The following is a 53998-nucleotide window of genomic DNA, read 5'->3' on the forward strand; positions in this document are numbered from 1 at the left end:
ACACGTTGATTCAGTACAAGAGCCTAAAAGCGCTTATCGGGGGGTAGGGAAGAGCCTCGACTCTTTACCAAGCACGCTTATGCGAAAACTCGCATAAGACCTCCATATGCCATAAATCGCATAAACAAATTTTATGCCCCAAATAGCATATTGCCATTTTATGTGATTTAGGGCATAAAGCGATCTAGGAGAAACCTATGTCGCGTATCGCCCGGTCCCCCCGCCAGTTGGGCAACATCATACAGCGAACCCGCAAGCAGCGGGGCCTGACGCAAACCGAGCTCGCCAATCTGGCGGGGCTACGCCAAGAGATGGTTTCGAAGATCGAGACAGGGCACGAAGCCACCAAGCTCTCGTCGATATACGCATTGTTTGCCGCGCTTGATCTTGAGTTGGTCGTCGACACTCGTTCCGGACGACCGGCCAAGGATATCGAGGACATCTTCTGATGGCGCGCCGCAAGGCACATGCGCCGCTCAATGTCCTCATCAACAATCGCCTCGTCGGGCGATTGCGCAAAGAGGCGAGTGGCGCGGTCAGCTTTCAATATGACCAGACCTGGCTTGACTGGGATCCGGCGTTCGCGATCTCCCTGTCGCTGCCTATGCGCGAAACGGCCTATAGCGGCGAGCAAGTCGTCGCCGTCTTCGACAATCTGTTACCCGACAGTCCAAACGTGCGCAGGCGTGTGGCTGAACGCATGGGGACCCAAGGGGCCGACTACTTCAGCCTGCTGGCAGCAATCGGGCGCGACTGTGTGGGGGCCATGCAGTTCCTGCCCGATGACGTGCCCGCCGATGTCGAGCCCTACGTGAAGGGCGAGCCCGTCAGTGACGAAGAGATTGAAGCCATTCTCGCCAGCCTCGCGACGGCGCCGCTTGGCATGGACAAGGAGCAAGAGTTTCGCATTTCAATCGCGGGCGCCCAGGAAAAGACGGCACTCCTTCGGCATGAAGGCCAATGGATGCGGCCCATCGGGACAACCCCGACCACCCATCTCCTGAAACCTCAACTCGGAGAGATCCCGACCGCCTTCGGTCCGATCGACATGGCAGCGAGCGTCGATAACGAGCATTACTGCCTGAAGCTCATGGAGGCCTTCGGCCTCGATGTCGCACAGACAGAGGTCGTCACATTCGGCGAGCGGCGCGTGCTGGTGGTCGAACGCTTCGATCGGCGCTGGCGAAATGTCGGGCATCTTCTGCGCCTGCCGCAGGAAGACTGTTGCCAGGCAATGGGCATACCATCGGCGCAGAAATACCAGAACAATGGCGGCCCAGGCATGGCCGATATCCTGACCCTGCTGCAACGCTCGGACGAGCCGCAGATGGATCAAGTGGATTTCTTTAAGAGCCAGATCCTGTTCTGGCTGATCGGGGCAACAGACGGGCACGGCAAGAATTTCAGCTTATTCCTGAAGCCGGAGGGCCGGTACAGTCTGACGCCGTTCTACGATGTGCTCTCTGCACAGCCCGCTTTCGACAAGCGCCAGATTCCGAACAACAAATACAAGCTCGCCATGTCGGTTGGCAAAAGTCGCCACTACCGCATCCTGGAAGTGGTCGGACGGCACTTCGTACAGTCCGGCAAGGCGGCCGGCCTCGGCTCCACCCTCATGAAGAAGGCCATTACAGACATTCTTGAGCGCGCCAAGAACGCGCCGGACAAGGCACTGTCCCTTATGCCGGGCGATTTCGCGCAAGAGGTACATGACAGCATCGCGGCCAGTATGCCTGCCCGGTTGCGCCTACTCGAAACGGCGTTTGAGGAGTTGTAATTCGAGCTCGTCGCGAAAGAACCATCGGAGAGCATAAGGCACGCGTACCCAGTGAAATGTCGTGCCGGAGTTGCCGCTTCCCCGAAACAAGTGGCCAGCGACCAACGCAACGAAGACTGAGTCGGCTGCCCTCAGGCATGGAAGGACCGCACCCATTGCAAAATGGTACCGATCGATCTCATCGACATGAAGTTACCGTTCGGTTGCACGTCAAACTCTTCTACTCTGAACAAATCCCGATCGGTAAGAAATGGCAGGAGCCAAGCTGACTGCTGAAAATTCTGCCCGATCGGGAAAATTTGGTCACTGTAACGGACGGCTGCGGGGGCGTCCGCGACGGCGTCCTCGAGGCGCTTCCGGTTTCGCCTTCCCGCTCTTCGCTTTCCCCTGAATTATCGGCACGGGTCTGGGGCCAGCCGCCGCCTCCCGCAGGCTGTCGAGATAGTCTGACCAATGCTGCATCATGGCTACCCGCTCGTCCCAATATTCGCCGCGCGCGTAGGCACGGCGAACCGATGAAGCTTCCTGGTGGGCCAACTGCCGCTCGATGGCATCCGGGTTCCACCGGCCCATTTCGTTGAGCAGGGTCGCAGCCATTGCCCGGAAGCCATGAGCGGTCATTTCACCGTTGGCGTACCCCATCCGACGCAAGGCCTGGTTCACGCCGTTCTCCGACATAGGCCGCCTCGGGCTTCCCATGCAGGGGAAGAGGTGCTGGCGATGGCCAGTCAACTCTCTGAGTTCCTCGATCATGGCCAGAGCTTGCCGGGAGAGAGGTACCCTGTGCGGCCGCCGCATCTTCATCTTCTCGACCGGGATCGACCAGATCGCCTTGTCGACATCGATCTCGGTCCATTCCGCCTGGCGCAGTTCGCCCGGGCGGACGAACAGGTGCGGGGAGAGCCTTAGCGCCATTCTTGTGACCGCCTGGCCGTTGTAGGCGTCGATGGTTTGGAGAAGGATCCCGACCTCGTCCGGATCGATGATAGCGGCGTGGTGTGTTGTCCGTGGCGTAGTCAGGGCACCGCGCAAATCGGCGGCCACATCGCGGTCGCAGCGCGCGGTCGCAATGCCATAGCGGAACACCCGGCTCAGCACGCTTCGCATGCGGCGCGCACTCTCATAACGACCGTTAGCCTCGACCTTGCGAAGAACGGCGAGAGCCTCGTGGGGGGTGATGCCGTTGATCGGGTGCGTTCCGATTAGCGGATAGGCCATGCTCAAAAGCCAACGAACCTTGTCGAGGGTGACTTCGGCGCGTCCCTCGCGTTCGCACTTGCCGAGCCACTCCTGCGCGACATCCTTGAAGGAGGTCGCCGAGGCAAATTTGGCCACGACTTTCGCTCGCTTCTTTTCCAGGACAGGGTCGATGCCGTCGGCGACCGCCTTTCTGGCCTCACGGCACTTTTCGCGGGCTTCGGCGAGCGAGACCGTTGGCCAAGCCCCGATGTGCAGCGCCTTCTGGCGGCCGGCGAAGCGGTAGCGGAAACACCAGAGCTTCGATCCGGTGGAATTGATGAGGAGGACGAGACCCTGTCCGTCGGCGAGTCTGTAGGGCTTGGGCTTTGGCTTGGCGGCACTGATCTGGAGTTGTGTGAGCATCGTCGTGATCCCGGTTTTTCCGGGCCCGCCCAACAGCCACGACAACAGCCACAAATGTGTGGTTATTGTGCTGGAAGCAGCTGGAACAACCCGGACGGTTGCCAGCGATCTTCGATGAAAATGTGCTTTGAAACCAGCCTCTTGCTGGATCTCCCCGGACGTTGCCGGGGAGAACATATGGTGCCCAGAAGAGGACTCGAACCTCCACGCCCTTGCGAGCGCCAGCACCTGAAGCTGGTGCGTCTACCAATTCCGCCATCTGGGCACGGGGCGTAGGGCAAAGCGCCTTCCGCCGGGTAGGAGGGCGCCGATAAGGGGTGGCGGCGGGGCTGTCAACAAGGCTTTGGCAAAAGAATGGGATTCCTTTGTTTTGGTTCCAGCTTCGCCATTGAATCGGCTATGGAGGCTGTGCCATTGGGGAGGCTGTGCCATTGGGGCGGCTGTGCCATTGGGGCGGCTGTGCCATTGGGGCAGCTGTGCCATTGGGCATTCGCGACGGTGCGCCGGTTTCGACAGGCGGCGAATCGCGATGACTGATCATCACCGTGTGGCGACACGCGGCGCAACTGACATCTTGAGGACTGAGCATGACCATCGGCAGGACGCGCGATCTGGACGGCAAGCTTATCGCGCTGGTTGGGGGGACCGGGTTTCTCGGGACGCACCTCGCGCAGGAATTGCTCGATCGTGGTGCGCGCCTGCGCATTGCCAGCCGGCATCCCGAGCAGGGGTTCAAGGTCAAGCCGTTGGGCAATCTGGGCCAGGTCCAGATCGTCGCGGTCGATGTGACCAAGCCGCACACGCTGCGGGTCGCGCTGACCGGCGTCGATGCGGTGGTCAATCTGGTCGGCGCCTTTTCCGGCAATCTCGATGACGTGCAGGGCAAGGGCGCCGGGCAGATCGCCGCAATTGCGCGTGAGGCGGGGGCGCGGGCGTTTGTCCATGTTTCCGCGATCGGCGCCGATGCGGCTTCGCCGATTGCCTATGCCCGGACCAAGGCCGAGGGCGAAGCGGCCGTGCTGGCTGCCTTTCCCGACGCGGTGGTGCTGCGTCCTTCGGTGCTGTTCGGATCGGACGACCGGTTTCTGACGCTGTTTGCCGGGCTGATGGCGATGCCGGTCCTGCCGGTCTTTGCGCCTGCGGCCAGATTGCAGCCGCTCGATGTCGATGACGCGGCGCAAGCGATCGGCAATGTGCTTGCAGCGCCTGCGGTCCATGCCGGAAAGACCTGTGAACTGGCCGGGCCCGAAGTGCTGAGCGTGCTGGAGCTGAACCGCCGCATCGCGCGCGCCACTCGCCGTTCGCCGCTGTTTGTCGAATTGTCCGACGGGATGGGCAGCCTGATCGCGGCATTGCCGTTCACGCCGATTTCACGCGATCAATATGCGCTGCTGCGTCAGGGCAATGTCGCTTCGGGCGCGTTGCCGGGGATTCGCGATCTCGGCGTGCCGCCGCGCCCGCTCGACCTGTTTCTCGACCGCTGGCTGGTGACCTGGCGCAAGCATGGCCGGTTCGGGACGCGCGTCGGCGCCGTCTGAACGGGGGCCTGATCGGGCGGGCAGGCCCCCGTTCAGGCGTTTACGTCGCCATAGTGATCGGGCGGTTTGATCACGTCCATGCGTTCGGTCAGCAGCGGGCGAAAGCTGGGACGGCTTTTCAGCGCCGAATACCAGCCGCGCGCCTGTTCGTGCTGTGACCAGTCGATTCCGCCGAGATAGTCGGCCACCGAAATCTGCGCCGCTGCGGCAAGATCGGCGAGGCTCATGGTCGCTCCTGCCAGCCACGGGCGATTGTCGATCAGGAAATCGACATAGTCGAGATAGTCGTTGGCCAGCCGGATCGTTTCGCGCAACGAGCGGGCATCGGGCGGCTGGCGCAGGATCAGGCGCTTTTTCATCCGCTCGTCGAGCAGCGGGCCGGTAACGCCTGCAAAGAAGTTTTCGTCGAACAGCGCGACCAGCCGGCGGATTTCGGCGCGATTGGCCGCAGTGCCGTTGATCATCGGCGCCTTGTCGACGGTCTCTTCGAAATATTCGGTGATGGCCCGGCTGTCGACCAGAACGAGGCCGCGTTCCGGATTGGTCAGAACCGGCGTGCGCAGCGCAGGGTTGAGCATCTGGAACTCTTCGCGCTGTTCCCACGGGTTTTCGCGCACGAGTTCATAGCCGACGCCTTTTTCGCTGAGCAGAAGGCGAACCTTGCGGCTGAACGGACAGATCGGAAACTGGTAAAGGTGCCACATGATACCCGCCATAATGGCCGATCGCACAAAGCCAAGTCCAGCATGACAATCACCCCATGAACAAGTTTGGCACCCCATGAACAAGTTTGGCACCCCATGGGCAAGTTTGGCACCCCATGGACAAGTTTGCCATTCTTTCCGCGATCACCGCAGCAGGCGCATCCGTTCGCGCAGGGTATCGATGGCGATCTGTTCGATCTGTGCCTCGGGGCAATCCGCTTCGAGCAAGGCGGCGAGCGAGCGTTGTTTCTGGGCAATGAGATCGATCGCCTGAAGCGTGTCGACATGGCGCATGGCGATGTCCATGTCGACACACAGCGTGGCGCCGAGCGCCTCCACTTCCTGCGAGAGCTCTTCCAGCACCACCGCGATCTGGCGGTGGGTGGCGACGTTGACCATCGAAGGCCTCCTGCTTGTGCGGCCGCCTGATGCGCCGACCTGATGGCTTTTGCCCCGGTGTGCGGCGCTCAGGCGGCTTCGACGAGTTGTGCCCCGTCGGTCAGCGCGGCGAGATTGAGCACCATGACCATGTGATCCTCGATCGCGGCGAGCCCTTCGAGAAAGGGGACGACGGTATCCTGGCCTGCGGTCGGCGGCGGCGGTTGCAAGGCGTTGTCGGGCACGGTGACGATGTCGCTGACCGAATCGACGATCCATCCGCCGACCTGGGCACCGATCTGGGTGACGATGATCGCATGGCGCGGGGTCGGTTCGGTCGCTCGCCAGCCGAGCCGGGCGGCAAGGTCGATGACCGGCAGCACCGTGCCGCGCAAGTTGACGACGCCGGCAACATAATGCGGCACGCGGGGGAGCCGGGTTGTCGGGCTCCAGGCGCGGATTTCGCGGATCGACATGATGTCGAGCCCGAAGACCTGCCCTTCGACTTCGAAAGTGATCAGTTCGCGAAGCATGGCTCTTCTCCTGGCCTGGTGCACGGCGTTCAATGCGCAACGCGGCGAACGGCCGCGACAAGTTTGGCCGGGTCAAACGGCTTGACGATCCAGCCGGTCGCCCCGGCAGCGCGCGCGCGCGCCTTCTTGTCCTCGCTGCTTTCGGTGGTCAGCACGAGAATCGGCCGGTCGCGATGGCGGCTGCCTTCGCGCAGCCGCTCGATCAGGCCAAAGCCGTCGAGCCGGGGCATGTTGATGTCGGTGATCACGACATCGACTTCGTTGAGCGCCAGCCAGTCGAGCGCGGCCATGCCGTCTTCGGCCTGAGACACGTCGAAACCTTGCGTGGTGAGCGCGTGGTTGAGCAGCGCCCGCATCGACGGGCTGTCGTCAACAGTAAGAACGCGGGTAGCGGTGGTCATGCTGGTTGGCTCGCTGGTTGTGGAATGGCTGGGGGGTGAGGAAAGACGGGGGGGTGTGGAATGGCGGGATGCGCAATCGGCAAGAGGGTGCGGTGCCGTCGCGGGCGGGGTTTCAGAAAAGCTCGACATCGCCGGTGGCCTTTTCGGGTCTCATGGTGGGCTGTACCGGCGGGGCAAAGCGATCCTCGACATGGCGACAGCGCACCTGGCCCGACGCGGGCCGGAAATCGACGCGTCGGGCACTGGTCCCGCCAAGGTCGGATCGCAGCAGTTCGATTCCTTCGCGCTGAATGAAGCTTCGGGCGAAATCGGCGTTGGCACTGCCGATGCGCATCATGTTGCGGTTGACGTTGGCCCCGCCATAGAGATGGGCCTTCAGCCTGCTTTTGCGCGCGCCCCTGGCCATCATCTGGTTGACCAGAAGCTCCATGAGATAAGTGCCGTAATATTCGTCGACGGGGCCGCCGCGGGTGCTGGCCGGCGGTTCGGCGAGCAGGAAGTGATTCATCCCGCCCAGATGCGCCTCGGGATCAAACAGGCATAGCGCGACGCAACTGCCAAGCACGGTCGACAACTCTGCGCGGGCATCGCCGCTGACCAGAGCCTGCCCCTGCATCACCGTGATGCGTTCGGGCGGCGGCGGGGAACCGGGGGGAAGGATGCGTTGTTCGAACATCGGTCAGGCAGCTTTGTTGAATGCGTGGCGGGCGATTTGCCCGATCGGGGCGATGACATTTGCGGCGCCGAGCGAGATCGCGGCGCGCGGCATGCCGAACACCGTGCATGTCGCTTCGTCCTGGGCGATCGTGCGCGCGCCCTGTTGGGCCATCGCCAACAGGCCTTGCGCGCCGTCGCAGCCCATTCCGGTCAGCAGGATGCCGATCGCGCCGGCGCCCGCGACCCTGGCTACCGAGCCGAACAGGACATCGACCGAAGGCCGATGGCCCGAGACTCGCTCGCCCTCGCGCAGGCGGCATGACAAAGTGCTGCTGCCGCTCACGGTCAGATGTCGCGCGTCGCCGGGGGCGAGATAGACGTGGCCGTCGCGCAGCGGCATGTCCGGTTCGGCCAGCAGAATGCGCGGCGGGCAATGCTGATCGAGCGTGCGCGCCACCGCCGGGGCAAAGCGCGCCGCGATGTGTTGCACGATCAACGTCGGCGGGCACATTTCCGGAAATCCGCCGAGCAGGATCTGCAAGGCTTCGACTCCGCCGGTCGACGAACCGATCGCGATCACGCGCGGCCGGTCGGCGAGCGAATGACGCGCTTCGCTGGCGAGGCGTTGCGAAACGGGCGACCGTTCGCCAAAGCGGACGCGCGCCGCCTCGCGAATGAGGCCGGCGAGCAGACCGGCATCGTCAAACGGCAGACCGCCCGACTTTTCCGACTTGGCATAACAATTGACTGCGCCGAGCGCGAGCGCGCGCGCCGTCGTATCGGCGCCCTTTTGCGTCGAACCGGAGACCACGATCACCGGCGTCGGGCGCAGCGCCATGATCTTTTCGAGAAAGTCGAGCCCGTTCATGCCGGGCATTTCGACATCGAGCGTGATCACGTCGGGATCGAGTTCGCGAATCATCGCGCGTCCTTCGGCGGCGTTGCAGGCGGCGCCGACCACGGCAATGTCGCCTTCGCGTTCGAGGCGGGTCTTGAGAATCGCGCGCATTGTCGGCGAATCCTCGACTATCACAACGCGAATGGGCACCACACGAATGGGGGCCGCGACCCGGTTTGCGGGATGGGCATCGATCATGCGGCAGCTCTCCTGCGATAGACGGTCGGTCCGGTCGGCAGGAGCTGGTCGAGCGCCGGGCCGGTGACCCGTTCGCTGTGTCCGACATAGAGCGTGCCTTCGGGCGCCAGCATCCCGGCAAAGCGCGAAACGAGCCGCTCTTTTGTGGGAGTATCGAAATATATCATGACGTTACGGCAAAATATCACGTCAAACCGGCCTTGCATCGGCCAGTCACCGAGAAAGTTGAGCGTGCGAAAGCGGACCAGCGCGCGCAATTCCGGCGCGATCTCGGTTTCGTCGCCGTTGGTTGTCGTCCATGCCGTGCGCAAGGGTTGCGGAACGGGTTTCAGGTCTTCGCTGCGATAGCGCGCGGCAACCGCCTTGCTCAGCGCATGGGCGGCGATGTCGCTGGCCAGGATGCGGATGTCCTGCCGTGCGAGCGCCAGTCCGGCCTTGCGATCGGGGCCGAGCAAGGTCATCCCCAGCGACCAGGTTTCCTCGCCGCTGGAACAGCCCGCCGACCACAGGCGCACTTTGCCGCCCTGTTCGAGCCGCCGGACCAGTTGCGGGCGGACGGTATCGCGGAAATGGTCGAAATGGTGCGATTCGCGGTAAAAAAACGTGTGATTGGTGGTCAGCGCGCAGATCGTCTTTGACCGTTCGGCCGCGTCTTCGCGAATGCGCAGGACATAGGCGCCGAATGTTGCGCAGCCCGAATTGCGCACCAGCGGGGCCAGCCGCGAATAGACCAGCATCGCCTTGCCCTCGGGCAGGACGATCCCCGCCTCGCGATAGGCGATTTCGCTGATCGCGCGGAAGTCATCGGCGCCATAGACGCCGGGGCTGATCCCGGGCAGCGACTCGGCAAAGGAGGCCATGATCGTCATGCGGCCTCGACGAAACCGGTGTCGAACTGGCCTGCGGCGAATTGGCCTGCATCCGACAGGCTGTTGGCGACAAGGCCGTCGACATCGACGATCAGTGCCACGCGCCCGTCGCCCAGGATCGTTGCGCCCGCGACGCCTTCGACCGAGCGGTAATGCGTGTCGAGGCTCTTGATCACCACCTGGCGCTGGTCACAGATCGCATCGACCAGCAGCGCGGCGCGGCCCGCGCCTTCGGTTTCGACGACGATCAGCACCCCTTCCTCGGGCCGTTCGACCGCGCCTGCCGCGCCGACCGCAGCATAGAGCGGCAGGACCGGGATGAACCGGCCGCGCACGTTGATCATCGCCCTGTGTGCGCCGAGACCTTGCACTTCCTTGGGCTCGGGGCGCAGGCTTTCGACCACGTTGGCCAGCGGCACGACCAGCGTCTGGTCGCCGACATTGACGACCATGCCGTCGGAAATCGCCAGCGTCAGCGGCAGGGTCATGGTAAACGTGGTGCCCGAGCCGGGCTCGGATTCGATCGTGATCCGCCCGCCCAGTTCCTTTACGTTCTGGCGCACGACGTCCATGCCGACGCCGCGTCCGGAAATGTTGGAAATCGACTGCGCGGTGGAAAAGCCGGGGGCAAAGATCAGCAGGTCGATCTCTTCCTTCGACATGATCACGTCGGGCACGACGAGGCCCTTTTCGATCGCCTTGGCCAGAACGCGTTCGCGGTCGATCCCGCGCCCGTCATCGGCAATGCGGATCAGGATGCGCCCGGATTTGTGTTCGGCCGACAGCGTCAGCGTGCCTTCGGGCGATTTGCCCGCAGCGAGGCGTTCCTCGGCCGGTTCGATCCCGTGGTCGACCGCATTGCGGATCAGGTGCGTGAGCGGTTCGCCCAGCCGTTCGATCACTGTCTTGTCGAGCTCGGTGCTTTCGCCCGAAACGTCGAGCCGCACGTGCTTTCCGGTGCTCGCGGTCAATTCGCGCAAGATGCGCGGCACCCGGCTGAAGACCGAACCGATCGGCTGGGCGCGGATTGCCATCGCCGATTCCTGGATGTCGCGGGTCAATCCTTCGAGCAGCGCCAGTTCTTCGGTGGCGGCAAGGCCGTCACCGGCGAGCCGCTGCGCCATCATCGCCTGGGCGATGACCAGTTCGCCGACCGCGTCGATCAATTTGTCGAGCTTGCCCAGTTCGATTCGAATCGACTGGCCCATGGCCGGAGGGGCGGGAGGAGGCGCTGCGGATGGGGCAGGTGCCGTTTGGGCCGATGCAGGCGGCGCGGCGGCGACCGGGGGCTGCGCGGCGGGTTTGGCCATCGGCGTCGCGGCGGCCTTCGGGGCGGGCGCGGCGGCGATCGGGGGAGCGGCCTGAGCCACAGGAGCGAGCGCGCGCGGTTCGGGCAGGCGGACGGGCGGCATGGGGGCATCGTCGCCAATCGCCAGGCCGCATTCGTCGCCGACAAAGTCGAACACGTCGCGGACCATCGCCTCGTCTACCTCGCCGGGGATGGCAAAGGTCCAGCCGAGATAGCCGGTGCCCGGATCGAGCGAATCGAGCGGGGGAACCTGACTGACATCGCAGGCGATGCACATCGCGCCGAAATCAATGACATCGCGCAGCATGAGCAGCGGTTCGCTGCCATTGCGCATCGCACCGGCGTGGGGGCGCACTTTGACCACCCAGCTCGTATCGGCATCGTCGTCCGGCGCGTCTGAGGATTCGGCGATGCTCGTCGAGCCGGTAATATCGTCGAGCATCGCGGCGAAATCGAAATCGCTGGTCACCTCGTCGTCGTCGTCATGGGCATGAACCGTCGGCGGTGATGCGGGCTGCGCCTCTGCCGCCGGGGCGGGCGCGGGGGCAGAGCCCGCATTGGCGGCCATCGCCGCAGTCAGCTCTGCCTGCAATGCGGCATCGTCGGGGGTTTCGCCCAGGCCACGCGCCGCGCCGACATGGTCGCTCAGCGTGTCAAGCGCGCGCAACATGAGTTCGATCAGCGCATCGGTGATCGGCACGGTTCCATCGCGCACGTCCGACAAAAGCGTTTCGAATGTGTGGGTATAGCCCTGAAGCGCGATATAGCCGAATGCGCCGGCGCCGCCCTTGATCGAATGAACCCCCCGGAACACCGCGTTGACGGTGTCATCGTCCTGAGTCCCGGCCATGCACGCGGCAAGACCCTGCTCGGCGGCGGCAAGCGATTCTTCGCATTCGGCGAAGAAGATGGCCTGAATTTCCTCGGCGTTCATGCGCAGATCCCCTTGCCCGTTGCGGGCGCGTCATCGAACAGCTCTGCCGAGAGGCCAAGCCGGCGCGCGGTCTCGCGCAAATGCGGCGAGGCCTCGATCACTGCGCCGTCGCCGGTGCGCCGCGCGCTGACCAGCACTTGCAGCATGGCCTGACCGATCTGCGTGCATTCGCGCGCATCGATCGTCAGCGTGCCCGCGTCGAGCGCGGCGATCATTTCCGGCAAAAGCGCCTCGGCCGCGGCCCGGTCGCATCGGGAAGGCAGGCTGATCGTGGGCATGGGGCGGGTTTCCTCAAAATGCGATCGGAGTGAAGCAATCTGGCGAATCGTGGCGGCCATCCCAGCGTGTCCGGCCCGATGGGTCCGGATGACGCGATCAACAGGGAGGGCTGCACGTCCAGTTGCCGGGCTTAGACGCCAAGCGGCAAAGGTCGGCTTGCCGAAGCCTTAGGGTGAGATACCTACCCCCGACCTCAGGATTTGCTGGCGCCTTGACGGTTAACTGGATGCCAAGCAGGCGTCGCGGCACAGCGACGCGAAATTTGGCCAAGGGTATTTGTACCATGCACGAAGCACGCGTTCTGGTTGTCGACGATTCTGCGGCGATGCGCGCCCTGTTTTCGGACATCCTGGACCAGGCGAAGAACGTTCGCGTGGTAGGGACGGCCCGCAGCGCCGATGACGCGCGCGAACAGATTGCCGAGCTCAAGCCCAATGTGATCACGCTCGATGTGGAAATGCCGGGCATGAGCGGGATCGATTTCCTTGAGGAAATCATGGAAAAAGATCCGCTTCCGGTGGTCATGCTGTCATCGCTGACTCAGGCGGGGACCGAAACGTCGCTGCGTGCGTTTGAACTCGGCGCGGTCGAATGCTTTCCCAAGCCGCTCAAGGCGACGCCCGAGCAGTTTGCGAAATCGGTCGGCAAGCTGGGCAAGATCGTGCTCGCTGCGGCCAATTCGAATGTCCGCGACCGCAAGGTGCGCACCGAGCAGAAGACGAGCGAGGCGCCTTTCGAATGGAACGGTCACCTTGTCGCGGTCAGCGCCTCGATGGGCGGGATCGATGCATTGACCACCATGCTGGGCCAGTTTCCGGGCAATTGTCCGCCGACTCTGGTCTGTCTTCAGGCCGAACCGATGGTCGTCGACACGTTCATCAAGCGGCTCGATGACATGCTCAAGTGTCATGTCCGGCCCGCCAGGGACGGCGCGACGCTGACGCAGGGGACGATTTACATCGCCGCCGATCCGGAACGCCATGTCGTGGTCGAAGTGGGTTCGCCGCCGCGTCTGCGGCTGATGGAGCGCGATCCGGTCGACGGCGCGCGGCCTTCGGCCAATCTGATGTTCGGATCGATTGCGCGCGGTGCCATCCCCACGGTGGGCGCCGTGCTGACCGGGATGGGCAGCGATGGTGCGCGGGGCCTGCGGCTGCTGCGCGAAGCCGGCAGCGAGACATTTGTTCAGGATCGCAAGACAGCCCTGGTAAGCGAGGCGCCCGAAGCGGTGATCGCGCTCGATGCTGCCAGTCGCGAAGTGCCGCTGGCCGAGATGGGCGCGGCGGTGCTGGCGCGTTGCGGGATCGGCTGATCGCGCGGGGCCACCCCTTTTTTCCACCCCTGAGCGCGCGCTACCCCCTGAATGGCGCGCCCCAAACTGCCCGGAACCGCGCCATGCGGTTCCGGGCATCTTTTTTTGGGCAACTACGCGGCGGGACAAACGGCTGCTGGCGCCGAGAATGCCGCCCTTCCCGGCCTTGAGCCGGGAACATGCTCTATTGGCGTTTGAATTACGCCTACTGGCCCTGGAATTACGCGTGATGATTTGAACCGTTGCGCATTTCTGTTTGAATATCGTTCCCAAACCGGATCGAAAGTCGACTGGTCTTTGCTCGAAAAATCGTTAGCTTGGTGGCGTGGGCAACAGGGCTGGAGTTGTGATGAACAAAGTGAAGATCGCCGCGCTGGCAGCGACGGCGTTGGCTTGTCTGTCACTCGAAGGATGCGGGGGTGCGGATTCGGGCGGGGGCGGCGTTCAGTCCACCCCGACGCCGCCGCCACCTGCCGGCGCCAATGCCAGCCTGCTCGGTTCGCTGAAAAGCGAAACTTTTGTCAACGACGCAACACAAGGCGCGCTCACCGTAGCCAATGGTGCAGGGTCGGTTGCCGCTGGCGCCACAACCGCCAGCTTTGTCTATAATGCCGCGTCGCAAACTTACACGATGACGGTCGGGGGGCATTCGCAAAGCTTTGGCCCATCGAACATCGACCCGTCCCTGACCAACAGCCAGATTACCACGTACATCATCAAATCCGGCAATACGACCGACAGCCTCACTTTGACCAAGCCCGGCACCAGCGGGCATTTTACCTATGAATACGTGGGCGCGGCGTTTTGGCAGAATACCAATCTGGCCTCGACCAGTTCGGGCAACGGCAGCCTGTATGCCGTCGCGTATGGCGAACCCACGCCGGCGAGCGGGGTTCCCACAAGCGGCACCGCGACCTATGGAATCGATATGCTCGGCGCGCAGACAACCGGCACGACCGTGTCGGGCATTTCCGGCACCGGTTCCTTGTTGGTCAACTTTTCGACCGGCGCGCTGGCTCTGGGCGGATCGTTGACGTCTGGCGGCGGTTTCAGTGGCGGTGGCGCGTTATCCAGTTCGGGCAGTTTTTCCGGTGCGTTCAATTTGTCCACTACCTACGCGGACGGTAGCGGGCAGATGAGCGGACGGTTGTACGGGCCTGCCGGCCAGGAAATCGGTGGTTCATTCTATACGGCGAACGATGGCACCAATGTGGCGGCGGGCGTGTTTCTGGGCCGTACCGGGGCAGCCGGGGCGACTGACACGAGCTTTGCCAGCCAGGCCGGTGCCGAGTTGCTCAACGCCGATCTGGTGGTGCAAAACGGCAAAACCAACGGTCAGTTGGGAACGGCAGCACTGGGCCTGATGAATCAGGGCATGCCGTCAATTGTGTTCATCGGACCCGGTTCTTCGTGGGCGATGTCGTATGCATACTGGCCTGTGACCTATCCCCACCCGCTTGCAGTGACCAATGCTCTGGCATCGGCGAACGGGCAAGGCGTGATTCTGACGGATACGGCTGCGAACCAATATGTGCGGGCGGGGGTCTATTTCGACAAGACCGGTGCGAGCCCGGTCTATGACCAGTTCACTTTTGGATTCGAGACTCCCGCATCTGCCGTACCGCGCACCGGTTATGCCGCCTATGACACGTTTATCGACGGTATACTCGTCCCGTCAGGCACCACAGCAAGCCCGACCGAAGTCGTCGGTAGCGGAACTGTCGGGATCAATCTGGCAAGCGGCGCGGTGACGACGGCGGCGACATTGCAGGATGTCGGGTCATCCCTCACCAATCTGGGAACGCTGGCGGGCACCGGCACGCTATCATCGGCCGCCAACAGTTTCTCCGGCACGCTGACGGTCGCGGGGGCCACGAATTATTCAGGCAACTGGCAAGGGCGGCTTTACGGCCCGGCTGCCACCGAAATCGGCGCGGTTTTCAACGGGGCGGGGGCCGATGGCAGCAGTCTGACCGGAACGATGACCGGGGTTTTCAACCCGGCGATCCTCGATCCCGCAGCAACACTGGCTACGCTCACTCGTCCGGCGACGTTTGCCGCGAACGAGTCCATTTACTCGAATGTGCCCTATACATTCCCCGGCTATACACAGTTGGCGTTCAGGGGCGTCACCCAGATCACCTACGATCCGGTGAACCAGACATACACAATCGGATCGACCGGCCTCAAATTCAATGCCGATGGCCTGCCTCTGCTTACAGGGACAGTCACCGCAGCAGATGTGGTGCCGGCGCAAAGCGATGCGACTTTCACAGCCTATGCCACGCCCACGATGACCGGGCGGATCCTCAATTCCGGGCCATCCAATCCGACTATCCAATTGTCCTATCTCAGTTTTGCAGAAATGGCCCAGACTGTATCGCAAGGGGGGAGCAATCCCAGCTATACGGTCGATCATTTCGAGTTGTTCGGCATCCCGACCGCGCAATCCTCCATGCCCACCTCCGGCTCGGCAACCTATTCGGGCGTGGTCTATGGCCGGGGAAATGTTTACGCGTTTGGGACCGGGGACTTCGTTCTTGGGGGAGCCGGGCAATTGAGCGCCAATTTCGCGTCCGGAGCACTGACTTCGACACTGACCCTGAATGCAACGCCGGTTGGCGGTGGCACTACGCAGGCGGTGGGCAGCATCGACTATGCCGGGACAATCACCGGAACGTCGTTTGGCGCGAATGCAACCGCTGGCACCGGACAGATGGCTGGCGGTTTTTACGGACCTGGCGCTGCTGAAGCGGGTGCAGCGTTTTCGTATGAAGGGCGCACCTACGCCCAGCCGCTTTCAGTCAATGTGGCAGGCGTGTTTGTCGGAAAGAAGAACTAGGAACCGGTTTCTCGCATCGCCGTCTCCGTGCCGTTATCCGTTTTTGTGCACCGCGCTAACTGACGGCGTTGTCTGTGAATTCCGGCGACACCGAATTCCGGTGAGACAATGCCCAATTGCCCCAAAGAACCAGCGGGTTCCCGGCTCTGGGCCGGGAAGACGTGTGGTTGCCTGTGTGGCGCGCGTTCGTTTGCCCACCTGAAGCGACGGGGGGTACTTTCGGGACGCTGGGCTTTTCAGGAGGCGGGGGCTGCGCCGAGCATGGCTGCGCGGATCTCGATGAAATCCTGCCGGATCTGCGCAAGGCCGGCGGCATCGAAAGTCAGCACGCTGTCGAGGATCGTGGTGCGCGCTGCCATATAGAGCTGAAGCAGGGCCTGCCCGGTCGGGGCATTGCCGTCCACGCCCATTTGCAGCGCGGTCAGCGCCGCCACCGCGCGAGTCAGCGCGGCGCTCTTTGCGCCGTTATCGCCGCGCCCGTTGGCATGGATCGCGCGGCCGACCGATCCGGCGACCTGTTCGAGGCACAGATCGACCAGCTGGCGCGAATTCGCCCCTTTGACACGGGCGTCGAAATCGACGCGGCGATAGGCTTCGGAAGGATCGCGGTTGAGCAGCATATCAGCCCGATGTCGTGCTGTTGGTCCACAGCGCGATTTGCTGGGTCAGGAACGACTGGGTCGACTTGTCCGCCGTGACCACGGAGTTGAGCGCTGAAAACTGCGTCAGCAGCGTGGCGCGCAGCGCGGCCTGTTGCGTGGCGATCTTGCTCAATTGCGTGGTGATGCTGCTTTGTTGCGTCGTGAGCGACTTGGAGGAGCCGGCCAGGGAATTCGGGTCGCTTGAATTGTTGACCTGCAGCGACAAGTCTTCGAGCGTTCCATAGATACCGTTGGCGCCGGTGGTGAACATCGCGGCCACGGCCTGTGGATGGGCTGACAGCGCGCTGTTGAGAACCGTCGAATCGAGCGAGAACGTGCCGTCCTTGTTGGTGGTCAGGCCAAGATCGCCCAGCGTTGCGGGCTGACCGCTGGTCGCATAGGGCATGATCGTGGTCGAACTGAGCGCAGACAGCGCCTGCTGCATTTGGCGCGCGCCCGAATTGTTGGCGAGCGCGGCGCCCGCGGCGGTATCGGTATTGAGCGTGCTCACGATCGAATTGAGCGCGGTGACCAGATCGCTCATCGCGGTGCTGACCGAACTGGTCGGATCGCTGAAACTGATCGTCGTCGGGCTACCCTTGTTGGTCCCGGTCAGATTGAGCGAGATGCCGGGCGCCGCATCGGTGATCGAATTCGACGCCGATGTGCGCGTCACCCCGTTCAGGATATAGCTCGCATCGGTGGCCGAGGCGGCGAGCGTTGCGCCGGTCGTCGAACTGCTGGTGGGGTTCCATGCGAATTGCGACAGGCCGGGGTCCGACGAATCTTCGGTCGCGCTGACGGTAAAGGCGTTCGCGGCGCCTTGCTGGCCGGAAATCACCAATTGCTGACCGTTGGAATTGCTGGCGACATAGGCCGTCACACCGGCTCCTGCGGCATTGATCGCGCTGGCCACTGTGGCCAGGGAAGAGCCCGATGCGATATTGACCGTGATCGCGCTTTGGCTGCCGGCGGTAAAAGTCGATCCCGAAACCGTGCCGAGCTGGATCGTCAGGCTGCCCGAGCCGACATCGGTCGCCGAAGACGAAATTGTCGGGCTGGCGATGGTCTGCCCCTGGGCGAGCGTGTCGACTTCGAGAGTCGAGGTGCCGCTGCCCGAGGTGGTGCCGGGGCTGACGGTCGCGACCGCGCTGTTGGCGATCTGCGGCGTCGAGGCAAGGCTGCCGGTGGTGATCATCGTGTCGAGCGAACTGGCCAGCGTCGACATCAGGTTCATCAGCGAGGACGAATCCGAAATCTGGGTCGCCAGTGTCGATGTGCGCGTATTGAGCGTGTCGATCTGGCCGGAATATTCCGCGGAGGACAGTTCGTCGGCCAGACTGCTGGCATTGATGTCGCCACTGACGCCAAGCGCCGTCAGCAGCGCCTCGGTCGCGCTGCCGGTCGAGGTTGTCGAGGTGCTGGCGGTCGACGATGTCGCGCTCGTGGTCGAGCTGGTCGTGCCGGTTGACGAGCTGGTGGAAGAGACTGTGGTCATACCGGAAAGAACGACCGATCGTGTAGCGGGTTAAGGGATCGCAGGCGCCATTTCATGCGTTTACGCCTGGGTGATTTCAAGCGCGCCATCGGCATCGAAACGCACGTCCAGCGGCACTTCGACATGCGGCGCAGGCGGGCTTTCGCCGCGTTTCAGGCTCATCACAAAGGCCAGCACGGCGGCCACCGCGACATAGAGCTCTTCGCGGATCACCTGGTTTTCGCGCGTGGTGTAATAGACCGATCGGGCGAGCGCGGGATATTCGAGCAGCGGCACGCCGAATTCGTTCGCCAGTTCGCGCATCGCCAGCGCGGTTTCGCCGCGCCCTTTGGCCAGCACGATCGGCGCGGGCGCAATGTCGGGATCATAGCTCAGCGCGACGGCGAAATGGGTAGGGTTGGTGATGATGAACTGCGCTTCCTGCACCGCCTTGCGCACCGATCCCTTGGCGATGGCGCGCTGGCGGCGGCGTTGCGCGGCCTTGCTTTCCGGGCTGCCCTCGGTTTCCTTGTGTTCGTCCTGGATTTCCTGGCGGCTCATGCGCAGACGGTGCTGGCGGCGGACCCACTGGATCGGAAAATCGCTCAGCGCGATCAGCAGCAGCCCGGACGCGAGATAGACCAGCAGCATGGTGATCGCATTCCAGGCAAAGCCGAGCTGGGCATGAAGCTGCCCCGCGCCCAGACTGGCAAATGTCGCCAGCCGCGACCGGAGCCACACCCAGGACAGCGTGCCGAGCAGCGCCAGCTTGGCCAGCCCCTTGCCGATCTCGATCAGCCCTTGCACGCCGAACATGCGCGACAGGCCGTTTACGGGGTTGAGCCGCGATGCCTTTGGCGCAAGATTGCCCGCGACAAAGGCGCCGTCGCCCAGCCCCAGCTGCACAAACAGCGATCCCGCCAGCACGCAGATGCCCAGCACCAGCACCGGGGGCAGCACCCCGCCCAGCGAATCGAGCAGCATGGCGCCGGGGTCAAACCGGTCGAGCGTATCGTGATCCCACACGAACCCCAGCCGCATCGCCTTGGTCAGCCCGCGCATGATCCATGGGCCCGCCAGAATGAGCCAGGCCACGCCCACCGCGATCCCCGTGGCCACGGTCAATTCGCGCGAACGCAGGACATCGCCGCCCTCGATCGCCTCGCGCCTGCGCTTGGCGGTCGGGGCAAAGGTCTTTTCGCCGGCGTCTTCGGACATCGTTTGCGCGCCTTTCTATTTCACCAGCAGCGCGGCGCTATAGGCCACGGCGGTATGCGCCAGCTCGGTCAGCCGGTCGCCGATCAGCGGCGCCGACGCGATCAGCGCGGTGATCCCCGCCAGCACCCCGGCAGGCAGGCCCAGCGCCATGAGATTGAGCGCGGGGGCAGACCGCCCGATCGTCCCGGTGACAATCTGCACGACCAGCAAAAGCAGCACGACCGGCAGCGCGATCGACAGCCCGGCAAGGAACATGTCGCCCGCAAAGGCGTCGATCATGTGCAGCCGGTCGGGCGTCATCCACGGTGTTCCCGGCGGAAAAGTGCGATAGCTTTCGACCAGCAGGCTGATCCAGTCGAGATGGGCGCCGACGCCAAAGAACAGCACGGTCAGCACGACGCTGAAATATTGTCCCAACACCGCCGAATGCGCGCCGTTGATCGGATCGGCGGTCGAGGCGATGGCCATGCCCATCCCCGCGCCGATCATTTCCGCGCCGATCAACGGCGCGGCAAAGGCCAACTGCATGACAAAGCCGATGGCAAGGCCGATCACCATTTCGCCGCCCAGATCGACAAGCCCTGCCAGCGAGAGGATCGCGGGCGGCGCGACGACCGACGTCCAGCCGCAGACAAACGCGGCCAGCGCGCCGGTCAGGATCACGCGCACTTGCGGCGGAACCGCGCCTGCGCCGAACAGCGGGGCGGCAAACAGCGCCGCGCCGATCCGCGTCATCACGAAAAGAAAGCGCCAGAACTCCGCTTCAAGCGGGCCAAAGCCGAAATCGAGCCCGATCATCGGCCTGTAGTCGCGATCTGGGCCATGACGTCCTTGAGGAAATCGCCCGCCAGCGCGAGCATCGCCCCGCCGAGCAGGACGAGCACGAGCGTCGTCACCGCCAGCTTCGGCACGAATGTCAGCGTCTGTTCGTTGACCGACGTCGCCGCCTGGATGATCCCGACGACCAGCCCGACGGCAAGATTGGCCAGCAAGACGGGCACGGCGGCGAGCGCTGCGGTCCACAGCATGCGGTCGGCCAGCGCGAGCAGGGTTGCGGTATCGTCCATCGTGAAGATCCGATTCAGGTAAAGCTGGAGGCCAGGCTCGCCATCAGCAGCGACCAGCCGTCGACCAGCACGAACAGCAAGAGCTTGAACGGCAGCGACACGACCGTCGGGCTCATCATCATCATCCCCAGGCTCATCAGCACCGAGGACACCACGATGTCGATCACCAGAAACGGCAGAAACAGCATGAAGCCGATCTGGAACGCGGTTTTCAGTTCGCTGGTGACAAAGGCGGGCAGCAGGATCGAAAAGGGCACGTCGGCCTGACTGGCAAAGCGCGGGGCATGGGCCATGTCGGCAAACATCAGCAGATCGCGCTGGCGCGTCTGGCGGATCATGAACGTGTGAAATTCGCGCCCGCCGGCGACAAAGGCCTGTTCGGCGTTGATCGTACCGGCCGAATAGGGCTGAATCGCATTGGCGTTCACTTTGTCGAGCGTCGGCGCCATGACGAACAGCGAGAGGAACAGCGACAGCCCGATCAGCACCGGATTGGGCGGCGCCTGTTGCAGCCCGAGCGCCTGACGCAAAAGCGACAGCACGATCAGGATGCGGGTAAAACTGGTCATCATCAGCACGAGGCTGGGCAGGATGGTCAGCAGCCCCATGATCAGCAGCAGTTGCAGCGACAGCGCCAGACTGCCCTTGCTCTGCGCACCCGACAGTTCGCCAAAGGCGCGGTCGAGCGCGCCGGGGATCGCGCCGCCGCCGGGGTTGGCGCCGGTTGCCGCAGCGGTTCCGGCCTGCGCCGCTTGCGCATGGGCCCCCCCGGCAAGCGTCAGGGCCAGGATCACGACGGACGCGATCAGCACGGCACGCCAGATGGCGGAGATGCGAAGGGGTAGCGCCAGATCAGGCATCATCGCCCCCTTTGGGCGACCGGGCCGGACCCTCGGCCAGCCGCACCAGCCCCTGCTTCGACGTGGAGACGAGGATTTCCCGATCGTGAAACGCGATCACCGCCAGCCGCATGGTGGGCGACAACATGCGCGTTTCGACGATACGCAGGCCCGATGATGGCCCCTCGCTCATCGCAAAGCGCCCTTCGAGCCGCTTCGCCAGACGCAGCGAGCCCCAGGCGACGAGCCCGATCAGCGGCAGCAGGACGATCAGCTTGGCGATATACCACAGCATCACTGCGACCCTCCTGCGCGTCGGCGCGGCTCTTCGGGGGCCATGCCCTCCTGGCCGACCAGTTCGACGATGCGCAGGCCAAACCGTTCGCCCTGGGTTACGACTTCGCCGCGCGCGATGAGTTTGCCGTTGACCATCACATCGAGCAGTTCGTCGGTCATGCGGTCGAGCACGACGACGCTGTCGGTGGTCAGGCCGAGCACGTCCTTGAGCTTCATGTCGGTGCGGCCGAGTTCTACGGTCAGGCGCACATCGACATCCTTGATCAGGTCGAAGCCGCGGGGGGTGAAGGTCATTGCTACCTCGTGTTCGAATGGCTGATCGGGGTGCGATCAGGTGATTTGGGGGATCAGGAAAGCTGGGTGATCTGGATCGCGACGCGCTCGTCGACGGCGCCGATGGTTCCATGGGCGATGGGATGCCCGATGGTCTGCCCCATCGCCTGTTGCCCGGCGATCAGCGGAACCTGCCGGGCGATCGGCAAATTCAGCACTTGCCCAGGCTCCAGCCGCGTGACGACATGGAGCGGCAGCCGGGTATCGACCAGCAGCGCGGTCAGCCGCAGCGGCATCGCGGCAAAGGGTTCGCTTTCGGGGGCGGCGGGGGCAGCGGGGCTGCGCGCGCCCGCGTCGGTCTGGCCCGTCATGCCGGTCAGCATCGGCAGCGCTGTCAGCGGCAGCGCCAGACGGATCGGCCAGGGCGCGCGGGTGCCTTCGGATATGGCGATGTCGAGCACGGCGAGCCGCGTCGATCCGGCAAAGGGCTGCAACTGGCCAAGGTCGGTATCGCGGCGCAACGGACGGATCGTCGGGCGCGCGGCACTTGTTCCGCCCAGCGCTTCGCCCAGCCGTGCCGCCAGAATCGTCTCGATGCGCTGAACCATGAGGTCCGCCGACATCGGCAATTCGCGCGGCATCGGTCGCGGCGCTTCGCCGGGGCCGCCGAAGGCCCGGTCGACCAGCCGCAGCACCGCTTCGGCATCGATCGCGCTCAACAGGCGATCGGGCATCGGCGAGGCGCTATAGGTGCTGTAGGCGCACAGGCCTTCGGCGGCGAAATCGGCAAAGGCGACTTCGTGCGGGGCCGCGATCGCGACATCGAGCGGATCGCCGCCGCACAGCCGCGCCAGGGCGCCGCGCAACGCGCGCGCCAGCCGCGCCGCCGCGTGATCGAGCGCGGTCATGAGGTCGGCCTGGGCGGGGCCGGGGCGCAGCAGCGCCGCGCTGTGGCGGGCCAGCGCGCGCTCGGCGACGATGTCGAAGTCCTGTCTCATGGGCCAAAGACCTGTTTTGTATGGGCGGTCGTCACTGGATGATGAAATTCTTGAAATAGACCGCGTCGACCCCGCCGAAGCCTTCGGTATCGGTCAGCACTTTGTTGATCGCCTGGGTCAGTCGGCGTTGCAGCGCTTCCTTGCCTTGCGGGGTCTGGATCGATTCGTCGGTGGTGTCGGCCAGCACCGCCAGCATGGCCGAACGGATCGCCAGTTCATGTTTCTTGAGCCAGGCGACCACGCGATAATCGCGGTGCGTCGAACAGGCGACCGAGATCTGGACCAGCGATTCGCTGCCTTTGAGGTTCGACGTGAAATCCTCGGAAAAGCTGAAATAGAGCGTGCGATATTCGCTGCCGCCGTCGCCATCGACTGCCTTGCCGCCTTCACCTTCGGCTTCCTTGGCCGCCGGGGCGAAAGGATCGGCTTCGCCTTTGCGGATCAGCTTGGGGTGGTTGTCTTCCTTGATCACGACTTTGTTCCCGCCGCCGATCAGGCCGGAGGCGACCAGTCCGAAAACCCCGCCGCCGCCGACGCCCAGGAGGGCGACCGCGCCGACGATCTTGATCATCATGCCGCCGCCCTTTTTTGCGGGCTTGGCCTCTTTGTCCTTTTTCTCACTCATCGCGCGTCACACGCCCCCTTCAAGCAAAAATCCCGCTGGCGTCGGTGGCATCGCTGCCGCTCCGCGCGGTGGGTGATGGATTGGCCGGGCGCGCCTGCGCGGCGGCCTGGCGATTGCTGCCGCCACTGGCCGCCTGCTCGGACCCGGAGCCGGAACTCGAACTTGCGCTGTTGCCCTGATTCGCAGTGCTGCCCTGATTTCCGGTGCTGCCCTGATTTCCGGTGCTGCCCTGATTTCCGGTGCTGGTCGCGCTCTGGTCGGGCTGATTGCCGCCGCTGTTGGTGTTGCCGGCATCGAGGCCACTTGAGCTTGCCCCGGAACTTGCGGTCGCGGCGACGACGGCCGGGGCAAAGCCCGGATCGGCGCTGTTCATGGTGACCGACAGGCCTTCGTCGCGTGCGCTGAACTGCATCGAGACGCGGCCAAAATCCTGATGCTGCATGGTCACGCCGACCGCAGCGGCGGCGCTGGTGCTTTCGGACCGCGCGCGGGCGATCGAATCGACCAGGGTCGCGAAATCGGTCGGTGTTTCGCTTGTCGGCGTGGCCGTGGACGACTGGGTTGCCGCGTTCGACTGATGGGGCGCTGTCGCCGCCGTCAGCGTGGCGGCGGTCGCGGCGGCCGGGGTGGCGGCAGTGGTGTCGGAACTGGTCGCCGTCTTGCCGCTGGCGGTGGAATGCGACGCGTTGGCCTGTGATGCGTTGGCCTGTGATGCGTTGGCCTGTGATGCGGTTGCCTGTGATGCGGTCCTGGCGCCGGACGGAGCGCTGACGGCGCTTGTCGCGCGGGGGCTGCGGCTCGACGTGGTGGTCGGCAGGGTGGCGGTGCGGATCTGCGGATCGGCGACGGTCGCGGCATAGGCGCCCAGATTGGCGTTGGGCCGGGCTGCGGCGGGCGTCGTCGCCGGGTCGGACGATGCAGTCTGGGTCTGCGTATCGGTCGCAGCACCGGCGGTTTGGGTCGCTGCGCCCGGATTGCCGGGTGTTTGAACGGTGGGCGGGGTTTGAGCCGTGGATGTCTGGCTGCTGCCGGACGTTTGGGGGGCGGCGGTCCGGGGCTGCGCCATGGTCAATGCCGTCGGGACCGGCGTCGGCTGGATCGGCGGCGCCGGCGTGATCGTGGTATCGGTCGAAGCCGCCTTGGCCTGGGTGGCATCGCTGGCCTTGGCCGACTTGTCGCGCGCGGTGTGGCCGGTGCCCGTGCCGATACCCGTTCCCGTCGCGGCTTTGGTCGCGACCGGCGTTGCGGCAGGGGTCGCAGATGCGGCAAAGATCAGGCTTGTGACCGGCAAGGATTTGCCGGGGGTTGCCGCCGGGGCCGGGGGTGTTGCCGGGGCTGCCGCTGTCGGCAAGGTTGCTGCCGAGGCGTCCTGTTGCGCCTGCAAGGTCGATGCGAACCCTCCCGTGGCTCCCGACGAAGCACCGGAATCGCTGTTTGCTGCGGGGTTGGGCAGCGTTGTCGAGGTGGTCGCTGCCGGGGTTGCGCTGACGGCAGAGGCAGCGGCGGCAATCGTGACGGTCATCGACTTGGTGCTCCCGGCGAGGTGGTATTCATGGTTAAGCGAGAAGCGTGCCAATTCAGGACGTCCGCGCGCACCGGATCAGGTTTTGCGGGATGGGCGGGCGCCGAGCGGCACGGCAGCGGCGGCCTGATGACGGGCGATGCGTTGGGCGGTGGCTGTTGCACGGTCTTCGACGGCGGCGCGGCTGCGCTCGGCGGCGGCGGCTTCGGCGGCGCGGGCATCGGCCTGATCGCGCGCGCGGGCCACATCGGCGTCGGTGCGTGTGGCCATGCGCTGCAATTCGCCCAGATAGATCCGCTGGCGCACGAGGTCCGCGCCGCAGTCGGCATCGGTGCGCGTGGCATAGCCGGTGATCAGCGTGGCGGTGCGCTGGCCCAGCGTTTCAAGGTCGGCCAGCCGCGCTTCGGCGCGTCCGGCTTCGCTCAGCGCGGTTTGCCGGGCGATCGCACGCAGCTTTTCCAGTCGTTTGAGCCGGGCAAGGCGCGCGCGTTCAGCCTTCATGGCCCAGCAATTCGCTCAATTGGGCGATGCTTTGCGCCAGCGGCACGATGTCGCTTTGCGCCTGTGCGAGAAAGGCGCTCAGCCGGTCGTGCATCGCGATCGCGCGGTCGAGCTGCGGATCGGCACCCTGGCGATAGGCGCCCATCAACACGAGATCGCGGTTGGCTTCGTATGTCGCGACCAGCGCGCGGAACCGCCGGGCGAGCTGGGCGTGCCGCGGATCGACGATGTCGTTCATCACCCGGCTGAGCGATGCGGCAATGTCGATTGCGGGATATTGTCCGCGCTGCGCCAGATCGCGCGAGAGCACGACATGCCCGTCGAGAATCGCGCGCGCGGTGTCGACCACCGGGTCGTCCTGGTTGTCGCCGTCGGCCAGCACGGTGTAAAGTCCGGTGACCGAGCCGCCGCTCGCCGCCGAATTGCCCGCGCGTTCGACGAGCTTGGTGATCGTCGCCAGCGCCGAAGGGGGATAGCCGCGCGCCGCGCCCGGTTCGCCGAGCAAGAGGCCTATTTCGCGCGCGGCATGGGCAACGCGGGTCAGGCTGTCCATGATCAACAGCACGCGGCGGCCCTGTTTGCGGAAATGTTCGGCCATGCTGGTCGCCAGCATCGCGCCGCGAATGCGCAAGTTCGGCGCATGGTCGGCGGGCACCGCGACAATCACGCTGCGCGCCTTTTTGGCGCCGTTCATGTGACGCTCGACAAAGTCCGACACTTCGCGTGCGCGTTCGCCGATCAGCCCGACGATCACCACTTCGGCCTCTGCCCCATGCGCGATCATGTCGAGCAGGACCGATTTGCCGACTCCCGATCCGGCCATGATGCCGATGCGCTGGCCCACGCCGAAGGTGGTCATCGCGTTGAGCGCGCGAACGCCGACATCGAAGGGAATGCGGACCGGCGCCCGGTCGAGCGCGCCCGCGCGCACCCCGCCGGCGGGCCATTCCTGCCCCGCCGCGATCGGTCCGCGGCCGTCGATCGGCTGCGCTTCGCCATCGACCGCGCGGCCGAGGAAGGCCTCGCCCACCGGCAACATGCCGGGCCTGCCTTCGGGCCGGACCCGTGCGCCGGGACGCAGCAGGACCGGATCGCCAAGCAGCATCATCAGCGTATGGCCGTTGCGAAACCCGATCGCTTCGGCGCTAAGCGTGCCGCGCCCGTGCGCGATGCGGCATTGCGCGCCGATCGGCAGCGCCAGCCCGCTGACTTCGAGCAGGCCGCCGTCGCAGGCGGAGACCACGCCATAGCGGCGCGGGCCGGATTCGGGCCGCGCCATGGCCAGACGGTCGAGCAAGGGAAAGACCGGGTTCAACATGCGCGAAGCGCCTCGTCGAGCGCGGCGCGCCATTGCGCCGGGCCGTCCTCGACGCCGCCGCCCGCGGTCTCGACGCGCACCGCGCCGCGCTCCAGCTTTGGATCGGGTTCGCAGTGGCAGTCTTCGGGCAGGCGGCCATGGACGAGCGCCAGATCTTCGGGATGAAGGCGGATCACGCGTTCGTCGGCGGCGCGCTTGAACATCGCGACGGCGGTCGCGACGCGGCGCGCCAGGCTGTCGGGCGCGATCGCCGCTTCGCCGAGCACAGCATCGCACAGCGCGATCACCGTGTCTTTCAGCCGCTGGGCAAAGGCTTCGGTCTCGGTCGCATCCAGCCGCGCCAGCGCGGTCTCGATACGATGGCGCGCGGCGTCGGCGACGGCCATCTCGGCGCGGGCGGCGGCGGCGCCTGCCTCGGCCCCTTCGGCATAGCCGCGGGCAAAGGCGTCTTCGACCGGGTCGGGCATGGTGTCTGGCGCCGGATCGTCGCCAAGGCGTTCGAACGGCGAATCGAACCGGGTGTCGCGGGCAAAGCCGCGCCCGCTTCGGCCAAGCGCTGCCAGCGACAGGCTGCGCGCGGGCTCAGACATAATCGTCGTCGCCGGCGCCGAACACGATCACCCCTTCGGCGGCGAGCCGCCGCGCAGCGGTGATCATCGCCTTTTGCGCTTCGAGCACTTCGGCCATCTTCATCCGCCCGCGCGCGGCGATTTCATCGCGCACGCCATCGGCGGCGCGCGACGACATGGCGCGGAAAAACACTTCGCGCTTGTCTTCGGGGGCGCCTTTCAGCGCGCCGATCAGCGTGTCGCTGTCGACTTCGCGCAGCAGCGTGCCCATCGACTTTTCGTCGAGCACGAACAGATGTTCGAACTTGAACATCTCGTTCTCGATCGCCTTGGCGAGCGCTTTGTCCTGTTTGCTGATCTCGGGCATGACCCGGCGTTCGATCGCGCGCGTGGCGGCATTGATGATGTCCGCCGCTTCGCGCGGGCCGCCCATGGTCAGCGCGGCCTGGCCATGGCATTCGGTGATCCGCCGGGCGAGCATGTCTTCGAGCATGATCAGCGCATCGGGCGAGACCCGCCCGAGCGTGGCGACGCGATGGACCACTTGCGGCTGAATCTCTTCTGCCAGACCATGGAGCACACCCGCCGCGACATCGGCGTCAAGCTGGACCAGCAGCACCGCAATCGCCTGGGGATGTTCGTCGCGCACCAGCGGCACGAGCACTTGCGGGGTAAGCCAGCGCGCGAGTTCGAGCGAATTGGTGCGCTGTTCGGGCGCGATGCGCTGCATCAGGCTTTCGGTCTTTATCTCGCCGATCGCGCGGGTCATCATGTCGCGGACCTGGCCGACGCGATCGGGCACGATCAGCCCCATGCGTTCGGTCTTTTCGACAAAGCGACCGATCGCATCGGCAATCGCGGCCGGGCTGATTTCGCCCAGCGCACACATCCTTTCGCCCAAAAGGCGCAATTCGGCGGGATCGAGCTGGCCCAGCAGCGAGGCCGCCTGTTCGTCTTCGAGCAGCATGATCATGACCGCGGCGCGCTCCGCGTCGGTCGGGTTCAGGCCATCGCGGGAAAGGTCGGTCATTGCGCCGGCTCCATGTCAGGATCTTTGAGCATCTGTCGCAAGGCGGCGACGGCGGTATCGGGCTTTTCGCGGACGAGCTGTTGGGCCAGGCCCACCTGACGGCCCAGCAGTTCGGGATCGACCGCGCCGGTTTCCGGGTCTTGCGCCGGAGTCATGTCGGGGCGCGGGGTGTCTTCGGCAGCCTCGTCCTCGGTGTCGTCATCGGCAGGGGCGGGCAACGCCCTGGCGGCGGCGGGATCGCGCTTGAGCGCCTTGATCAGCGGCCTGACGCCGAGCAGCAGAGTCAACAGCACCGCGAGCAGCGCGACGCCGTTGCGCACGGCCATCGCGAACCACGGCGTTTCCCAGAATTTGGGCTGGTCGATGGTGACCGGCTGAAAATTGCGCACGACCACCGCGATCTGGTCGCCGCGCGTGGGATCTGCGCCGACGGCGGCACTGACCAGTTGCTTGATCTGATCGATTTCGCCCGGCTTGGCCTTGGCCATCGCCGCCGCGCTCAGCGCGACCGCGACCGACAGGCGGCGGATCTTGCCGGGCCCGGCATTGGTAACGGCGACTTCGCGGCCCAGTTCATAAGTGCGGGTAGACGATGTGTCGCTGTTGGTCGGGCTCGGGCCGGGGGCTGCGGGCGAACTGTTGCCGGTCGGGGCGCCGGGCGAGGCTTGCGGCTGCGGCGGCGGGGTGTTGGACAAGACGCCCGGCACCCCTGCGGCGCCGGCACCGGCAGAGGTCTGCGAGGCGGTCTGCGTTTCGGTGCGCACGGCGCCTTGCTTGTCATAGCTTTCGCGCGCGCTGGTCTGTTGATCCATGTTGAGATCGAGCTGGATCTCGCTGGAAAAATTGCCCGCGCCGAGCATCGGCGTGAGCAGCCCTTCGATTTGTTCGTGCAGCTTGTCTTCGAGCCGGGCCTGCATTTCGATGCGGTCGGCATCGCCCGGCTGGCCGGCGGACAGGAGATGGCCCATCTGGTCGATCACCTTGACCGAATCGAGCGACAGGCCGGGCACCGATCCGGCGATGAGGTTGATGATCGCGGTGACCTGGCTGGCGGCAAGCTGGCGCCCTTTGGCGAGCTTGACCATGACCGAGGCGGTCGGCGGCGAATTGTCGCGGACAAAGGCCGATTTTTCCGGTTCGGCAAGGTGAACGCGCACGGCCTCCACCCCTTCGATCTGCATGATCGTCAATTCCAGCTCGCGCTCGCGCGCGGCCTGAAGCCGCTGGCCCTCGACCGTGCGGCTGGCCCCGAGCGGCAGCTTGTCGATCATCTGTTGCCCGGTTTCTGGGGTGGCCAGCGCGCCATCGGCAGCGGCTACCATGCGCGCCTTGTAAAGATCGTCTTCGCCCACGGTCACCGCGCCGGTCTGGTTGTCGATGGCATAGCGGATCGAGGCCTTGTCGAGCGCGGCGACGACCTGGCCGCGCTCGGTGTCGGACAGCGCGGTATAAAGCACGCGTTGCGGCGCGGGCGCCATTTCGAGCCACAGCAGCCCGGCCATGCCAGCCGCCGCGACACCGGCAAACCACGGCAGCGCGCGGCGCACGGGCGGTTGCTGCATGAACCGGCCCAGCCGCGCCGGCAGGCTGCCGCCCGCCGGATCGGTCAGCGAGGCCAGAAGCGAGGAACCGGGCTCTGGGCCCGATGTGGGGACGAGGTCGGCCATATCGGGTTAGACGCCCAGTTTCATGATGTCCTGGTATGCGGACAGCAGCTTGTTGCGGACTTGCAGGGTGGCTTCGAAGGCGACGCTCGACTGCTGACGCGCAAGCATGACCTGGGCGATGTCGGTGACTTGCCCGGTTTCATAAGCGCCGGTTACCGCTTCGGCGTGGGTCTGCGTCTGGTTGACCGTGTCGAGCGCGGATTTGAGCGCGCCGGTGAACGAACTGCCCGAGGCTTCGGTGGTTGCGGCTCCGGGTGCGCTCCCGGATGCGGTATCGCCGGTGCGGACTTGTTGCAGCAGTTGGTTGCGGTCGATGATCTGTTGGCGCAGCGCCATGATGTCGTGAACACCCGATGCCGCGCCGATGCCGGAAATGCCGCTCATCGACGGCCTCCCGCCACGGCGATGCCGGCTTCACGAAACGAGGCGAGGCGATAGCGCAAGGTGCGCTCGCTGATCCCCAGTTGCCGCGCGGCGGCAATGCGGCTGCCGCCACAGGCATCGAGCGCGGCGAGGATCGCGCGGGCCTCTGACAATTGCACGATGTTCGACAGGCGTGCGCCGCTTCCGGCGGTCATGACCGGGTCTGCCATCGGCGTATCGCCTGCCGTGCGTACCGCGCGGTCGAACGCGATATGCTGCGGCCCGATTTCCGGCGCATCGCCCGCCAGCAACAGCGCGCGGCGCACCACGTTTTCCAGCTCGCGGACATTGCCGGGCCAGGGGTGCTGGGCCAGCATGTCCAGCGCCGCTTCGCCGATCCACGGGATCCGGGCCCCTTGCGGCACGTGGCGCAGCATCATCGTGAAAGCCAGCGGGGCAATGTCGTCGGGGCGTTCGCACAAGGGGCGCAGCATCAAGGGAAAGACATTGAGCCGGTAATAGAGGTCGGCGCGAAAGCGGCCTTCATCGACTTCGGTGGGCAAGTCGCGGTTGGCGCAGGCGATGACGCGCACATCGACCTTGATCGGCTGGGTCGCGCCGATCGGCACGACTTCGCGTTCCTGCAGCGCGCGCAACAGCTTTGCCTGAAGCGACAGCGGCATTTCGGCAATTTCGTCGAGCAGCAGCGTGCCGCCGTTGGCAGCGCGGAAAAAACCTTCGCCCGCTGCGCTGGCGCCGGTAAACGCGCCCTTTTGATGACCGAACAGCATGGCTTCGAGCATGGTTTCGGGCATTGCCGCGCAATTGATCGCGATAAACGGCTTGTCCGCGCGGGCCGAACGATCGTGGATGAAGCGGCTGAGCACTTCCTTGCCGGTTCCGGTCGGGCCGTTGATCAGCACGGGGATGTCGCTGGCGGCGATGCGTTCGGCCAGAGCGAGCACCGACAGGCTTTCGGGATCGGCGGCGACAGGGCTGCCCGCCGGCATGGCGCAGGCGATCAGCGCGGCGAGCGAGGCTTCGCCGGCACCATCGGTATAATCCAGATGGAACTTTTCACCCGGTCCCCGACGAATGGTGCAAGGCCGGCCAGGCTGTGCCCGCCCCAGCCGTACCGTGCGTGCCAGCGGCAGGGGGATCGGCGTGACTTCGTCCGCGTCGAGCAGAAAGACCGGAAAATGGGGTCCGGGTGTGCCCATGACCGAAGCCGCGCGCTGCACCAGCGGTGCATGCGCGGATTTTGCCGCGTCTGAAATCTGCAGTCCGTTGTGTTCGCGCTTCATCAATTGCTGCCCCGTCTTAACCATGTCTCGTGAGCAGCTTTTCGCGCGAAAACGACAAAGGGTCCGGTAATTTAAGCCTCGTGCCTGTCCTGAGGAGAAGTGCGTAGGTGCGGCAAGTCCTGGCCGGAGGGGGGCTTAAATCCGGCACGGTTTTGCCGGTCTTTGCCGTGAGAGCCGGGTCGAGAGTGACTGGACCCGACCCCCATGAATTCAGGCCCTCTATCCGGAGAGTAACCATGAGCGTAATCAACACGAACATTTCGGCGCTGCAGGCTTCCAACGCGTCGAGCTCTGCCAGCTCGATGACGTCGAAGGCGATGCAGCAGCTGTCGACCGGCCTGCGCATCAACAGCGCCGCCGATGACGCGGCGGGCCTGGCCATTTCCAACACGATGACCTCGCAGATCAACGGCATGAGCCAGGCGGTGCAGAATGCCAACGACGGCATCTCGCTGGCGCAGACCGCAGGCGGCGCGCTGAACGAAGTGACCAACATGCTCCAGCGCGTCCGCGAGCTGGCGGTGCAGTCGAGCTCGGGCACGTATCAGGCGTCGGATCGCACCTCGATGCAGTCGGAAGTGTCGAACCTGACCAATCAGATCTCTTCGATTCTCAACACCACGCAGTTCAACGGGGTCAACGTGTTTGCCGTCACCTCGGGGGCGCCGGCCACCGACGGATCGCAGGATGCGACGTTCACCATTCAGACCGGCGCCAACAGCTCGGCCAGTTCGGGCAACACGGTGACGATCGATTCGGTCGCGTTCAACGGATCGACATTCTTCGGCAGCACGAGCGGCACCGGCAACACGTCGTACAGTTCGGCCAGCGGCGCGACCCAGTCGCTCGACGTGACGACGCAGAGCGCCGCCGCGACCACGATCACCAATGTCGATTCGGCTGTGGCCCAGGTCAACGCGACGCAGGCCTCGCTCGGCGCGGCGCAGAACCGGCTGACCTCGGTGGTCAACAATCTCAACACCAACATCACCAACCTGTCTTCGGCGCGCAGCCAGATCCAGGATACGAACTACTCGGCGACCACCACCCAGCTCGCCAAGTCGCAGATCCTCTCGCAGGCGTCGACCGCGATGCTCGCCCAGGCCAACCAGAGCCAGCAGAACGTGCTCTCGCTGCTCAAGTAAACCCCCGCGCCGATCCCTCTTCTGCTGCGCGTCTCCACCGCGCGGCGGGATGGTCAAGACCCTGCTGCCCGTCTCCACCGGGCAGCGGGGTTCTTGCGTTGCGGTGTCGCCGGGCAACAGAGGTCAAATCAACCTCATGTAAGCAAACAAAAAATCTTTCGATCTTGCGGCATTAAATTGCCGGATTTTGCTTAAAACCGGCAAGAATTTGCCGCTCTAGCGTAGGACAGCCGCTTCGTTCCGAACCGGTGCGGCAGTCATTTCGGTAAGAATATTTACCCTGGAGATCACAGATGAGTGTAATCAACACGAACATTTCGGCGCTGCAGGCGTCGAATGCGTCGAGCTCTGCCAGCTCGGCGACGTCGAAGGCGATGCAGCAGCTGTCGACCGGCCTGCGCATCAACAGCGCCGCCGATGACGCGGCGGGCCTGGCCATTTCCAACACGATGACCTCGCAGATCAACGGCATGAGCCAGGCGGTGCAGAATGCCAACGACGGCATCTCGCTGGCGCAGACCGCAGGCGGCGCGCTGAATGAAGTGACCAACATGCTCCAGCGCGTCCGCGAGCTGGCGGTGCAGTCGAGCTCGGGCACGTATCAGGCGTCGGATCGCACCTCGATGCAGTCGGAAGTGTCGAACCTGACCAACCAGATCTCTTCGATTCTCAACACCACGCAGTTCAACGGGGTCAACGTGTTTGCCGTCACCTCGGGGGCGCCGGCCACCGACGGATCGCAGGATGCGACGTTTACCATTCAGACCGGCGCCAACAGCTCGGCCAGTTCGGGCAACACGGTGACGATCGATTCGGTCGCGTTCAACGGGTCGACATTCTTCGGCAGCACGAGCGGCACCGGCAACACGTCGTACAGTTCGGCCAGCGGCGCGACCCAGGCCATGGACGTGACGACCCAGGCCGCCGCCGCGACCACGATCACCAATGTCGATTCGGCTGTGGCCCAGGTCAACGCGACGCAGGCCTCGCTCGGCGCGGCGCAGAACCGGCTGACCTCGGTGGTCAACAATCTCAACACCAACATCACCAACCTGTCTTCGGCGCGCAGCCAGATCCAGGATACGAACTACTCGGCGACCACCACCCAGCTCGCCAAGTCGCAGATCCTCTCGCAGGCGTCGACCGCGATGCTTGCCCAGGCCAACCAGAGCCAGCAGAACGTGCTCTCGCTGCTCAAGTAAACCCCCGCGCCGATCCCCCATCCGGCCGCGCGTCTCCTCCGCGCGGCCGGATCATCAAGACCCCGCCACATTGACGCCCGACGACCGCAAGGCCGCCGGGCGTCAATGTATCTGCCAACCCGATACGAAAACGGCCGCCCGGAGCGTTCCGGACGGCCGTTGCGGGGAGGCGGCGGGGAAGGGGTGGGCGTCAATCCATCAGCAGGATCGACATGCGCCGGTTACGCGGATCGGTCGGGCTGGCGGGGAGCAGCGGATCCTGATCGGCCACACCCTCGATGCGGCGAAACCGTTTTTCCGACACGCCGAAGCGCATCAGCGCAAGCCGCGTGGTTTCGGCGCGCCCGGCCGACAACGACCAGTTGTTCGCCGGATCGCCGGGGCGCCATTGCAGGCTGTCGGTATGGCCGCGCACGGTAAGGCCATTGGGCTCTGGCGCGATCGCCTGGGCAATCGTCTGGATCAGCTGGGTCGCCTGGGGCGTCAGGATCGTGGTGCCGATGCGAAACATCGAGAAATCGGCATCGTCCATCAGGTCGAGCCGGATGCCTTCGGGCGTCATGGTCAGCCGCACTTGCTTGGCCAGCTTGGCCAATTGCTGGTTGGCCTGCAGCTTTTGTTGCAGCCGCTGTTGCAGCGTCGCGGTGCGTTTCATCTTTGACCCGCCGTCCTTGGGGCCGCCGGTCGCATCGCGCGGAATGGTCATCGTCTTGGTGCCGGTCTGCCCGGCGCGATAGGGATAGTTGTCGACATCGGTCAACGACGATCCGCCGAGCAGGCCATTGGAACCGGCGCTGCCCTGGCGGGTCTTGACGAGCGTCGGGGTGAAATAGTCGGCAATCCCCTTGCGCTGCTTTTCAGTGGTTGCACCCAGCAGCCACATCAGCAGGAAGAATGCCATCATCGCGGTGACGAAGTCGGCATAGGCGACTTTCCACGCCCCGCCGTGATGTCCACCCGCGACAACGGTGATCTTCTTGACGATGATGGGCGGCGGGAGTTCCTTCGCCTTGGGCTTGGCCATGATCGCTCCTTATCGTCCGCGCAGCGCGTCGAGGAGTTCGGACAGGCCGGGGCGGAAGGCATGGCCCAGTCCGGACCGCGCGCTTTCGACCACGAGCGGCTGCGGCCAGCCGTGGAGCGAGGCGACGATCACCTGCTTGACCGCCTGAAAGATCATTTCGTCCTGATCGAGCACTTGCTTCAACCGTCCGGCCAGCGGCGCAACGATGCCATAGGCGAGCAAGACGCCCATGAACGTGCCGACCAGCGCCGAGCCGATCATCGCGCCCAGAATCGCGGGCGGCTTGTCGATCGAGCCCATCGTCTTGACCACGCCGAGCACCGCCGCGACGATCCCGAGCGCGGGCAGCCCGTCGGCCAGCCCCTGCAAGGCATGGTGAGCTTCGGACGCTTCATGGAAATGGGTCTTCATCGCGTGATCCATGACATCTTCGACCGCATGGACTTCGAGCGTGCCCGACGAGACGACGATCAGCGTCAGCGTGTCGCAGATCAGCGAAACCAGCGCATGATTGCCGAGAATCTTGGGAAATTCGGCGAAAATCGTGGAGTTTTTGGGGTCGGTGACATGGCTTTCGAGCGCGACGGGGCCGTCGCTGCGCAGGATTTTCATCAGCCGGGTGCACAGCACGATGGCATCGACATGGTCCTGCTTGGAATGCCTGGGCCCCTTGAACACTTTGCCCATCCCGGCGCCGATGCCTTTGAGTTCGTGCATCGAATTGCCGGCAATGGTCGCCCCCAGCGCCGCGCCGCCGATGATCAGCATTTCGTGGGGGATCGATTCCATGACCGGGCCGAGCGCGCCGCCGGTAATGGCAAAGCCGCCAAAGACCATGACGAGCAGAACGACAATGCCGATACCAGCAAACATTTCGGGGTGTGCTCCGTTCGCTCTGGCGGATCAGTTGCCGATGACGCTGAACAGCGACAGCGACGACATCTTCACGAAACAGGCCTGGCTGGCCTGAAGCGCGGTGGTCAGTTGCTGCAGCTTGATCGCCGCCTTGGACACGTCGGTATCGCCGACCTGGGATTCTGCGGTCGCGCGCGCGGTGCTTTGCGCGGTCAGATTCTGCGTGTTGAGCGTGATCCACGATTCGCGCGAGCCGATCACGGTCTGTGCCGTGGTGACCGCGTCGAGCCCGTTGGACAGCGAGGTCAGCCCGTTTTGCGCGGCGGTCTGCGCCGCAGAGCCGCCCGCCTTGAGCGCGGTGGCGAGCGCGCCGATGGTGTCAATGACATTGGTGGCATTGCCCGACGCGTCGGTCATGGACAGGACTTCGGGCCCGGTCAGGCTGGTCTGCACGGTCTGACCGCCGCCGATGGCAAGCGTCTGCGACGTGCTGGTGCCGCCATAGACGGCATTGCCGGAGGCATCGAGGGAATAGGCATCGCCCGAAACCCCGCCGCCAAACAGCGCGTTGCCGTTTGAATCGCGCGAATTGGCCAGGCTCAGCAAATCCTTCTGGATCTGCGACAATTGCGTGCCGATCGTGGCGCGCTGCGAATCCGACAGCGTGCCGGTGGCCGCCTGGGTGGTCAGCGTCTTGGCCTGGTTGATGTCGTTGACCATCTGGGTCATCGCCGAATCCGCCAGTTGCAGATTGCTCGTGGCCTTGTTGGCCGAAGCGGTGTCGACGGTGGCCGTGGCATCCTGCAACTGCATCATGCGCATTTGCGCCGCCGCTTCGGGATTGTCCGATGCGGCGGTGAACTGTGCGCCGCTGCTGATCGAATTGTTGACCGCACTGACCTGCTGCTGCAGCGAGGCAAGCTGCTCTGCCGCAGTGGTATAGAAAGTGCTGGTGCTGGTCGAACTGATGGTCGTCATGGCGATTGCCCTGTTGCTGCCGGGCCGATGCGGGCCCGATCAGGATCAGTGGAGATTGAGCATGCTGGTGAAGATGTCGCTGGCGGTCTGCATGACTTTGGCCGATGCCTGAAACGCCTGCTGATATTTGACGAGATTGACCGCTTCGGTGTTGAGATCGACGCCCGCTTGCGCCGACAGGCTGGATGCCGCCGCGCTCGACAGCGTCTGCAGCGTGGTCTGTGTGGTCGTGGCGCTGCTGACCGAGCCGGAAATGTCGGTCAGGATAGCGTTCATCGTGCCCGCCGGATCGAGCGTGGTCAGCGCGCTGGTCAAGGCGGTCAGGTTGGTCGTATCGGCGCTCTTGGCGGCGGACCCGCCGGCGGCGGTGGCGATCGCGCTGCCGTTGCTGGTCGTCATCGTCAGCGTTGCTGCGGTCGTGCCCGAAAACAGCGCGGCGCCGGTCGTACCGGTCAGATCGGACCCGCTGGCCTGTTGCGTGTTGACGGTGGTCGCGATCGACGAAGCCAGGCTGTCGAGATTGGTGCCGATCTGGTTCAGCTTGGTCAGCGCGGCCTGATTGCCGGCGATCGATCCGCCGCCGAGCGTGACCGCCGCATTGCCGACCGCCAGCGATTCGGTGCCGTCGCTGTTGGTCGTGGTGGTCAGCGTGTTGGTCGACGTGCCGGTCACCAGCGGCGGGCCGCTGACGCCGCCGATGTTTACATTGGCGCTGCCGTCGGCCTGGATGGTCGTGGCGATGTTGGCGTATTGGCTGATCTGGTCGAGCAGGCTGTCGCGCTTGTCCATGAGGCTGGCGCGGTCGCTGGTGGTGACATCGCTGTTGATCGACGAGGCGCCCGATGTCGCCGAAAGCTGGGTGTTGATCGCCGCCAGCTGCGTGCCGAGCGTGTTGATCTGGCTGACGCCGTTGGTCACTTCGCCTTGCAGCCCGGTCTGCGTCGCCGACAGGCCCTGCGCCGCGATCTGGAAAGCGCTGGTCATGGTCGACGCGGCCTGGATGACGGTCGCGCGCGCCGAACTGTCGGTCGGATTTTGCGCCAGCGTGGTCAGCGAATTCGTGAATGTGCCGATCGCGGTGAACACGCCGGAATTCTCGACTGCCGTTTCGACATCGGTGAGGCCCGATACCGTGCTGGTCGCCTGCGCGGTATCCGAAGCGGTGCGCCGTGCTTCGGACTGCAGGAAGCTGTCGGCATTGCGCACGATTCCCGAAACCGTCACGCCCGACAGCGAGACATCGTTGGCGGTGCTCCAACTGCTGGCCGAGGCGACTTCGACGGTGTTGGCGGTGCGCCGGACATAGCCGTCGGTCGATGCGTTGGAGATGTTCTGCCCGGTGAGGTCGAGCGCGATTTCGGCAGCTCTGGCACCGCTGGCGGCGATCGACAGGAGGTTGCTGGTCATGGCTGCGTGCTCCCTGTTGCCGCGGCAGGCCCGGCTGTAGCGGGAGATTGGCCCGACAGTTGCGCTTCGACCTGTTTGGCAAGCCCGAGCGCGCCGCTTTGCGCGGTCAGATCGGCAAACCGTTCGTCGCGCATGGCAGTGAACGTGTCCTTGCCCTTGTCATCGCCCCACAGCGTGTCGCCGAAATTGCTCTGGCGCGCAGAGGACAGCATCTGGCGCACGAAGATCGCTTCAAACGCCTGTGCCGCCTGGTGCAGGCGGGCCTTTTCGGCGGGGTTTGCCGCCGGAGCGGCGCCGCCGGATGCTGCGCCGCCGGATGCTGCGCCGGTTGCGCCGCTTGCTGACGAGAGCGTGGTCATATCACTTCCATTTCCGCCTTGAGCGAGCCGGCCTGTTTGAGTGCTTCGAGAATGGCGACAAGGTCCGACGGGCTGACGCCGAGCTTGTTGAGCGCGTCGACCAGCGAGGACAGCGAGGCACCCGGTTTGAACAGTGCGACATGGGCATCGCCTTCGGAGACCGTGATCTTGCTGCTGGGGGTCGTCGCGGTGCGCCCCTGGCTGAAGGCATTGGGCTGCGACACTTGCTGCTTTTCATCGATCCGCACGACCAGCTTGCCGTGGCTGATCGCCGCAGGGGTCAGGCGCACCGCGCTGTTGATCACGACTGTGCCGGTGCGGCTGTTGACGATGACTTTGGCCGGGGTTTCGCCGGGCGTCAGTTCGAGCATTTCGATCGATGCCATCAGGCTCGCGCGGCGGTCGGCGCCGGCGGGCAGGCGCAGCGCCAGCGTCACCCCGTCTTCGACAGTCGCGGTCTGGGGATATTTCGCATTGATCGCATCGCGCACGCGCGACGCCGTCAGGAAATCGGCCTGAAACAGGTTCCAGCGCAAGACGTCGCCATGGTCAAACCCGGTGTCGACCGCGCGTTCGACGGTGGCCCCGTCGGATATGCGCCCGACCGTCGGCACGTTGACGGTCAGTTGCGATCCGTCCTTGGCCGTGATGCCGAGCCCGCCGACCGCAAGATTGCCCTGGGCCATGGCATAGATCTGTCCGTCCGCACCGACCAGCGGGGTCAGGATCAGCGAGCCGCCGCGCAGCGACTTGGCCTTGCCGATCGTGCTGACGGTGACATCGATGCGTTGTCCGGGCTTGGAAAAAGCGGGCAAATCGGCGGTCACCAGCACGGCGGCGGCGTTTTTCAGCCCCGGCTGGATGCCCGGCGGCAATTGCAGGCCAAGCCGACCCGATACGCCGCGCATTGCCTGCGTTACATATTCGAGCGTATCGTCGCCCGTGCCGGGCAAGCCGACGACAATGCCATAGCCGGTCAACTGGTTGGTCCGGATGCCTTGAAACGTGCCGAGATCGCGTATGCGATCGGCATGGGCAGGCGGCGCCAGAACCAGTGCAAACAGCAGCCCGACCGTCAGCACCAGCAGGCGCAGTGCCAGCGCACGCAGCCTGGGCGTGGTCGGGCCGGAAAGATGCCGGGGAAAGGGGGCGATGGGCACTGTCATGGCGTTATTCCCGAACTGCGTGCTTAAAAAGGGTTGATAATGCTGAAGAATTTTGACAACCAGCCTTCGCGGCTGGCCCGCCCGATCGCGCCGTTGCCGGTATAGACGACGCGGGCATCGGCGACCTGGTTCGACTGAACCGTGTTGTTCTGGTCGATGTCGGCGATGCGCACGATGCCGGAAATCTGGACCCATTCTTCACCCTGGCTAAGCAGCAGGCGTTTTTCCCCTTTCACAAAAACCGTTCCGTTGCGGCGCGCTTCGGCGATGGTCACCGAGATCTGGCCGCCGAGCTGGCTCGTTTCCGAAGCATTGCCCTGACCATTGAACGCCGAAGCGCCCGATGCATTAAGGGCATTGGGATTTATGACGAATGGGCCGGCCGTAGGTGGAGTCACGCTGAAGCTGCCGCTTTTTTGAGTCTTTCCAATCGCCTGCTTCGACGTGCTGAGGTTTTCGACCAGCACGATCGTCAGCAGATCGCCCACCGCATGCGCGCGTGCGCCTTCGACCAGGCTGGCATATCCGGCATGAACGTTGAAAATCGCGCCGTTTGACGGTGGCGTGGCAGGATCGGTCGGCAGCGTGGGTTCAAACCCCTTTTGCGGCCTTGTGGCATGGGCATGGCCGGGAAAGGCCAGCGCCAGCGCGACGATCGCCGCCGGGGCCAGCACCAAAGGCCACAGCCGCGCGCCGAGGGCGCGCCCGCGCAGAGCGCGGGGGGCGGCATCGAGCGGGCGATCAAAGGGGGTTTGCGTGATCATGACAGGGTCTGGTTCGCGTTCTTGAGCATGTCGTCGACCGCGCTGATCATTTTCGAATTGACCTCGTAGGCGCGCTGACATTCGATCATGTCGACCAGCTCGGTCACGGTGCTGACATTGGAGGCTTCGAGATAGCCCTGACGGATGGTGCCGTGGCCGGTCGCGCCGGCGGCGCCGACTTGCGGCGCGCCGCTGCCGGCGGTCTCCTTGTAGAAATTGTCGCTGGCGGCCTGGAGCGCGGAAGGGTTGGCAAATGTCGCCGTGGTGAGCTGTCCCAGCGTGCTGGGCGCGGTCGCTCCGGACAGGACTGCCGAAATGGTTCCGTCCTGCGCCACGGTGATCGACCCGGCGCCTTGCGGAATGGTGATCTGCGGCTGGACCGGATAGCCCTGCGCGGTGACCAGCAAGCCCTCGGACGAGGTGGTGAAATTGCCTGCGCGGGTATAGCCGATCGTCCCGTCGGGCATGGTCACCTGAAAATAGCCGTCGCCGCTGATCGCCATGTCCAGCGCGCTGCCCGTCGATTGCAGCGTGCCCTGGGTCATGTCGGTGGTGGTCGCCTGGACGGTGACCCCGGTGCCGAGATTGAGCCCGGTGGCATAAGCGGTCTGCCCGGACGATTGCTGCCCGGCGACCCGCGCATCCTGATAGGCGAGCGTCGCGAAATTGGCGCGGTCGCGCTTGAATCCGGTCGTGCTGACATTGGCCAGGTTGTTCGAGATGACTTGCATGCGCGTGTCCTGGGCCTGAAGCCCGGTGCGCGCGACATAAAGGGCGGAAGATGGCATGGCTTGGTGCTCCGAAGGAGATCAGGGCGCGATCAGGAGGGAAGGCCCATCAGGGCGGTCGATTTCTCGTCATTGTCCTTGGCGGCGGCGATGACTTTGGTGCGCATGTCGAACAGGCGCTGCGCCGCGACCATGTCGACCAGCACTTGCGTCGCGTTGACATTGGATTTCTCCAGCGAACCGGTGATCACTTTGGCCGCATCGTCGGTCGGCAGAACGCCGCCGCCGACCACGCGAAACAGGCCGTCGAGACCTTTTTCGAGCTGGGTTCCGGTGGTGGTCGCCAGTTTCAGCTTGGCGATCGGTTCGGGCGGCGCTTCGCCCTGGGCCGGATCGCTCGCCAAAACGGTTCCGTCGGGGGCAATGGTCACTTTGTCGCCCGCCGGCACAGTGACCGGCCCGCTGTCCGACAGGACGGGCAGCCCCTCGCCATTGACCAGCGTGCCGTTGGCATCGATCGTCAGATCGCCGCGCCGGGTATAGGCTTCGCTGCCGTCCCCGGCCTGCACGGCCAGCATCGTGTCGCCGGTCAGCGCGATGTCGAGCGGATTGCCGGTCTGCATCAGGTCGCCCTGTTTCATGCTGGCACCGCTCACTTGCGCATCGGCCATGGCGCGCGCTTCCAGCCCGTTGCCCTTGACCGTGGTCGGCGTGGCGACGAGCAGTTCGGCGCGAAAGCCGGTGGTTTGAGTATTGGCCAGATTGCTGGCGATGACCCGTTGCTGGACCACCGAGGCCGACATCCCCGAATAGGCGGTATAGATCAGGTGATCCACGACGTGTCCGATCAGCTATGCAGGTTGATGATCGCTTCGGAGACGGTCGTGTTGGTATCGATCGCCTTGGCATTGGCCTGGAAATACTGCTGCGCGGTGATCAGGTTGACCATTTCCGACGACAGATCGACGTTCGAGGCTTCGAGCGAACCGGACAGGAGGCTGCCGTATTGGCCGCTGTTGGGCGCGCCAAAGGTCGCCGTGCCCGACAGCCCGGTGGCGGTGTAATCGGCCGAGCCGACCTGTTTCAGCCCTTCGGGCGCCGCAAACGCGGCGAGCGCGACTTTGCCGATCACCGTGTTTGAGCCGTCGGCGTAAGAGGCGCTGATATTGCCGTTGGCCGCGATGGTGACGCCGGAGAACGCCGAACCGGCAGCGTCGGTCGCCGGCACGGTGGCATCGGTCGGCGTGGTCGACGTTACCGTGCCCGTGGCGCTGGTTGGCAGGGCCTGGAGGCGGTTGCCGTTGGAATCGACGATATAGCTGTTGCCACTTGTCGCAGCCGTGGTCGAATCAAGCGAGAAGTTGCCGTTGCGCGTGTAATAGGTCTGGGTCGTGATGGGGGATGTTACCGTAAAGAAGCCGTCGCCGGTGATCGCAAGGTCGAGCGCGGACCCCGTCTGATTGATCGGACCCTGACTGAAATTCTGGTCGATCGCCGAAACGGTCGAGCCAATTCCCTGAATGTCCTTGGGATTGGAATAAGCGCTCGCGGCGACGAGATTGGCGAACTGGACGTTGCTTTCCTTGAAACCGGTGGTGTTGGCATTGGCGATGTTGTTGCCGATGACACTGAGGTCGGTCTGGGCGTTTTGCAGCCCGCTGAGCGAAATGGCATAGGACATGGGGGCGCGTCTCCGTCGGGGGGGAAGGGGCGTGGGGGATCAGGCGGTGGTGGTGCTGATACCGGTGGTGCCGGTCGCCGTGGCGATCTGGCCGGAAATCGTCGACAGGTCGGTGTTGGTCTGGTTGGCTGCCGACAGCGTCGAAAACTGCGCCAACTGGGCCAGCATCTGGGTGTCGTCGACCGGATTGGTCGGGTCCTGGTTCGACAACTGCGTCGTCAACAGGGTCATGAAATCGCTCTCCCCCAGTTTGTTGAAAGCATTTGTCGACGCGCTGCTGCCGGTCGAAGTGGAAGACGCGGCCGTGGTGCTGGATACAGTGGTCATGACGTTTTCATCCTCATCGTATCAAGGGTTAGCTGTTTTGCGGTCTGCAAGGCTTCGACCACGTTCTGGTATTGCCGGGATGCCTCGGTCATCTCGATCATCTCGGCGTTTTCATCGACGCCCGAACTCCAGACATCGCCGTTGGCGTCGGCCAGCGGATTGTCCGGATCGTGGAGCTGCACCGGGCTTGCGCCGGACTGGTAAACGCCCTGGACTTTGACCGAGGCGATGCCGGTGGTCTTGTCGAGCACGGTGGCAAAGACGGGGCGCAGCGCGCGATAGGCGCCTTGCGCGCTGCTCGCGACAGTGCCCGCATTGGCGAGGTTCGATGCCGCCGCGTTCATCCGCACCAGTTGCGCCGACATCGCGCGCGCCGAAGCGTCGAACAGCGTCATCGGGCCCTGGGAATTGCTTGAAGACATCGGCTTATTCCCCCTTCAACGCGCGGTTGACGGTATTGACCCGGTCCTGAAGCATGTTGAGCGTCGCTTCATAGCCGATCGCATTTTCGGCAAAGGCGGTCTGCTCGGTCGACATCTCGACCGTGTTGCCGTCGAGCGCGGGCATGACCGGCACGCGGTACTGCGTGGCAGAGCCGATCGCCTGGGTCACGCTGGCGCCCTGGGTCATCGCTTTCAACGCGCCGGAAAAATCGATGTCGCGCGCCTTGTAGCCGGGGGTCGCGGCATTGGCGATGTTGGAGGTCAAGACCCCCAGCCGCTGCGCGCGCAGTTCCAGCGCCATGCCGTGAATGCCGAACAGGCTGTCGCCCATGATGGTCTCGCTGCTCCCTTGCATGAAGTGACCCGCGCAAAAATTGCGTGCGATCAGGGTTCAGCAAGGCGCGTGCCAAATTGCGAAATTGGTTCCGAATGGCGGTGCTGCAGGGGCTTGGGCGGGGGCTGGCGGGGGTCAGGCGGCAAATCGCTGCCGTCTTGCCGGGCGCGGACGGCAAAGTTCTGCAAAACGAGGCAAATGCGGTGGCGGGGGCTGAAATCCGGCGCGCCGCCGCCGTCCTGTGGGATGCGCGGAACGGCCCGATGTCCCCACCCCCCGGACCGGGCCGCTCCGCGCATCCCGTTTTCAGGCCGGCACTCTTTTTCAGGCCGGGCTTTTGGCCATCACCACCAGACAGGACCCGCGCGCGCATGGAGCTTGTCCACCTGTTCGATCCCGTTCCCGCCGCCATCGTCGTCGGCGGAACGCTGCTGGCGACGGCCTTGCGGGCCGGGCGTGTCGATGTTCGCCACACGATGCACGAAGTGTCGGGGCTGTTGCGTCGCCGGTTCGATGCGGATCAGGTGCGCCGCGATCTTGCCCCGTTGGCCAACGACATCCGCAAGGACGGTGTGTTTCGCGCCCACTTCCGGGCAACCGGCGACCCCGCGCTCGACAAGGCGATCAATGCGATGATCGAGGGGCAGTCGGCCTCTGTGCTGATGATGCACCATGCCGTCGCGCGCAAGAAGCGCCTGGCACGCGCGCAGCGTGCCGCAGTTACGCTGGCCCAGGCCGCCGACCTTGCGCCGGTGTTCGGCCTTGCCGGAACGCTGATCTCGCTGTCGCAACTGTCGGGGCGCGGGATTGCCCGCGCCATGTTCATGAGCGCGATTTCGCAGTCCGTGCTGGCCACGCTTTATGGTCTGCTGCTTGCCAATATCCTGCTCGCCCCGCTGGCGCGGGCGATCGAGCGCCGTGCCGAGCGCGAAGAGACGGTGCGTCAGGATCTTGTCGACTGGATCGCCTCGCAATTTGCCGCAGTCGCGCCCCGGCTGCGACGCGAGCACGAAGCGGCATGATCGCGCGGACCGTCAGTGTCAGTTGGCAGACGATTCTGGCCGACTTGTCGCTGATCCTGTTCATGGTCACCGCTTCGGCGCTGGCCAATTCCTCCGACGGGCCGCTTGGGCCGGATACCGACGAAGCTGGTGCGCATCCGGCGCCAGCCCGTTCCCCAGCTCCCCATCCCCCAGCTCCCCATCCCCCAGCTCCCCATCCCCCTGCGCCTCCTGTCACGCCGTCGCCTCGTGCCGAGCCGGTCGGGGTCTGGCGCGCCGAGGCCGGTGCGCCGCCCTTGCCGCAATGGTTGAACGAGGTGGCGCGCGATCCGCGGCTGCGCCTGACGATTACCGTGCATTATGCCCCCGGCGGGCGCGAGGCTGCGCTGGCCCAGGCGCTGCGGCTTGATACGGCAGCGGGCCCGCGCGCCGCCGATGCGCGGATCATCGTCGAACCGGGCCTGCCTGCGGGCGCCAGCGCCGTGGTCGGCTTTGACGCGGATACGCCGCCAGCGGTGGCCCCCGCAAATGGCACGCAGCTTGCTAGGCCAAGGGCATGACCAAACGCTGTGCCCATTCGCCCCGCCTCCGCTCTCATGCGGCCCAGGCCGTGCTGTCGCTCCTTGTGGCGCTTTCGGCGCCATCGGTGCGTGCCCAGGCGATGTCTCCGGGCTTGCAGGATCCCGCCGCCATCGATCGCGCCGTCTCGGCCTTTACCGGGCAACCGATCGGCGTGCCCGGCGGCGCGGCGCGTCCTGTCGACCGCCGGCTGCGGCTGGCCGCTTGCGCGGCGCCGCTGGCGCTGTCGTGGCGCGGCGATGCCCGTGCCAGCATCCTTGTCGAATGCCCCGACGCGGGCGGGTGGCACATTTTTGTCGCGACGGCGCTCGGTGACCGGCAATCTTCTGCCGGTATCGTCATCGAGCGCGGGCAGTCGGTCACCGTGGCGCTGACAGGCGACGGATTTTCGGTCTCGCAACCGGCCGAAGCGCTTGAATCCGGGGCTGTCGGGGCCTGGATCCGGGTTCGGACCGTGGCCAAGAGCGATCCTCTTCAGGCGCGCGTCGTGCGCCCGGGGCTGGTCGAGGTTCCCGTCGAATAAGGGGCATTGCGGCAAATTTTTTCCGGTCCCCTTAAAGCCCCTTCATCCTCGCCGTTCTTGACGATGCATTCTTCGCGAAGGAGCGAACCATGGCATCGTTTGAAATCGGAGCATCGCGCCCGGTTGGCGCGGTTCAGCTCAGTACCGTGCAGCCGGCGACTCAACCTGCGGCGGCGACGGATTCCACGTCAACCACCCCCACCACCACCGCGCAGACCAGCGCTGCGGCTCAGGTTCAGACGAGCCTTACCGTCAGCGCCGGGACGGCTCCGGTCGACCAGACCAGAGTCGACCAGATTCGCAAGGCGGTTCAGAACGGAACCTATCCCGTGATTCCCACCCGAATCAGTGACGCCATGATCGCGGCCGGCATGATGTTGCGGAAAGCGCGGTAATGGTGGTGGTAACCACATCGGGCATGCAGGCCTCAAGTGACGCGCTGACCGGCGTGTTGTCCCCCTTCGACTTGCGCGATGTCCTGCGGCAGATGCTTGCCGTGCTGGATTCCGAGCGGCAGGCGCTTGCCGGGCTCGACATCGACGGCATTGTCGGCTGCGCCGTGCGCAAGAATGTGCTGTGCGGTCGGCTCGAAGACACTGCCCCCGATGCGGTCGACGAGGAATGCCGCGGCTTGCTCGACGCGGCACGGCGGCTCAACGAGACAAACCGGCGCGTGCGCAACCTGATTGCGGCCAATGTCGCGACGCGGCTTGATGCGCTGACCGGCCAACCGGCGCTGTACCGGGCCAATGTCGACGCGGCGCGGGTTCGCCGCCTGCGCTGATTGCGGCGGGCGTCCGGTCTTGGACCGGGCCGGCGGTGCCAATTTGGCACGCCTCTTGCTGAACACTGACGGAGCGGTGCGAGCCGCACTTGTCGAAAGGGTGTTCAGTGAGTTTGCCCGATGCTTCCGCCACTTTTCCGATCGCATCTGCGGTGCCCGTCGCACCTGTGGCGCAATCGCCGGTGCAGTCGGCGATTGCGCGCGCCGCGGCGGCGACCGGGGTCGATTTCAAATATCTGCTGGCACAGGCGAGGCTCGAATCCGGCCTCGACCCTTCGGCCCGGGCGCGCACATCGAGCGCGCGCGGGCTCTACCAATTCACCGGGTCGACCTGGCTGCGCACGCTCGACCGGCATGGTGGCGACCTCGGGCTCGATGCCACGGGGGCGGCGCATGATCCCGCGATGCGCGCGCAATTGCTGGCGCTGCGTGGCGATCCGCAGGTTTCGGCGATGATGGCGGGCGAGCTCGCCAACGACAATCGCGGCTATCTTTATGGCGTGCTGGGCCGCGATCCCGACAATGCCGAGCTTTACCTTGCGCATTTCCTGGGCCCCGATGCGGCCGGTCGGTTCCTTTCGGCGCTGTCTGCCGATCCGGGGCAAAGCGCGGCGGCGCTGTTGCCCAAGGCGGCTGCGGCCAATCGTTCGATCTTTTTTGCCGGCGGCGCCCCGCGCAGCGTGGGTGAAGTGATGGACTTGCTGCGCACCCGGCTCTCTGCGGCGATGGACAACCCCGGGTCGGGCGCGGCGCAGGGTCTGGATGCGGCGACCACGGACGGCGGCTTTTTGCCGCTTGCGGCAATAGCGGCAAACCCGGGCGCCGCGCAGGCTGCGCCGACCGGGGGACCGATCGCGCGCGAATTTGCTGCCGCCGCCGCCAATGCCGGGCCACCGGGCGGTGAAAGCTCGATGGCCGATACGCTGCAATCGGCCTTTGGCCTCGCTGATGCCGGAGGGGGCGATGCTGTCCCCGCGCATGTCCGCACCGCCTATGGCCGCATCCGGGCGTTGGGCCTCTAAATGTTTCAGCGCTTGTCCAACCTCGGCGCGCTGGCGCTGCCGGCCGGGATCCTGACGCTGATCGCGTTGATGGTCGTTCCGATCCCGGCGTTCATGCTCGATGTGTTTTTCGTGTTCAACATCGCGCTGTCGGTTGCGGTGCTGATGGCGGCGATGAATGCCGAAAAGCCGCTCGATTTCTCGTCATTCCCCTCGGTCCTGCTGTTTGCGACCTTGCTGCGCCTGTCGCTCAATGTCGCCTCGACGCGGGTCGTGCTGGTCCATGGGCACAATGGCGGCGCGGCGGCGGGGCGGGTGATCGAAAGCTTTGGCGCGTTTCTCATCGGCGGCAATTTCGCGGTCGGGCTGTTCGTGTTCATGATCTTGATGATCATCAACATGGTGGTGGTCACCAAAGGCGCGGGGCGTGTGTCCGAAGTGTCCGCGCGGTTTACGCTCGATGCCTTGCCCGGCAAGCAGATGGCGATCGACGCCGATCTCGCCGCCGGGCTGATCAATGCCCAGGAAGCCAAGGCGCGCCGCCGCGATGTCGCGACCGAGGCCGATTTTTACGGTTCGATGGACGGCGCCAGCAAGTTCGTCAAAGGCGATGCCATCGCGGCGGTGCTGATCCTCGGGGTCAATATCATTGCCGGTTTCTGCCTCGGCATGCTCAGCCATGGGCTGACGGCGGCCGATGCGGCGCAGAAATACGTCACGCTTGCCGTGGGCGATGCGCTCGTCGCGCAAGTGCCCTCGCTGCTCTTGTCGATCGCGGCGGCGGTGATCGTGACTCGCGTCTCGGACAGCCGCAACCTTGCCGGGCAGATCGGCGGGCAGTTTTCCAGCCCTTCGACCTGGCTGCCGGTGGCGGTGATCCTGACCGCGATCGGCATGATCCCGGCGATGCCGCAGATCGTGTTTCTGCCGGCGGCGGCGATGGCCGGCTGGATCTGGTGGAATCTCAAAAAGCGCGCCGAGCGGCAGAAAGTCGCCGATGCCCCGCCGCCTGCGGCAGAGCCCGACCCGGCCCGCATCGTGCTCGAAGAAGTGTCTGACCATACGCTCGTCACGATCGAGCTTGGCTATGGGCTGGTGCATCTGGTCGATGCCAAGCGCGGGTCGCCGCTGGTCGCGCGGATTACCGGCGTGCGCAAGCAGTTGAGCCAGGCCTGCGGCTTTATCGTGCCGCAATTCCGGGTGCGCGATTCGCTCGAACTGCCGCCCAACGATTATCGCATCCTGCTGGGCGGAGTGACCATCGGTGGATCGACCGTGCGCTCTGATCGCATCCTGGCGATCAACGCCGGGGAAGCGAACATGAACACCGGCCTCAAGGGCGAGCCGACGACCGACCCCAGTTTCGGCTGTCCGGCGCTGTGGATCGACCCGGCCAACCGCGACACCGCGATCGCCGAAGGGTTTCTGACTGTCGATGCGGGGACGGTCATTGCCACGCATCTCAACCAGTTGCTCGGCGAACGGCCCCAGGCGATGCTCGGCCCCGACGAAGTGCGCGCCATTCTCGAAGGCGTGCGCCAGCGTTCGGCGGGGCTGGTCGAAACGATCCATCCCAATCCGCTGTCGCTCGGCGCGATTACCCGCATCCTGCGCGCGTTGCTCGAAGACGGGGTGGGTATCGGCCATCCGCTGCCGATCCTCGCCGCGCTGGGGCAGGCGGTGCAACAGACCACCGAGCACGACCGTCTGGTCGACATCGTGCGCGCAGAGCTTGGCCCGATGATGGTCGGACGGGTGTGCAGCCCGCATGATCGCCTGCCGGTGATCACGCTCGACGCCGGGCTTGAGGCGATGATCGTGCAGGGCATGCAGGATCCGGTCACCGGCCTGCCGGTGATCGAGCCGGACCTCGCGCGGGGGCTTGGCGATCGCATTTCCGCGATGATCACCGAGCGCGGCCCCGGCGCCATTCCCCCGGCGCTGATCGTTCAGCCGCGCGCGCGGCGCACGCTGTCGGCCGCACTGCGCTTTCGCGCGCCCGCCTGCCTCGTGCTGTCGATATCCGAATTGCCGCAGAGCCAGCCGATCGAAGTGATCGCGGTGATCGGCGGCGAAGCCACGGCCTCTCCGCCGCCGCCTCCGGCACTGACTGACCAATCCGCCCAGACCCAACGGAGCCGTCAGGGTTCCGCTTCATCAATGCCGCAACCCGAAGGACTTGCCGCATGAATCTTCACCACCGCAGTTTTGCCGCGGCGCGCGCCTATCGTGATGATACCGCCGACCGCATCCGTCGTTTCCTGCCGATGGTGCGGCGTCTGGCCTGGCATGCCCATGGCTCGGGCCGCGCCGGGATCGAAGTCGACGATCTGATCCAGGCCGGGCTCGTCGCGCTGACCGAATGCGCGCAAAAGCACAATGGGCAGACCGAAGACGGCTTTGCCGCTTATGCCAAGCTGCGCGTGCGCGGGGCGATGGTCGATCTCATCCGCCGCAGCGCGCCGATGTCGCGTGCCGCTTCCGACCGGCGCCGCACCTTGCGCGATCAGACCGAAAGCCTGGCCGCGCTGCTCGGGCGTCAGCCGACCGAAAGCGAACTGGCCGAAGCGATGGGGGTAACGCTGTCGGATCTTGGCGATCTGCGCGCCGCCTCCGAACCCTTGCGCTTCGAGCCGATCGACGATGCCTATTCCGACAGCTCGATGGCCTTTGCCGACGATCGGCCCGATGCCTTTGCCCAGATCGCCGATCAGGAAACGCGCCATGTCGTGATCGATGCCATCGCCACGCTGCCCGAACGGTTGCAGATGGTGATCCAGCTCTATTTCGCCGAGGAAATGAACCTCGCCGAAATCGCCGGTGTGCTCGAAGTCAGCGTGCCGCGCGTTCACCAGCTCAAGGCCCAGGCGCTCGACAAGCTGCGCGCGACGCTGGGCGACGGGTTCGATATTCTGTAACGCCCGATATTCTATAAAGCCCGCGCCCGGCGCCCAGATCACTTTTGGGGGTCAGCTTTTGGGCTGTTTCAGGATCGGATCGCCGAGCTTGAGCTGTTTGCCGTCGGTGATGATCACCCGGTCGCCAAGGCGGGCCTTGCCGAACAGCTTTTCGGCAAAGCCTTCGGGCACGCCGATGCAGCCGTTGGTGGCATAGCCGCGTTCGACTTTGCTGCCGTGGATCGAAACGCCGTCGTTGGTCAGGCGCAGCATCCACGGCATCGGCGCGTCATAGAGGTTGGACACGTGATGCGCGTCCTTTTGGGTGATGGGAAACACGCCGAGCGGCGTGGGTTTGTCGCCATAGCCTTTCAGGATCGCGGTCGCGCCGACTTCGTGCCCGTTTTCAAACACCGACAGCACGCGCGCGGTCAGATCGACCGTGATCACTAGCGGTCCGGGTTCGCCCTTGCTTTCGTCCCAGTAATATTGGCCAAACCGGATCGGGCCGGGGATCGACAGGATCGATCGCACCACGAACGGCCCGTCGGCGGCGGGGTGTGACGCTGGCGCGGCGTTGGGCGAGGGCGTGCTGCGCGTCTGTACCGGCGTGGTATGGTGGATCGGCACCGGATCGGCGCGGGTCAGGGCAATCCCGACAATATCCTTCAGTACGTGGAACGCCAGCAACGCCGACAGGACGACGACCACCGTCCCGGCCGCAAGCAGCGGTATCCGGCGTTTCGTCCATTTGCGCCAGCCGGGCGGCAAGGCCCACATTACAGATGTCCTTCCGGTTTGTCTGAGACGCCCGGCAATAGACGAAAACCCCGTGCAGAACGATTGCGCGCCATGGTTAATTCGGCGTTATCGCTGCGCCGGGCGCTGCGCCCCACCAGGTCAGCCGCCGCCAAACCATTTCAAACGGGCCCTGGGCATGGCGGGCCAGCCACCAGCGCGGCCAGGCCAGCATGGCGGCCCAGCCCAACGGGATGAACAACGGCACGAACCCGCGCGGCAACCACGCGCCGAGCCCCAGGCCCCAGCCCGAAAACAGCGCTGTCATCAGGATCGTCGTGCCAAGGTAGTTGGTAAAGGCGGTGCGCCCGGCGGCGGCCAGCAAAGTGCCGACCGGAGTTTGCGACAGTGCGGGCCAGAGCAGCATCAGCCCCGCGCCATAGCCCAGCGCCATGGCCAGATGCGGCAGCGCGGTCAGCGTCTGGATCACCGCAAACATCGCGCGCGGAGGAAAATCGTGCACATCGATCCACCATGCCAGCGCGAGCGTCATCGCCCCGCCGACGCCGATGCCGATCCCCGCCGCCCAGCCCAGGGCGCGTCGGCTCCAGGCGCCGCGCCACAAACCGGCCCGGTGCAGCCCCATGCCCACCAGGATCAGCGGCAGCGTCTCGGTAAATGTCGAACCCAGCGTCTGAAACGGCAGCCAGGGCGCCGTCGTCAGCCGCAGCCGGATCGCGGCGACAAACGGCGCGATCAGGATCTGCCGGTCGGCGGCGAGCGAAGCGGCAATGCGCGCCATCATCGCACTCTCGTCGGCGCGATCGGCCGCAACGCCATGCCCGGCCAGTACCGCCTGTTCGGCGCCGATGCCCATGACCGCGCCGATCGCATCGAGCCCGTGGCTGATCCCGAACAGCGCCAGCCCCATCCCGATCAGCAGCGCCGCCGGCATGCGGCACAGCAGCAATGCGGCAAGCCCGCACAGCGCATAAGGAAACAGGATGTCGCCCCACCACAGCACGAGGTAATGCGCATAGCCGAACAGCGCCAGCCAGACGAGCCGCCGCGCCTGCATCCAGGGCCCCCGCAGCGTTGCACCTGCGCCTGCGCGACGGTCGGCGGCATCGATGAACAGCAGCATGCTCGCCCCGAACAACAGCGTGAACAGCGCGCGCATCTTGCCTTCGAACAGGACGAACGCGATCAGGAACCAGGCATCGCCGCCCGGTTCGACACGTGGCAAATGCGGGCTGAAACTGGCGAGCGTCGGGCCCCAGAACCCGGTCACGTTGATCGCCAGAATGCCGAGCAGCGCGACCCCGCGCACGAAATCGATCGCGGCGATCCGCGTGGCGGTATTCTCGACAGTCGGCGGCTTAACGATTGACGACAAGGCAGCTCACGCCCGCAGCTTTCAGCGCGGCACAGGCCGCCTTTGCCCCTGCTTCGGAATAGCCGCCGGCCTGAAGCCGGGCCACCCCGCTGCCCACGTCGATACGGGCATGACCGGCGATCTCGGGCCGGGTGCGGACTTTGGCCCAGAGCGCGTCGGCATGCTCCTTTTGCCCGAACGCGCCAAGCTGCACGCGCCAGTCGCCGCCGGTTTCGTGCGGAGCGGGCGGCGGGGGCGCGGTATGCGCCACGGCCACAGGGGGCTTTTGCGCCGGGGCGGCAGGACGGGGTGGCGGGGCAACTGGTCGGGCGGCAGGACGCGTCGGCAGCGTGACCGGGTTGGCATAGTCCGCCCCGGCGGTGGCGTGGGTGGGGGGGACATCGACGCGCTCGATCTGCGCAGATGGGGCAGATGGGGCAGGCGGAACAGGCGTTGCCGGTTTGGCCATGGCAGCGACCGGCGTGCCGCCGAGGTCGGCGGCGCCCATTTCGCTGGCGCGGTTGGCGGCGGCCTTGCGGTCAAGCTCTTGCGCCAGCGCGACGCCTTGCTGGCGCTGTTCGAGCGGAATGCCTTCGTTCATCGCGGCAAGGCTGGATTGCGCCTGTTGCAGCCCGGTGTCGGCGGCTCTGGTCATCAGTGCATAGGCGCGCACCGGATCCTTGGGCGCATAGTCGCCGTTATAGGCGGCAATCGCCAGGATATACATCGCGCGCGGCTCGCCCCGGT

General features: G+C 65.1%; 59 protein-coding genes and 1 tRNA gene (1 of these 60 cut by a window edge). 15 read left to right on the forward strand and 45 right to left on the reverse strand.

Annotation, left to right across the window (positions count from 1 at the left end; all coding sequences use genetic code 11):
• The first annotated feature begins 197 nt into the window (after positions 1–197).
• Positions 198–449, forward strand: a complete 252-nt coding sequence (locus tag AQZ50_RS17600) for a helix-turn-helix domain-containing protein (protein ID WP_067748296.1) — start codon at positions 198–200, stop codon at positions 447–449.
• On the forward strand, positions 449–1777 hold the full coding sequence (locus AQZ50_RS17605) for a type II toxin-antitoxin system HipA family toxin (RefSeq protein ID WP_067748298.1): 1329 nt from the start codon (positions 449–451) through the stop codon (positions 1775–1777). The genes AQZ50_RS17600 and AQZ50_RS17605 overlap by 1 nt, the downstream gene beginning before the upstream one ends.
• Before the next feature lie 303 nt (positions 1778–2080).
• Here AQZ50_RS17605 and AQZ50_RS17610 read toward each other — a convergent pair whose 3' ends face one another.
• Together AQZ50_RS17610 and AQZ50_RS17615 are read right to left on the reverse strand one after the other, a co-directional pair.
• Entirely contained in the window at positions 2081–3379 is a 1299-nt protein-coding gene (locus AQZ50_RS17610) for a tyrosine-type recombinase/integrase (RefSeq protein WP_082703774.1), read from the reverse strand.
• Positions 3380–3557: 178 nt separating this feature from the next.
• A tRNA-Leu gene (locus AQZ50_RS17615) sits at positions 3558–3644 on the reverse strand.
• 322 nt (positions 3645–3966) lie between these two features.
• On the opposite strand from AQZ50_RS17615, the gene AQZ50_RS17620 reads away from it, so the two are divergent.
• Positions 3967–4917 carry a complex I NDUFA9 subunit family protein gene (locus AQZ50_RS17620; RefSeq protein WP_067748300.1) on the forward strand — a complete coding sequence of 317 codons (951 nt, stop codon included), beginning with the start codon at positions 3967–3969 and terminating at the stop codon, positions 4915–4917.
• Between the two features lie 32 nt (positions 4918–4949).
• Here the strand turns inward: AQZ50_RS17620 and AQZ50_RS17625 are convergent, their stop codons facing one another.
• From AQZ50_RS17625 to AQZ50_RS17665, 9 genes are all read right to left on the reverse strand, one after another.
• Positions 4950–5621, reverse strand: coding sequence for a glutathione S-transferase family protein (locus tag AQZ50_RS17625; protein ID WP_067748404.1), 672 nt, complete (start codon positions 5619–5621; stop codon positions 4950–4952).
• Between the two features lie 144 nt (positions 5622–5765).
• Positions 5766–6020 carry a hypothetical protein gene (locus tag AQZ50_RS17630; protein ID WP_067748302.1) on the reverse strand — a complete coding sequence of 85 codons (255 nt, stop codon included), beginning with the start codon at positions 6018–6020 and terminating at the stop codon, positions 5766–5768.
• 68 nt (positions 6021–6088) lie between these two features.
• The gene (locus AQZ50_RS17635) at positions 6089–6532 is read right to left on the reverse strand and encodes a chemotaxis protein CheW (RefSeq protein WP_067748304.1); all 444 of its coding nucleotides are present in this window, start codon (positions 6530–6532) and stop codon (positions 6089–6091) included.
• 29 nt (positions 6533–6561) lie between these two features.
• Positions 6562–6888 (reverse strand): response regulator, encoded by a 327-nt coding sequence (locus AQZ50_RS17640; protein WP_067748305.1) that lies wholly within the window; start codon positions 6886–6888, stop codon positions 6562–6564.
• Between the two features lie 157 nt (positions 6889–7045).
• Entirely contained in the window at positions 7046–7609 is a 564-nt protein-coding gene (locus AQZ50_RS17645) for a chemotaxis protein CheD (protein WP_067748306.1), read from the reverse strand.
• 3 nt (positions 7610–7612) lie between these two features.
• A complete protein-coding gene (cheB, locus tag AQZ50_RS17650; RefSeq protein ID WP_231730388.1) occupies positions 7613–8686 on the reverse strand; it encodes a chemotaxis-specific protein-glutamate methyltransferase CheB in 1074 nt (357 codons plus the stop codon).
• Complete coding sequence (locus AQZ50_RS17655; protein WP_067748308.1) at positions 8683–9555, reverse strand: CheR family methyltransferase; 873 nt, start codon at positions 9553–9555, stop codon at positions 8683–8685. Before AQZ50_RS17655 ends, cheB begins: the two co-directional genes overlap by 4 nt.
• Positions 9552–11798: a chemotaxis protein CheA gene (locus AQZ50_RS17660; RefSeq protein ID WP_067748309.1), complete on the reverse strand. Its 2247-nt coding sequence runs from the start codon at positions 11796–11798 to the stop codon at positions 9552–9554. The genes AQZ50_RS17655 and AQZ50_RS17660 overlap by 4 nt, the downstream gene beginning before the upstream one ends.
• Positions 11795–12076 (reverse strand): STAS domain-containing protein, encoded by a 282-nt coding sequence (locus tag AQZ50_RS17665; RefSeq protein ID WP_067748408.1) that lies wholly within the window; start codon positions 12074–12076, stop codon positions 11795–11797. Before AQZ50_RS17665 ends, AQZ50_RS17660 begins: the two co-directional genes overlap by 4 nt.
• Positions 12077–12360: 284 nt before the next feature.
• Between AQZ50_RS17665 and AQZ50_RS17670 the strand changes: the two genes are divergently transcribed.
• Both AQZ50_RS17670 and AQZ50_RS17675 read left to right on the forward strand, forming a co-directional pair.
• The gene (locus AQZ50_RS17670) at positions 12361–13389 is read left to right on the forward strand and encodes a chemotaxis protein CheB (protein WP_067748311.1); all 1029 of its coding nucleotides are present in this window, start codon (positions 12361–12363) and stop codon (positions 13387–13389) included.
• 349 nt (positions 13390–13738) lie between these two features.
• The gene (locus AQZ50_RS17675; protein ID WP_067748313.1) at positions 13739–16231 is read left to right on the forward strand and encodes a transferrin-binding protein-like solute binding protein; all 2493 of its coding nucleotides are present in this window, start codon (positions 13739–13741) and stop codon (positions 16229–16231) included.
• Between the two features lie 236 nt (positions 16232–16467).
• On the opposite strand, the gene fliS is transcribed toward AQZ50_RS17675, so the two are convergent.
• The 18 genes from fliS to AQZ50_RS17770 form a co-directional block, all read right to left on the reverse strand.
• Positions 16468–16851, reverse strand: a complete 384-nt coding sequence (gene fliS, locus AQZ50_RS17680; protein ID WP_067748315.1) for a flagellar export chaperone FliS — start codon at positions 16849–16851, stop codon at positions 16468–16470.
• A gap of 1 nt (position 16852) precedes the next feature.
• Positions 16853–18370, reverse strand: a complete 1518-nt coding sequence (gene fliD, locus AQZ50_RS17685; RefSeq protein ID WP_067748317.1) for a flagellar filament capping protein FliD — start codon at positions 18368–18370, stop codon at positions 16853–16855.
• 60 nt (positions 18371–18430) lie between these two features.
• Positions 18431–19567 carry an EscU/YscU/HrcU family type III secretion system export apparatus switch protein gene (locus AQZ50_RS17690; protein WP_067748319.1) on the reverse strand — a complete coding sequence of 379 codons (1137 nt, stop codon included), beginning with the start codon at positions 19565–19567 and terminating at the stop codon, positions 18431–18433.
• 15 nt (positions 19568–19582) lie between these two features.
• Complete coding sequence (locus AQZ50_RS17695; RefSeq protein WP_067748320.1) at positions 19583–20365, reverse strand: flagellar biosynthetic protein FliR; 783 nt, start codon at positions 20363–20365, stop codon at positions 19583–19585.
• On the reverse strand, positions 20362–20634 hold the full coding sequence (locus AQZ50_RS17700; protein ID WP_067748322.1) for a flagellar biosynthetic protein FliQ: 273 nt from the start codon (positions 20632–20634) through the stop codon (positions 20362–20364). The genes AQZ50_RS17695 and AQZ50_RS17700 overlap by 4 nt, the downstream gene beginning before the upstream one ends.
• A gap of 14 nt (positions 20635–20648) precedes the next feature.
• Positions 20649–21494 carry a flagellar type III secretion system pore protein FliP gene (fliP, locus tag AQZ50_RS17705; protein WP_067748410.1) on the reverse strand — a complete coding sequence of 282 codons (846 nt, stop codon included), beginning with the start codon at positions 21492–21494 and terminating at the stop codon, positions 20649–20651.
• A complete protein-coding gene (locus AQZ50_RS17710) occupies positions 21487–21768 on the reverse strand; it encodes a flagellar biosynthetic protein FliO (RefSeq protein ID WP_067748324.1) in 282 nt (93 codons plus the stop codon). The genes fliP and AQZ50_RS17710 overlap by 8 nt, the downstream gene beginning before the upstream one ends.
• Positions 21768–22064 (reverse strand): flagellar motor switch protein FliN, encoded by a 297-nt coding sequence (gene fliN, locus AQZ50_RS17715; protein WP_067748326.1) that lies wholly within the window; start codon positions 22062–22064, stop codon positions 21768–21770. The genes AQZ50_RS17710 and fliN overlap by 1 nt, the downstream gene beginning before the upstream one ends.
• Before the next feature lie 53 nt (positions 22065–22117).
• Positions 22118–23041, reverse strand: coding sequence for a FliM/FliN family flagellar motor switch protein (locus tag AQZ50_RS17720; RefSeq protein ID WP_067748328.1), 924 nt, complete (start codon positions 23039–23041; stop codon positions 22118–22120).
• A 31-nt stretch (positions 23042–23072) separates the two neighbouring features.
• Positions 23073–23666, reverse strand: coding sequence for a flagellar basal body-associated FliL family protein (locus AQZ50_RS17725; RefSeq protein ID WP_067748330.1), 594 nt, complete (start codon positions 23664–23666; stop codon positions 23073–23075).
• 19 nt (positions 23667–23685) lie between these two features.
• Positions 23686–25188: a hypothetical protein gene (locus AQZ50_RS17730; protein ID WP_156427423.1), complete on the reverse strand. Its 1503-nt coding sequence runs from the start codon at positions 25186–25188 to the stop codon at positions 23686–23688.
• A gap of 78 nt (positions 25189–25266) precedes the next feature.
• A complete protein-coding gene (locus tag AQZ50_RS17740) occupies positions 25267–25689 on the reverse strand; it encodes a hypothetical protein (protein WP_067748336.1) in 423 nt (140 codons plus the stop codon).
• Complete coding sequence (locus AQZ50_RS17745; protein ID WP_067748338.1) at positions 25679–27007, reverse strand: FliI/YscN family ATPase; 1329 nt, start codon at positions 27005–27007, stop codon at positions 25679–25681. Before AQZ50_RS17745 ends, AQZ50_RS17740 begins: the two co-directional genes overlap by 11 nt.
• Positions 27001–27597: a FliH/SctL family protein gene (locus tag AQZ50_RS17750; RefSeq protein WP_067748339.1), complete on the reverse strand. Its 597-nt coding sequence runs from the start codon at positions 27595–27597 to the stop codon at positions 27001–27003. Before AQZ50_RS17750 ends, AQZ50_RS17745 begins: the two co-directional genes overlap by 7 nt.
• Positions 27590–28606: a flagellar motor switch protein FliG gene (gene fliG, locus AQZ50_RS17755; RefSeq protein ID WP_067748341.1), complete on the reverse strand. Its 1017-nt coding sequence runs from the start codon at positions 28604–28606 to the stop codon at positions 27590–27592. Before fliG ends, AQZ50_RS17750 begins: the two co-directional genes overlap by 8 nt.
• On the reverse strand, positions 28603–30273 hold the full coding sequence (fliF, locus tag AQZ50_RS17760) for a flagellar basal-body MS-ring/collar protein FliF (protein WP_067748343.1): 1671 nt from the start codon (positions 30271–30273) through the stop codon (positions 28603–28605). Before fliF ends, fliG begins: the two co-directional genes overlap by 4 nt.
• Positions 30274–30279: 6 nt before the next feature.
• A complete protein-coding gene (fliE, locus tag AQZ50_RS17765) occupies positions 30280–30657 on the reverse strand; it encodes a flagellar hook-basal body complex protein FliE (RefSeq protein ID WP_067748345.1) in 378 nt (125 codons plus the stop codon).
• Positions 30654–31964, reverse strand: a complete 1311-nt coding sequence (locus AQZ50_RS17770; RefSeq protein WP_231730389.1) for a sigma-54 interaction domain-containing protein — start codon at positions 31962–31964, stop codon at positions 30654–30656. Before AQZ50_RS17770 ends, fliE begins: the two co-directional genes overlap by 4 nt.
• 212 nt (positions 31965–32176) lie before the next feature.
• On the opposite strand from AQZ50_RS17770, the gene AQZ50_RS17775 reads away from it, so the two are divergent.
• Both AQZ50_RS17775 and AQZ50_RS17780 read left to right on the forward strand, forming a co-directional pair.
• Positions 32177–33085: a flagellin N-terminal helical domain-containing protein gene (locus AQZ50_RS17775; protein WP_067748347.1), complete on the forward strand. Its 909-nt coding sequence runs from the start codon at positions 32177–32179 to the stop codon at positions 33083–33085.
• A gap of 293 nt (positions 33086–33378) precedes the next feature.
• Entirely contained in the window at positions 33379–34287 is a 909-nt protein-coding gene (locus tag AQZ50_RS17780) for a flagellin N-terminal helical domain-containing protein (protein ID WP_067748349.1), read from the forward strand.
• A 190-nt stretch (positions 34288–34477) separates the two neighbouring features.
• Here AQZ50_RS17780 and AQZ50_RS17785 read toward each other — a convergent pair whose 3' ends face one another.
• Genes AQZ50_RS17785 through flgB form a run of 13 tightly spaced genes read right to left on the reverse strand, consistent with a single transcriptional unit; the run spans position 34478 to position 44350 of the window.
• Positions 34478–35311 carry a flagellar motor protein MotB gene (locus tag AQZ50_RS17785; RefSeq protein ID WP_067748351.1) on the reverse strand — a complete coding sequence of 278 codons (834 nt, stop codon included), beginning with the start codon at positions 35309–35311 and terminating at the stop codon, positions 34478–34480.
• A 9-nt stretch (positions 35312–35320) separates the two neighbouring features.
• The gene (gene motA / locus AQZ50_RS17790) at positions 35321–36184 is read right to left on the reverse strand and encodes a flagellar motor stator protein MotA (protein ID WP_067748353.1); all 864 of its coding nucleotides are present in this window, start codon (positions 36182–36184) and stop codon (positions 35321–35323) included.
• Between the two features lie 30 nt (positions 36185–36214).
• Complete coding sequence (locus AQZ50_RS17795; RefSeq protein WP_067748355.1) at positions 36215–37144, reverse strand: flagellin N-terminal helical domain-containing protein; 930 nt, start codon at positions 37142–37144, stop codon at positions 36215–36217.
• A 45-nt stretch (positions 37145–37189) separates the two neighbouring features.
• A complete protein-coding gene (gene flgK, locus AQZ50_RS17800; RefSeq protein WP_067748357.1) occupies positions 37190–38551 on the reverse strand; it encodes a flagellar hook-associated protein FlgK in 1362 nt (453 codons plus the stop codon).
• Positions 38548–38910, reverse strand: a complete 363-nt coding sequence (locus AQZ50_RS17805) for a rod-binding protein (RefSeq protein WP_067748359.1) — start codon at positions 38908–38910, stop codon at positions 38548–38550. Before AQZ50_RS17805 ends, flgK begins: the two co-directional genes overlap by 4 nt.
• Positions 38907–40076, reverse strand: coding sequence for a flagellar basal body P-ring protein FlgI (locus tag AQZ50_RS17810; RefSeq protein WP_067748361.1), 1170 nt, complete (start codon positions 40074–40076; stop codon positions 38907–38909). Before AQZ50_RS17810 ends, AQZ50_RS17805 begins: the two co-directional genes overlap by 4 nt.
• Positions 40077–40099: 23 nt before the next feature.
• Positions 40100–40840 carry a flagellar basal body L-ring protein FlgH gene (locus AQZ50_RS17815; protein WP_067748363.1) on the reverse strand — a complete coding sequence of 247 codons (741 nt, stop codon included), beginning with the start codon at positions 40838–40840 and terminating at the stop codon, positions 40100–40102.
• A complete protein-coding gene (flgG, locus tag AQZ50_RS17820; RefSeq protein ID WP_067748365.1) occupies positions 40837–41628 on the reverse strand; it encodes a flagellar basal-body rod protein FlgG in 792 nt (263 codons plus the stop codon). Before flgG ends, AQZ50_RS17815 begins: the two co-directional genes overlap by 4 nt.
• 32 nt (positions 41629–41660) lie before the next feature.
• A complete protein-coding gene (locus tag AQZ50_RS17825; RefSeq protein ID WP_067748367.1) occupies positions 41661–42404 on the reverse strand; it encodes a flagellar basal body rod protein FlgF in 744 nt (247 codons plus the stop codon).
• 11 nt (positions 42405–42415) lie between these two features.
• A complete protein-coding gene (locus tag AQZ50_RS17830) occupies positions 42416–43249 on the reverse strand; it encodes a flagellar hook-basal body protein (protein WP_067748369.1) in 834 nt (277 codons plus the stop codon).
• Between the two features lie 39 nt (positions 43250–43288).
• The gene (locus tag AQZ50_RS17835; RefSeq protein ID WP_067748370.1) at positions 43289–43576 is read right to left on the reverse strand and encodes a flagellar hook assembly protein FlgD; all 288 of its coding nucleotides are present in this window, start codon (positions 43574–43576) and stop codon (positions 43289–43291) included.
• Complete coding sequence (gene flgC, locus AQZ50_RS17840; RefSeq protein ID WP_067748372.1) at positions 43573–43998, reverse strand: flagellar basal body rod protein FlgC; 426 nt, start codon at positions 43996–43998, stop codon at positions 43573–43575. The genes AQZ50_RS17835 and flgC overlap by 4 nt, the downstream gene beginning before the upstream one ends.
• A 4-nt stretch (positions 43999–44002) precedes the next feature.
• A complete protein-coding gene (gene flgB / locus AQZ50_RS17845) occupies positions 44003–44350 on the reverse strand; it encodes a flagellar basal body rod protein FlgB (RefSeq protein ID WP_067748414.1) in 348 nt (115 codons plus the stop codon).
• Between the two features lie 374 nt (positions 44351–44724).
• Between flgB and AQZ50_RS17850 the strand changes: the two genes are divergently transcribed.
• From AQZ50_RS17850 to AQZ50_RS17885, 8 genes are all read left to right on the forward strand, one after another.
• Positions 44725–45375, forward strand: a complete 651-nt coding sequence (locus AQZ50_RS17850) for a MotA/TolQ/ExbB proton channel family protein (protein ID WP_067748374.1) — start codon at positions 44725–44727, stop codon at positions 45373–45375.
• The gene (locus tag AQZ50_RS17855) at positions 45372–45914 is read left to right on the forward strand and encodes a hypothetical protein (protein WP_067748376.1); all 543 of its coding nucleotides are present in this window, start codon (positions 45372–45374) and stop codon (positions 45912–45914) included. Before AQZ50_RS17850 ends, AQZ50_RS17855 begins: the two co-directional genes overlap by 4 nt.
• Positions 45915–45964: 50 nt before the next feature.
• A complete protein-coding gene (locus tag AQZ50_RS17860; protein ID WP_231730390.1) occupies positions 45965–46456 on the forward strand; it encodes a flagella basal body P-ring formation protein FlgA in 492 nt (163 codons plus the stop codon).
• A gap of 89 nt (positions 46457–46545) precedes the next feature.
• Entirely contained in the window at positions 46546–46851 is a 306-nt protein-coding gene (gene flgM, locus AQZ50_RS17865) for a flagellar biosynthesis anti-sigma factor FlgM (protein ID WP_082703772.1), read from the forward strand.
• Positions 46851–47240, forward strand: a complete 390-nt coding sequence (locus AQZ50_RS17870) for a flagellar protein FlgN (RefSeq protein ID WP_369801438.1) — start codon at positions 46851–46853, stop codon at positions 47238–47240. Before flgM ends, AQZ50_RS17870 begins: the two co-directional genes overlap by 1 nt.
• A 107-nt stretch (positions 47241–47347) precedes the next feature.
• Positions 47348–48262, forward strand: coding sequence for a lysozyme family protein (locus AQZ50_RS17875; RefSeq protein ID WP_231730391.1), 915 nt, complete (start codon positions 47348–47350; stop codon positions 48260–48262).
• Complete coding sequence (locus AQZ50_RS17880) at positions 48263–50431, forward strand: flagellar biosynthesis protein FlhA (protein ID WP_067748380.1); 2169 nt, start codon at positions 48263–48265, stop codon at positions 50429–50431. It abuts the gene before it with no gap.
• Positions 50428–51159 (forward strand): sigma-70 family RNA polymerase sigma factor, encoded by a 732-nt coding sequence (locus AQZ50_RS17885; RefSeq protein WP_067748382.1) that lies wholly within the window; start codon positions 50428–50430, stop codon positions 51157–51159. The genes AQZ50_RS17880 and AQZ50_RS17885 overlap by 4 nt, the downstream gene beginning before the upstream one ends.
• A gap of 51 nt (positions 51160–51210) precedes the next feature.
• Here the strand turns inward: AQZ50_RS17885 and AQZ50_RS17890 are convergent, their stop codons facing one another.
• The 3 genes from AQZ50_RS17890 to AQZ50_RS17900 form a co-directional block, all read right to left on the reverse strand.
• Positions 51211–51918 (reverse strand): L,D-transpeptidase family protein, encoded by a 708-nt coding sequence (locus AQZ50_RS17890; RefSeq protein WP_231730392.1) that lies wholly within the window; start codon positions 51916–51918, stop codon positions 51211–51213.
• A gap of 76 nt (positions 51919–51994) precedes the next feature.
• A complete protein-coding gene (locus AQZ50_RS17895) occupies positions 51995–53272 on the reverse strand; it encodes a DUF418 domain-containing protein (protein ID WP_231730393.1) in 1278 nt (425 codons plus the stop codon).
• Positions 53256–53998, reverse strand: the 3' portion of a protein-coding gene (locus AQZ50_RS17900; protein ID WP_231730394.1) for an SPOR domain-containing protein. The gene runs 334 nt beyond the window's last position; only the last 743 of its 1077 coding nucleotides appear in the window; the start codon falls outside the window, past its right edge; its stop codon occupies positions 53256–53258. Before AQZ50_RS17900 ends, AQZ50_RS17895 begins: the two co-directional genes overlap by 17 nt.

It is taken from the genome of Novosphingobium sp. Fuku2-ISO-50 (genome assembly GCF_001519055.1).
Taxonomy (GTDB): domain Bacteria; phylum Pseudomonadota; class Alphaproteobacteria; order Sphingomonadales; family Sphingomonadaceae; genus Novosphingobium.

What these genes read in the sequence shown, in the direction of transcription:
- fliS (WP_067748315.1), bottom strand. Translation starts at nt 16,851, where the DNA reads ATGCTGCTCAACCGCGATCCTTCCGAAGCCTATCGCCGCGTCGATTTC.
- AQZ50_RS17710 (WP_067748324.1), bottom strand. Translation starts at nt 21,768, where the DNA reads ATGCTGTGGTATATCGCCAAGCTGATCGTCCTGCTGCCGCTGATCGGG.
- AQZ50_RS17645 (WP_067748306.1), bottom strand. Translation starts at nt 7,609, where the DNA reads ATGTTCGAACAACGCATCCTTCCCCCCGGTTCCCCGCCGCCGCCCGAA.
- AQZ50_RS17670 (WP_067748311.1), top strand. Translation starts at nt 12,361, where the DNA reads ATGCACGAAGCACGCGTTCTGGTTGTCGACGATTCTGCGGCGATGCGC.
- AQZ50_RS17795 (WP_067748355.1), bottom strand. Translation starts at nt 37,144, where the DNA reads ATGACGACCATCAGTTCGACCAGCACCAGCACTTTCTATACCACTGCG.
- flgC (WP_067748372.1), bottom strand. Translation starts at nt 43,998, where the DNA reads ATGTCTTCAAGCAATTCCCAGGGCCCGATGACGCTGTTCGACGCTTCG.
- AQZ50_RS17835 (WP_067748370.1), bottom strand. Translation starts at nt 43,576, where the DNA reads ATGACCACTGTATCCAGCACCACGGCCGCGTCTTCCACTTCGACCGGC.
- AQZ50_RS17605 (WP_067748298.1), top strand. Translation starts at nt 449, where the DNA reads ATGGCGCGCCGCAAGGCACATGCGCCGCTCAATGTCCTCATCAACAAT.
- fliF (WP_067748343.1), bottom strand. Translation starts at nt 30,273, where the DNA reads ATGGCCGACCTCGTCCCCACATCGGGCCCAGAGCCCGGTTCCTCGCTT.
- AQZ50_RS17855 (WP_067748376.1), top strand. Translation starts at nt 45,372, where the DNA reads ATGATCGCGCGGACCGTCAGTGTCAGTTGGCAGACGATTCTGGCCGAC.
- AQZ50_RS17725 (WP_067748330.1), bottom strand. Translation starts at nt 23,666, where the DNA reads ATGAGTGAGAAAAAGGACAAAGAGGCCAAGCCCGCAAAAAAGGGCGGC.
- AQZ50_RS17730 (WP_156427423.1), bottom strand. Translation starts at nt 25,188, where the DNA reads ATGACCGTCACGATTGCCGCCGCTGCCTCTGCCGTCAGCGCAACCCCG.
- AQZ50_RS17810 (WP_067748361.1), bottom strand. Translation starts at nt 40,076, where the DNA reads ATGACAGTGCCCATCGCCCCCTTTCCCCGGCATCTTTCCGGCCCGACC.
- AQZ50_RS17890 (WP_231730392.1), bottom strand. Translation starts at nt 51,918, where the DNA reads ATGTGGGCCTTGCCGCCCGGCTGGCGCAAATGGACGAAACGCCGGATA.
- fliE (WP_067748345.1), bottom strand. Translation starts at nt 30,657, where the DNA reads ATGAGCGGCATTTCCGGCATCGGCGCGGCATCGGGTGTTCACGACATC.
- AQZ50_RS17770 (WP_231730389.1), bottom strand. Translation starts at nt 31,964, where the DNA reads ATGGTTAAGACGGGGCAGCAATTGATGAAGCGCGAACACAACGGACTG.
- AQZ50_RS17630 (WP_067748302.1), bottom strand. Translation starts at nt 6,020, where the DNA reads ATGGTCAACGTCGCCACCCACCGCCAGATCGCGGTGGTGCTGGAAGAG.
- AQZ50_RS17785 (WP_067748351.1), bottom strand. Translation starts at nt 35,311, where the DNA reads ATGGCCAAGCCCAAGGCGAAGGAACTCCCGCCGCCCATCATCGTCAAG.
- fliN (WP_067748326.1), bottom strand. Translation starts at nt 22,064, where the DNA reads ATGACCTTCACCCCCCGCGGCTTCGACCTGATCAAGGATGTCGATGTG.
- AQZ50_RS17740 (WP_067748336.1), bottom strand. Translation starts at nt 25,689, where the DNA reads ATGAAGGCTGAACGCGCGCGCCTTGCCCGGCTCAAACGACTGGAAAAG.
- fliP (WP_067748410.1), bottom strand. Translation starts at nt 21,494, where the DNA reads ATGCCTGATCTGGCGCTACCCCTTCGCATCTCCGCCATCTGGCGTGCC.
- AQZ50_RS17655 (WP_067748308.1), bottom strand. Translation starts at nt 9,555, where the DNA reads ATGACGATCATGGCCTCCTTTGCCGAGTCGCTGCCCGGGATCAGCCCC.
- AQZ50_RS17750 (WP_067748339.1), bottom strand. Translation starts at nt 27,597, where the DNA reads ATGTCTGAGCCCGCGCGCAGCCTGTCGCTGGCAGCGCTTGGCCGAAGC.
- flgM (WP_082703772.1), top strand. Translation starts at nt 46,546, where the DNA reads ATGGCATCGTTTGAAATCGGAGCATCGCGCCCGGTTGGCGCGGTTCAG.
- AQZ50_RS17880 (WP_067748380.1), top strand. Translation starts at nt 48,263, where the DNA reads ATGTTTCAGCGCTTGTCCAACCTCGGCGCGCTGGCGCTGCCGGCCGGG.
- AQZ50_RS17775 (WP_067748347.1), top strand. Translation starts at nt 32,177, where the DNA reads ATGAGCGTAATCAACACGAACATTTCGGCGCTGCAGGCTTCCAACGCG.
- AQZ50_RS17745 (WP_067748338.1), bottom strand. Translation starts at nt 27,007, where the DNA reads ATGTTGAACCCGGTCTTTCCCTTGCTCGACCGTCTGGCCATGGCGCGG.
- cheB (WP_231730388.1), bottom strand. Translation starts at nt 8,686, where the DNA reads ATGATCGATGCCCATCCCGCAAACCGGGTCGCGGCCCCCATTCGTGTG.
- AQZ50_RS17665 (WP_067748408.1), bottom strand. Translation starts at nt 12,076, where the DNA reads ATGCCCACGATCAGCCTGCCTTCCCGATGCGACCGGGCCGCGGCCGAG.
- AQZ50_RS17700 (WP_067748322.1), bottom strand. Translation starts at nt 20,634, where the DNA reads ATGGACGATACCGCAACCCTGCTCGCGCTGGCCGACCGCATGCTGTGG.
- fliD (WP_067748317.1), bottom strand. Translation starts at nt 18,370, where the DNA reads ATGACCACAGTCTCTTCCACCAGCTCGTCAACCGGCACGACCAGCTCG.
- AQZ50_RS17850 (WP_067748374.1), top strand. Translation starts at nt 44,725, where the DNA reads ATGGAGCTTGTCCACCTGTTCGATCCCGTTCCCGCCGCCATCGTCGTC.
- AQZ50_RS17635 (WP_067748304.1), bottom strand. Translation starts at nt 6,532, where the DNA reads ATGCTTCGCGAACTGATCACTTTCGAAGTCGAAGGGCAGGTCTTCGGG.
- AQZ50_RS17660 (WP_067748309.1), bottom strand. Translation starts at nt 11,798, where the DNA reads ATGAACGCCGAGGAAATTCAGGCCATCTTCTTCGCCGAATGCGAAGAA.
- AQZ50_RS17620 (WP_067748300.1), top strand. Translation starts at nt 3,967, where the DNA reads ATGACCATCGGCAGGACGCGCGATCTGGACGGCAAGCTTATCGCGCTG.
- fliG (WP_067748341.1), bottom strand. Translation starts at nt 28,606, where the DNA reads ATGACCGACCTTTCCCGCGATGGCCTGAACCCGACCGACGCGGAGCGC.
- AQZ50_RS17780 (WP_067748349.1), top strand. Translation starts at nt 33,379, where the DNA reads ATGAGTGTAATCAACACGAACATTTCGGCGCTGCAGGCGTCGAATGCG.
- flgB (WP_067748414.1), bottom strand. Translation starts at nt 44,350, where the DNA reads ATGGGCGACAGCCTGTTCGGCATTCACGGCATGGCGCTGGAACTGCGC.
- AQZ50_RS17625 (WP_067748404.1), bottom strand. Translation starts at nt 5,621, where the DNA reads ATGTGGCACCTTTACCAGTTTCCGATCTGTCCGTTCAGCCGCAAGGTT.
- AQZ50_RS17830 (WP_067748369.1), bottom strand. Translation starts at nt 43,249, where the DNA reads ATGTCCTATGCCATTTCGCTCAGCGGGCTGCAAAACGCCCAGACCGAC.
- AQZ50_RS17675 (WP_067748313.1), top strand. Translation starts at nt 13,739, where the DNA reads ATGAACAAAGTGAAGATCGCCGCGCTGGCAGCGACGGCGTTGGCTTGT.
- AQZ50_RS17690 (WP_067748319.1), bottom strand. Translation starts at nt 19,567, where the DNA reads ATGTCCGAAGACGCCGGCGAAAAGACCTTTGCCCCGACCGCCAAGCGC.
- AQZ50_RS17695 (WP_067748320.1), bottom strand. Translation starts at nt 20,365, where the DNA reads ATGATCGGGCTCGATTTCGGCTTTGGCCCGCTTGAAGCGGAGTTCTGG.
- AQZ50_RS17805 (WP_067748359.1), bottom strand. Translation starts at nt 38,910, where the DNA reads ATGACCACGCTCTCGTCAGCAAGCGGCGCAACCGGCGCAGCATCCGGC.
- flgG (WP_067748365.1), bottom strand. Translation starts at nt 41,628, where the DNA reads ATGCCATCTTCCGCCCTTTATGTCGCGCGCACCGGGCTTCAGGCCCAG.
- flgK (WP_067748357.1), bottom strand. Translation starts at nt 38,551, where the DNA reads ATGACCAGCAACCTCCTGTCGATCGCCGCCAGCGGTGCCAGAGCTGCC.
- AQZ50_RS17815 (WP_067748363.1), bottom strand. Translation starts at nt 40,840, where the DNA reads ATGATCACGCAAACCCCCTTTGATCGCCCGCTCGATGCCGCCCCCCGC.
- AQZ50_RS17720 (WP_067748328.1), bottom strand. Translation starts at nt 23,041, where the DNA reads ATGAGACAGGACTTCGACATCGTCGCCGAGCGCGCGCTGGCCCGCCAC.
- motA (WP_067748353.1), bottom strand. Translation starts at nt 36,184, where the DNA reads ATGTTTGCTGGTATCGGCATTGTCGTTCTGCTCGTCATGGTCTTTGGC.
- AQZ50_RS17600 (WP_067748296.1), top strand. Translation starts at nt 198, where the DNA reads ATGTCGCGTATCGCCCGGTCCCCCCGCCAGTTGGGCAACATCATACAG.
- AQZ50_RS17640 (WP_067748305.1), bottom strand. Translation starts at nt 6,888, where the DNA reads ATGCGGGCGCTGCTCAACCACGCGCTCACCACGCAAGGTTTCGACGTG.
- AQZ50_RS17870 (WP_369801438.1), top strand. Translation starts at nt 46,851, where the DNA reads ATGGTGGTGGTAACCACATCGGGCATGCAGGCCTCAAGTGACGCGCTG.
- AQZ50_RS17885 (WP_067748382.1), top strand. Translation starts at nt 50,428, where the DNA reads ATGAATCTTCACCACCGCAGTTTTGCCGCGGCGCGCGCCTATCGTGAT.
- AQZ50_RS17610 (WP_082703774.1), bottom strand. Translation starts at nt 3,379, where the DNA reads ATGCTCACACAACTCCAGATCAGTGCCGCCAAGCCAAAGCCCAAGCCC.